At 25.4% G+C, this 57,671-nt stretch carries 48 protein-coding genes, 1 tRNA gene and 2 pseudogenes (1 of these 51 running past the window's edge); 31 read left to right on the top strand and 20 right to left on the bottom strand.

Annotation, left to right across the window (positions count from 1 at the left end; all coding sequences use genetic code 11):
* The 4 genes from KQY27_RS02185 to KQY27_RS02170 form a co-directional block, all read left to right on the top strand.
* Positions 1–755, top strand: the 3' portion of a protein-coding gene (locus KQY27_RS02185) for an ATP synthase subunit B (protein ID WP_224424934.1). 634 nt of this gene lie to the left of the window's left edge; 755 of the gene's 1,389 nt are visible here — the last part of the coding sequence; its start codon lies beyond the left edge, outside the window; its stop codon occupies positions 753–755.
* A 73-nt stretch (positions 756–828) separates the two neighbouring features.
* Complete coding sequence (locus KQY27_RS02180) at positions 829–1,473, top strand: V-type ATP synthase subunit D (protein ID WP_224424933.1); 645 nt, start codon at positions 829–831, stop codon at positions 1,471–1,473.
* A gap of 14 nt (positions 1,474–1,487) precedes the next feature.
* Entirely contained in the window at positions 1,488–1,880 is a 393-nt protein-coding gene (locus KQY27_RS02175) for a DUF22 domain-containing protein (protein ID WP_224424932.1), read from the top strand.
* Between the two features lie 279 nt (positions 1,881–2,159).
* Positions 2,160–2,309, top strand: coding sequence for a hypothetical protein (locus tag KQY27_RS02170; RefSeq protein ID WP_224424931.1), 150 nt, complete (start codon positions 2,160–2,162; stop codon positions 2,307–2,309).
* Positions 2,310–2,326: 17 nt separating this feature from the next.
* On the opposite strand, the gene KQY27_RS02165 is transcribed toward KQY27_RS02170, so the two are convergent.
* From KQY27_RS02165 to KQY27_RS02140, 6 genes are all read right to left on the bottom strand, one after another.
* Positions 2,327–3,559 (bottom strand): ATP-grasp domain-containing protein, encoded by a 1,233-nt coding sequence (locus tag KQY27_RS02165; protein ID WP_224424930.1) that lies wholly within the window; start codon positions 3,557–3,559, stop codon positions 2,327–2,329.
* 422 nt (positions 3,560–3,981) lie between these two features.
* Positions 3,982–4,053: transfer RNA gene (locus KQY27_RS02160), tRNA-Gln, on the bottom strand.
* Positions 4,054–4,259: 206 nt separating this feature from the next.
* Positions 4,260–4,826 carry a DUF1284 domain-containing protein gene (locus tag KQY27_RS02155; RefSeq protein ID WP_224424929.1) on the bottom strand — a complete coding sequence of 189 codons (567 nt, stop codon included), beginning with the start codon at positions 4,824–4,826 and terminating at the stop codon, positions 4,260–4,262.
* A 261-nt stretch (positions 4,827–5,087) separates the two neighbouring features.
* Complete coding sequence (locus KQY27_RS02150; protein WP_224424943.1) at positions 5,088–5,690, bottom strand: biotin transporter BioY; 603 nt, start codon at positions 5,688–5,690, stop codon at positions 5,088–5,090.
* Between the two features lie 230 nt (positions 5,691–5,920).
* A complete protein-coding gene (locus KQY27_RS02145) occupies positions 5,921–7,102 on the bottom strand; it encodes a UPF0104 family protein (RefSeq protein ID WP_224424928.1) in 1,182 nt (393 codons plus the stop codon).
* 15 nt (positions 7,103–7,117) lie between these two features.
* Positions 7,118–7,921, bottom strand: a complete 804-nt coding sequence (locus KQY27_RS02140) for an RraA family protein (RefSeq protein ID WP_224424927.1) — start codon at positions 7,919–7,921, stop codon at positions 7,118–7,120.
* A gap of 1,331 nt (positions 7,922–9,252) precedes the next feature.
* Between KQY27_RS02140 and dnaG the strand changes: the two genes are divergently transcribed.
* The 5 genes from dnaG to KQY27_RS02115 all read left to right on the top strand — a co-directional run bounded on the left by dnaG (position 9,253) and on the right by KQY27_RS02115 (position 17,025).
* Positions 9,253–10,401: a DNA primase DnaG gene (gene dnaG / locus KQY27_RS02135; protein WP_224424926.1), complete on the top strand. Its 1,149-nt coding sequence runs from the start codon at positions 9,253–9,255 to the stop codon at positions 10,399–10,401.
* An 892-nt stretch (positions 10,402–11,293) separates the two neighbouring features.
* Positions 11,294–13,849 carry a magnesium-translocating P-type ATPase gene (gene mgtA, locus KQY27_RS02130; protein ID WP_224424925.1) on the top strand — a complete coding sequence of 852 codons (2,556 nt, stop codon included), beginning with the start codon at positions 11,294–11,296 and terminating at the stop codon, positions 13,847–13,849.
* A 337-nt stretch (positions 13,850–14,186) separates the two neighbouring features.
* The gene (gene xerA, locus KQY27_RS02125) at positions 14,187–15,059 is read left to right on the top strand and encodes a site-specific tyrosine recombinase/integron integrase (protein ID WP_224424942.1); all 873 of its coding nucleotides are present in this window, start codon (positions 14,187–14,189) and stop codon (positions 15,057–15,059) included.
* A 401-nt stretch (positions 15,060–15,460) separates the two neighbouring features.
* Positions 15,461–15,763 carry a Gar1/Naf1 family protein gene (locus KQY27_RS02120; RefSeq protein ID WP_224424924.1) on the top strand — a complete coding sequence of 101 codons (303 nt, stop codon included), beginning with the start codon at positions 15,461–15,463 and terminating at the stop codon, positions 15,761–15,763.
* Positions 15,764–16,092: 329 nt separating this feature from the next.
* Positions 16,093–17,025, top strand: a complete 933-nt coding sequence (locus tag KQY27_RS02115) for a transcription initiation factor IIB (protein ID WP_042703385.1) — start codon at positions 16,093–16,095, stop codon at positions 17,023–17,025.
* 196 nt (positions 17,026–17,221) lie between these two features.
* Here KQY27_RS02115 and KQY27_RS02110 read toward each other — a convergent pair whose 3' ends face one another.
* Together KQY27_RS02110 and KQY27_RS02105 are read right to left on the bottom strand one after the other, a co-directional pair.
* Positions 17,222–19,192, bottom strand: a complete 1,971-nt coding sequence (locus KQY27_RS02110; protein ID WP_224424923.1) for an MJ1255/VC2487 family glycosyltransferase — start codon at positions 19,190–19,192, stop codon at positions 17,222–17,224.
* Positions 19,193–19,392: 200 nt separating this feature from the next.
* Positions 19,393–20,631, bottom strand: coding sequence for a hypothetical protein (locus KQY27_RS02105; protein ID WP_224424922.1), 1,239 nt, complete (start codon positions 20,629–20,631; stop codon positions 19,393–19,395).
* 482 nt (positions 20,632–21,113) lie between these two features.
* Here KQY27_RS02105 and KQY27_RS02100 point away from each other — a divergent pair, with 482 nt between their 5' ends.
* On the top strand, positions 21,114–22,004 hold the full coding sequence (locus KQY27_RS02100; protein WP_342765734.1) for a sulfite exporter TauE/SafE family protein: 891 nt from the start codon (positions 21,114–21,116) through the stop codon (positions 22,002–22,004).
* A 96-nt stretch (positions 22,005–22,100) separates the two neighbouring features.
* Here the strand turns inward: KQY27_RS02100 and KQY27_RS02095 are convergent, their stop codons facing one another.
* The 5 genes from KQY27_RS02095 to speB form a co-directional block, all read right to left on the bottom strand.
* Positions 22,101–22,955: a heavy metal-binding domain-containing protein gene (locus tag KQY27_RS02095; protein ID WP_224424921.1), complete on the bottom strand. Its 855-nt coding sequence runs from the start codon at positions 22,953–22,955 to the stop codon at positions 22,101–22,103.
* A 204-nt stretch (positions 22,956–23,159) separates the two neighbouring features.
* Positions 23,160–23,486: a heavy metal-binding domain-containing protein gene (locus tag KQY27_RS02090; protein ID WP_224424920.1), complete on the bottom strand. Its 327-nt coding sequence runs from the start codon at positions 23,484–23,486 to the stop codon at positions 23,160–23,162.
* An 8-nt stretch (positions 23,487–23,494) separates the two neighbouring features.
* Complete coding sequence (locus KQY27_RS02085) at positions 23,495–23,686, bottom strand: DUF2116 family Zn-ribbon domain-containing protein (RefSeq protein ID WP_224424919.1); 192 nt, start codon at positions 23,684–23,686, stop codon at positions 23,495–23,497.
* Positions 23,687–23,872: 186 nt separating this feature from the next.
* Positions 23,873–24,550 carry a UMP kinase gene (gene pyrH, locus KQY27_RS02080; RefSeq protein ID WP_224424918.1) on the bottom strand — a complete coding sequence of 226 codons (678 nt, stop codon included), beginning with the start codon at positions 24,548–24,550 and terminating at the stop codon, positions 23,873–23,875.
* Positions 24,551–24,773: 223 nt separating this feature from the next.
* Complete coding sequence (speB, locus tag KQY27_RS02075) at positions 24,774–25,700, bottom strand: agmatinase (RefSeq protein ID WP_224424940.1); 927 nt, start codon at positions 25,698–25,700, stop codon at positions 24,774–24,776.
* 395 nt (positions 25,701–26,095) lie between these two features.
* Here speB and KQY27_RS02070 point away from each other — a divergent pair, with 395 nt between their 5' ends.
* From KQY27_RS02070 to KQY27_RS02055, 4 genes are all read left to right on the top strand, one after another.
* A complete protein-coding gene (locus KQY27_RS02070) occupies positions 26,096–26,950 on the top strand; it encodes an AAA family ATPase (protein ID WP_224424917.1) in 855 nt (284 codons plus the stop codon).
* Between the two features lie 575 nt (positions 26,951–27,525).
* Positions 27,526–28,353 (top strand): hypothetical protein, encoded by an 828-nt coding sequence (locus tag KQY27_RS02065; protein WP_224424916.1) that lies wholly within the window; start codon positions 27,526–27,528, stop codon positions 28,351–28,353.
* A gap of 280 nt (positions 28,354–28,633) precedes the next feature.
* Entirely contained in the window at positions 28,634–28,981 is a 348-nt protein-coding gene (locus KQY27_RS02060; RefSeq protein WP_224424915.1) for a hypothetical protein, read from the top strand.
* On the top strand, positions 28,959–29,402 hold the full coding sequence (locus KQY27_RS02055) for a hypothetical protein (RefSeq protein ID WP_224424914.1): 444 nt from the start codon (positions 28,959–28,961) through the stop codon (positions 29,400–29,402). Before KQY27_RS02060 ends, KQY27_RS02055 begins: the two co-directional genes overlap by 23 nt.
* A 228-nt stretch (positions 29,403–29,630) precedes the next feature.
* On the opposite strand, the gene KQY27_RS02050 is transcribed toward KQY27_RS02055, so the two are convergent.
* A complete protein-coding gene (locus tag KQY27_RS02050; protein ID WP_224424913.1) occupies positions 29,631–30,020 on the bottom strand; it encodes a translation initiation factor IF-5A in 390 nt (129 codons plus the stop codon).
* A gap of 715 nt (positions 30,021–30,735) precedes the next feature.
* Here KQY27_RS02050 and KQY27_RS02045 point away from each other — a divergent pair.
* The 13 genes from KQY27_RS02045 to pyrI all read left to right on the top strand — a co-directional run bounded on the left by KQY27_RS02045 (position 30,736) and on the right by pyrI (position 47,130).
* A complete protein-coding gene (locus KQY27_RS02045; protein ID WP_224424912.1) occupies positions 30,736–32,112 on the top strand; it encodes an Ig-like domain-containing protein in 1,377 nt (458 codons plus the stop codon).
* 448 nt (positions 32,113–32,560) lie between these two features.
* Entirely contained in the window at positions 32,561–33,019 is a 459-nt protein-coding gene (locus KQY27_RS02040; protein ID WP_224424911.1) for an arginine decarboxylase, pyruvoyl-dependent, read from the top strand.
* Between the two features lie 76 nt (positions 33,020–33,095).
* Positions 33,096–35,174 carry an inositol monophosphatase family protein gene (locus KQY27_RS02035; protein WP_224424910.1) on the top strand — a complete coding sequence of 693 codons (2,079 nt, stop codon included), beginning with the start codon at positions 33,096–33,098 and terminating at the stop codon, positions 35,172–35,174.
* 12 nt (positions 35,175–35,186) lie between these two features.
* Positions 35,187–36,827, top strand: a complete 1,641-nt coding sequence (gene cfbE / locus KQY27_RS02030) for a coenzyme F430 synthase (RefSeq protein WP_224424909.1) — start codon at positions 35,187–35,189, stop codon at positions 36,825–36,827.
* Positions 36,828–37,051: 224 nt separating this feature from the next.
* A complete protein-coding gene (hemC, locus tag KQY27_RS02025; RefSeq protein ID WP_224424908.1) occupies positions 37,052–37,921 on the top strand; it encodes a hydroxymethylbilane synthase in 870 nt (289 codons plus the stop codon).
* Between the two features lie 417 nt (positions 37,922–38,338).
* Positions 38,339–39,295: a Gfo/Idh/MocA family oxidoreductase gene (locus tag KQY27_RS02020; protein ID WP_224424907.1), complete on the top strand. Its 957-nt coding sequence runs from the start codon at positions 38,339–38,341 to the stop codon at positions 39,293–39,295.
* A gap of 155 nt (positions 39,296–39,450) precedes the next feature.
* On the top strand, positions 39,451–40,068 hold the full coding sequence (locus KQY27_RS02015; protein ID WP_224424906.1) for an orotate phosphoribosyltransferase-like protein: 618 nt from the start codon (positions 39,451–39,453) through the stop codon (positions 40,066–40,068).
* A gap of 407 nt (positions 40,069–40,475) precedes the next feature.
* Positions 40,476–41,705: a peptide chain release factor aRF-1 gene (prf1, locus tag KQY27_RS02010; protein WP_224424905.1), complete on the top strand. Its 1,230-nt coding sequence runs from the start codon at positions 40,476–40,478 to the stop codon at positions 41,703–41,705.
* 155 nt (positions 41,706–41,860) lie between these two features.
* Positions 41,861–43,084, top strand: a complete 1,224-nt coding sequence (locus KQY27_RS02005) for a TIGR00300 family protein (RefSeq protein ID WP_224424904.1) — start codon at positions 41,861–41,863, stop codon at positions 43,082–43,084.
* Between the two features lie 248 nt (positions 43,085–43,332).
* Positions 43,333–43,716 (top strand): tautomerase family protein, encoded by a 384-nt coding sequence (locus tag KQY27_RS02000; RefSeq protein ID WP_224424903.1) that lies wholly within the window; start codon positions 43,333–43,335, stop codon positions 43,714–43,716.
* A 328-nt stretch (positions 43,717–44,044) separates the two neighbouring features.
* On the top strand, positions 44,045–45,793 hold the full coding sequence (gene ade / locus KQY27_RS01995; RefSeq protein WP_224424902.1) for an adenine deaminase: 1,749 nt from the start codon (positions 44,045–44,047) through the stop codon (positions 45,791–45,793).
* 6 nt (positions 45,794–45,799) lie between these two features.
* Positions 45,800–46,468 (top strand): nitroreductase family protein, encoded by a 669-nt coding sequence (locus tag KQY27_RS01990; protein WP_224424901.1) that lies wholly within the window; start codon positions 45,800–45,802, stop codon positions 46,466–46,468.
* Between the two features lie 200 nt (positions 46,469–46,668).
* The gene (gene pyrI, locus KQY27_RS01985) at positions 46,669–47,130 is read left to right on the top strand and encodes an aspartate carbamoyltransferase regulatory subunit (protein WP_224424900.1); all 462 of its coding nucleotides are present in this window, start codon (positions 46,669–46,671) and stop codon (positions 47,128–47,130) included.
* Between the two features lie 123 nt (positions 47,131–47,253).
* Here pyrI and KQY27_RS01980 read toward each other — a convergent pair whose 3' ends face one another.
* From KQY27_RS01980 to KQY27_RS01970, 3 genes are all read right to left on the bottom strand, one after another.
* Positions 47,254–47,871: a succinylglutamate desuccinylase/aspartoacylase family protein gene (locus KQY27_RS01980; RefSeq protein WP_224424939.1), complete on the bottom strand. Its 618-nt coding sequence runs from the start codon at positions 47,869–47,871 to the stop codon at positions 47,254–47,256.
* A 416-nt stretch (positions 47,872–48,287) separates the two neighbouring features.
* The gene (locus KQY27_RS01975; RefSeq protein WP_224424899.1) at positions 48,288–49,499 is read right to left on the bottom strand and encodes a GMC family oxidoreductase N-terminal domain-containing protein; all 1,212 of its coding nucleotides are present in this window, start codon (positions 49,497–49,499) and stop codon (positions 48,288–48,290) included.
* Between the two features lie 144 nt (positions 49,500–49,643).
* Positions 49,644–50,348 carry a hypothetical protein gene (locus KQY27_RS01970; RefSeq protein ID WP_224424898.1) on the bottom strand — a complete coding sequence of 235 codons (705 nt, stop codon included), beginning with the start codon at positions 50,346–50,348 and terminating at the stop codon, positions 49,644–49,646.
* 837 nt (positions 50,349–51,185) lie between these two features.
* Here KQY27_RS01970 and KQY27_RS01965 point away from each other — a divergent pair.
* Together KQY27_RS01965 and KQY27_RS01960 are read left to right on the top strand one after the other, a co-directional pair.
* Positions 51,186–52,555: pseudogene (locus tag KQY27_RS01965) on the top strand (TldD/PmbA family protein).
* A 215-nt stretch (positions 52,556–52,770) separates the two neighbouring features.
* Positions 52,771–53,331: a TIGR00296 family protein gene (locus KQY27_RS01960; protein WP_224424897.1), complete on the top strand. Its 561-nt coding sequence runs from the start codon at positions 52,771–52,773 to the stop codon at positions 53,329–53,331.
* Between the two features lie 100 nt (positions 53,332–53,431).
* Here KQY27_RS01960 and KQY27_RS01955 read toward each other — a convergent pair whose 3' ends face one another.
* Both KQY27_RS01955 and KQY27_RS01950 read right to left on the bottom strand, forming a co-directional pair.
* A complete protein-coding gene (locus tag KQY27_RS01955; protein ID WP_224424896.1) occupies positions 53,432–53,986 on the bottom strand; it encodes a chorismate lyase in 555 nt (184 codons plus the stop codon).
* A gap of 149 nt (positions 53,987–54,135) precedes the next feature.
* Positions 54,136–55,122, bottom strand: a complete 987-nt coding sequence (locus KQY27_RS01950) for a beta-ribofuranosylaminobenzene 5'-phosphate synthase (protein ID WP_224424895.1) — start codon at positions 55,120–55,122, stop codon at positions 54,136–54,138.
* A 444-nt stretch (positions 55,123–55,566) separates the two neighbouring features.
* Here KQY27_RS01950 and KQY27_RS01945 point away from each other — a divergent pair, with 444 nt between their 5' ends.
* Positions 55,567–56,610: an NOG1 family protein gene (locus tag KQY27_RS01945; protein WP_224424894.1), complete on the top strand. Its 1,044-nt coding sequence runs from the start codon at positions 55,567–55,569 to the stop codon at positions 56,608–56,610.
* A gap of 334 nt (positions 56,611–56,944) precedes the next feature.
* A complete protein-coding gene (locus KQY27_RS01940; RefSeq protein WP_224424893.1) occupies positions 56,945–57,466 on the top strand; it encodes an Hsp20/alpha crystallin family protein in 522 nt (173 codons plus the stop codon).
* A gap of 84 nt (positions 57,467–57,550) precedes the next feature.
* On the opposite strand, the pseudogene KQY27_RS01935 reads toward KQY27_RS01940, so the two are convergent.
* Positions 57,551–57,671: pseudogene (locus tag KQY27_RS01935) on the bottom strand (SIS domain-containing protein); the annotation flags it as partial.

The raw sequence follows: 57,671 nt of genomic DNA, 5'->3' as shown, positions 1-57,671 counted from the left end.
TTACAGTATTCATGAACTTAGCAGACGACCCTGCTATTGAGAGAATTCTTACTCCTAAGATGGCTCTTACTACTGCAGAATATTTAGCATTTGAGCATAATATGCATGTATTAGTTATTTTAACTGATTTAACTAACTATTGTGAAGCTTTAAGAGAAATTTCTGCTGCTCGTGATGAAGTACCTGGAAGAAGAGGTTATCCTGGTTACATGTATACTGATTTAGCTGGTTTATACGAACGTGCAGGTCGTATTGCCGGTAAAGAAGGTTCTATTACTCAGATGCCTATTTTAGTCATGCCTCAAGATGATATTACTCACCCAATTCCAGATTTAACTGGGTATATTACTGAAGGGCAAATTGTACTTAGTCGTGAACTTCATAGGAAAGGTATTTATCCTCCAGTAGATGTACTTCCATCATTATCTCGTTTAATGAGTGGGGGTATTGGAGAAGAAAGGACTCGTGAAGATCATAGTGGAGTTTCTGATCAACTTTACTCTGCATATGCAGAGGGTCGTGATTTAAGAGATTTAGTAGCTGTTGTTGGTGAAGAAGCTCTTACAGAAAGAGATCAAAAGTTCTTACAGTTTGCTGATGCATTTGAAGAAGAATTTATCACTCAAGCTAAAGATGAAGACAGGACTATTAAAGAAACTCTCGATCTTGGTTGGAAATTATTAAGTTTATTACCTAAATCTGAGCTTAAAAGGGTTAAGGAAGAGCACATTCCTATATATCTTCCAGAAAACTAATATTGAACTTATCTGTTCAATATTATCATAATCCTTATTAATCTTATTTATAATCCTGGGTTAGGAGGATAAAATGGCACAAGAAACAATGGAAGGGATTAACCCTACTCGAATGGAGTTATTAAAACTCAAAGATAGAGAAAAACTTGCTGTTAAAGGTCATAGTTTACTTAAAGAAAAACGTGATGCTTTAATTAAAGAGTTTTTTGATATTTTAGATAGGGTTAAAGGATCTCGTGGAAAAGTTGAAGAAACTCTTAAAAGTGCTTTTGAGGATTTAACTGCTGCTCAAGTTGTTATGGGTGATTCAGCAGTTCAAAAATCTGCTTTATCTGTTAAAGAATCTATTGATGTTGATATTGAGTCAAGGAGTATTATGGGTGTTGTTGTACCTGTAATGGATTCTAAAATGGAAAAAAGAACTTTGGTTGATAGAGGTTACAGTTTTGCAGACACTTCTGTAAGATTAGATGAAGCAGCTAAAAAATTTGAAGAATCTCTTGCTTTAATAATTGAGCTTGGAGAAATTGAAAAGACTATCTATCTTTTAGCAGCTGAAATTGAATCTACAAAACGCCGTGTTAATGCTTTAGAGCATATTATGATTCCAAAATTGCAAAATACTGTTAAATCTATTGAAATGAGACTTCAAGAAATGGAAAGAGAAAATTTTGTTCGATTGAAGATGATTAAATCTACAATTGAAGCAGAAGAATAGAGTTGGGGATTAAAATGGTTAGAATCTTAAATCCCATAGGGGAGTTTAAAAGAGAAACCGAACACTCTGATGCTGGAAAGATGGATTTAAAATTAGGAAATATTCCTGTTTTATCAAAAACTATCATAGCTGATGAAGATGTAGATCTTAAGGAAGGAAAATCAATTTCAATCAAAATTAAGGAAATTGAGATTCCTGCTAATCACATTGGGTCTATTGGTGCGTATGCATCAAATAGATATGGTCATGCAATAGCTGTTGGTTCAGAAACACATATTCCATTAACTATGGAAAAAACTGTTAATAGAGCAGCTTTTGTTGTTATAGCTGATGGTAAAATTGAAAAAGGAGATCTTTTAGGATTTTTATCTTTACTTCCAGTTGAAGTAGTTAATAAATTAGTGTGATAAGCTAATTTATTTTTATTTATTATCCTCTATTTTTTTTTATTTTAATGAATATATTTTTGTAAATTATTTTTAGTTTATTTTTATAACATTTTCAAATCATTTTTATATTATGATAATTTTTTAGTAGATTTATAGATTTATAGATTTAACAGATTTTAATAGATATATAGATATAATATATAATAGAATTTAAATAGGATTACAAATAATATTATCTATACTAATTATTTTTATAATATTATTCTTGTTATTATTAAAAGTTAATAAAGTGTAAATATGAGAAGAGACCCTTTTGAACAATATTTTAAAGATCCTGATAAAAGAGCTAAACTATATTTGATTTCAGTTGCATCTATGGTTATCACTACATTTTTATTGACTATTGGAACTATTATTTTTATTTTATTATTGCTTGGTATAATTTAATTTTTTTCATTGACATATCAATGGTATGAATAAATATTTTTATTTACATCAAAGATAGCTTTTTTCAATTTGTTTTTGGTATTTTTGATATTCTTATCATAGCTAATAATGGTGGATAATGGTTGGTCTTTTTCAATAATCACTCCATTATAAGGAATATCATAAACATTATCAATAAATAAATCTCCTACTTTTATTCTTTCTTTAGTATAAATAATTTTTTTCATTGAATAACCGTTTGTATTCGGGATATTGATTAATTCTCCATCATATGCTTTGATATGAGCATCTAATAAGTTGATTCCTAATACTTTTTCTACACATTCATATGTTCCTTGAAATCTGGGATTTGCTTCAATGATATAAATTTCTTCATTTTTGTTTTTGTCATTTTTTATTATCATATCTACTCCATTTGAGCCAACTAAGCTGAATTTAGATATTATTTTTTCTGAAATGTCCTTAATTTCTTTATCATTAATTTCATTTGCACTATTTGTGTTAGATTTGAGAATATTAGTATATGGAACGATGTTTCCAGAATATTTAAAATTATTTTCCCCAAAATTTGATTCAGTCAACATTTTGCTGTTTATTATATTTTGAGCTTGTTTTTTTGTAGATAATACCGAAGAACTAATATTATCTCCCTCAATAAATTCTTGAAATAAAAATGTTTCCCCTTCATATTCAGAAAAGTAATTTTCAAAATAGCTATCATTAAAATAATGCTTTTTAGTATAATCTAGATACTTGACACCATAACCTCCAGATCCTTGAAGAGGTTTTGTAATAAATGAAGTATCACTATGTTGATTTAATATATCAACTATCTCATCTATATGATCATAGTCTATTTTATATGTTTTAGGTACTAAAAAATCATTTCTTATTTTTTTGTAAAATTTATACTTGTTCTCTACGGTATCTACATCGTGATTTCCAATAATCTTTTTTCTGAATTTTTTATAATTTCCTTTGAATATATTAGGGGATATGCCTGATAATATGATTTTGTCTACTTCTTCCATAAATTCTAATGATAATTCTAATAATTTTTCTGGATTATAATCTTCTTCAAAAATTCCACAAGATTTTCCAGGTATTTGCTTTAGAACATGTTTTTCTTTATAAATTCTTTTAGAATCAGCAGTAAAAAAGTAACTTGTAGAATATGTACAAAAATTCAGTTTAGAAGCAGAATTCAAGAGTGATCGAGTGTTTATTCCAATTATAAGTAATTTTTCCATGATATACACTCAAATTAAGTTTATTATTCATATAAAAAATATATTTAAATCAGCTGTATAGTAATATAATATATTATATAATCATATTTCATGATTAATTAAAGATATGATTATTAATAATATATAATCTGATTATATAATTAACTACTTATTATTATAATAAGTGAATAATATATAGTTAATTCTTTACTAATAATACTATAATACTTATAATACTAATAATAATTAACTTAAAAATTATACTATATTTTTATATCAATTATAATTACTTATTAAAATCATGCTATATTTGTTATATATCAAATATTATAATTAATTATTATATTTTATATATTATATTTATTATTTAATAAAATACCATTTATTATTAAAAATATTGTAGATATTCTTTAATAATTTTTTTAAAAGAAAAATAAGATTAATAGTCCCGAGCGGAGTCGAACCGCCGTCTCCGGGTCCAAAGCCTAGAAGGATTACCACTACCCTACGGGACTATATATTTAAACTGCAACTTATTAAAATTACAGCATTTTTAATTTACTTTAAAGTTATATATAAATGTATTGATTTGAAAATGAAATATTCATATTTTTATTAGATTTTTATTAGATTTTTATTAATTTTTTATCAGTTTTTATCAGTCTGTATTAGTCTGTATTAGTCTGTATTAGCTGTTATTAATCTAAAACAATGCCATTTTTTATAATTCTCTTGATTGGAACCATAAACATTTATTTTCCCATCTACAATCTTTACACACTATTTTAACTTTTTTTAAACTAGAAAATGCTTTATTAACAGCTAAAATACATTCTTCAATAGTATACTCGGTATTTTTTTTTAGTTTAGTTTCATTTAAAACTTTTTGATCCATTTTAACAATTTTTTCATTATTAGTTTTTATCTTTTCAATGTTTTCTTTAGTTTGTTTTAGATTCTCTAATTCTCCTGAACATTGATTATTTTTCAATTTTGGACAACAAACACATAAATCATCTGGATAATCAGTTAATATAATCACATTATTGTAATTATTTATATTAGTATTATTGTTGTCTATATTATCCTTATTATCCTTATCCCTATTATTTGCATTATATATATTATCAATATTTAATTGATGAAAAATATTATCCATATTTTTTTTGAATTTTTCATCATAACCATATCCTTGATATCCTTGTAAGCAAAGAAGATGATGTCCTCTTAGATATATTAGGTTATTTTTTGGAGATTTCTTCATGATAATTCCTTCAAATTCGTTCATATCTATGAATATTTTATTAAATATAATATAAGATATTAATTTATAATAAGATAATAAATATAATGTTTTATAATAGTTTAATAAGATTATAATTTTATAATAAACTGTTAAATTGTATTAATAAATTTAACAATAACTTATTAATATATTTATTATTATCTAATATAATAAATAATAGTTAAAAATAGTTTATATAATAAATGATTTTGGATAAAATAAATAAAAATAATAAAAACATTTAAAAAATAAAAAGAGAAAAGTTTATTTTGGTAGTGCAGCTTTTGAAATTGCTGCTGCTCCTGCGATTTTAACTAAATCTCCGAATATAAATGGAATAAGTCCCATCATAAGTAATGTTATAATATCTGGAAATGCACCAGTAGCAAAATAAGTCCAAATTGCTAATCCAATTAATCCTGGAATGTATATGCCTCCAAAATTAGCTATTAACATTATACTAGCCATTTTTCTGAATTTTCTACTTTTAGAGTATTTTTCTGAAAAGTGTCCAATAATTGCAGCTGCAAATATAAATCCTATAAAATATCCACAAGTTGAACCTAAGAAGATTCCTAGCCCGCTTGTCATTTCACCATACCAAGCTATTCCTAAAATTCCTCCAACGATGTAAATCACTTGACTTAAAACTCCAAACCGTTTTCCAAGGAACAATCCAGAAAGTAAAACTCCCATGGTTTGTCCTGTTATTGGAACTGGTGTCCAAGGTAATGGTAAAACAATTTGAGCTAATAAACCTGTAAAACAAGCCATTAAAAAGGCCATTGCCACTTTTTCAATATTACTAGCATTTTGAATCTTATCAAATATATTTTCCCTCATATAATAGTAATGATCAATATTAATGTTCATAGTTATCCTCCATTAATTTTACTTAATTTTACAGCATATCTTAATTGATTAAAATATTATAAATATCTTTCGGTATTTTTGATATGAGATAATTGTATATTACTATATTACTCATTGTAGTGTTTAATTATAATATTTATTTCATTAATTATTATGAAAAATTTATATTTGTATTTATATTTGTTAATTAATAAGATTATAATATTATAAAATTAGTTAACTTATTATTCTTTCTCTGAATCAGAATTGGAATGATTCTTAGCGATTTTTTTACCATAATAAATAGCTGTTATCAATCCAATAATACTTGGTAAAATATAAGAGCTTAATCTTTCTATTGCACTTGCAGCTAACACATAGTCTGCTGTTATTCCAACAGGGACGAATAAAGCTATCATGATAATTTCTGTAATTCCAAGAGATCCTGGTAGTAATGGTAAAAATGAAAGTAAAATAGCTATTGTGAAAATAGTAATAAATGGTGCAATTGGAGGAGTAACTCCAATAGCTATAAATGAGAGATAAGAATTAAATAAATCTAAGCCCCATGTAATCAATGCAAGGAAAGCTCCTACAAAAAACAATTTGTTTTCTACAATCATCTTAAAACTTGAATTAAAATTATCAATGTAGTAAGTAGCTTTTTCTTTTATATCACCTAAATCATATATTTTTTTAGTGATTCTCTCTACAAGTGGTAAAACCCAATCTAATACCTTAAAAACTATTTTTTCAGATACATTTTTGTTTATACCTGCATATATTACAAGAGAAAACACAAATATTGTGATTAATATTAGTAGTATTAATATAGTCTTTGGTATGATATTTAAATGCCAAGATATTAGTGCTACTACAGCTACAAGGGACATCAATAAAAATGGAAGTAGTTCAAACACTCTATCTGCCATAGTTGAAGCAAATCCAATTTCAAATGGAGTATCATTATATTCTTGTAGAACATAAGCTCTTAATGGTTCTCCTCCTATTGATCCAGGACTTATATTATTTCCAAATATACTTGTCATAAGAATTCCTAGAACATTTAAAAAACGAGGAGACTGATCCATTTTATCAAGTATAATTTTCCATCTAAGTGCCCAAAATAAATAAACAAATGTTTGTATAATAAAAGTTAATCCAAGTATCCAAAGATTTGTTCTTTTTAATGCATTTATAACATCATTAATCCCTGCTAATATTAATATTGTAAAAACTATTCCAAAAACAATTATAAAAGAAATAATTATGGTTTTTTTATTCTCTTTTATCATTGAATAAATATCTTGACCGTCTTCGTTATCTTTATTATTTTTATTATCCTTATTATTCTCAATATCTTTATCCTTATCATCTTCATTAGTAATATAGGTATTAAAATTTTTTTTTTCTTTTTCAGAGCTCATTGAAATCCTCGTTTATTATTTTAACCCTACAATTTCAGATAAAGATTTACCTTTCTCAATTTCAGAAAGAATATTTGTTTCATTAATTTTTATTTCTAAAGTTTTTATCATTACTTCACAAAATAGCTCTTGTGGAATATGTACAACTCCGCTTTTATCTGCAAAAATAAAATCTCCTGGTTTAATTATCAAATCCTCATCTTTTCCAATTTTAAGAGGGATATTGACACTACCTAAACCAGCTGCAGTTCCTGCATTTGGGGTTGTTTTACTTGCAAATACTGGATATTCAAATTCACTAACAAAATCAATATCTCTGGTAGCTCCTATAATAACAGTCCCAGCTAATTCTTTTTCTTGAGAACAACTTGAAGTTAACTCCCCCCAAATCGCAGAAATTGGTCCAATAGTTTTTATTACTAATATATTTCCTTTTTTAGCTTCATCAATTCCAAGTAATGAGGTTCCCCAGTCATCAGAGGATGTTTTAACAGTTACTACTCTCCCGTAAGCAGTTTTTTTATTTATAGATTTCACACCTTCAATAACTCCACTTCTTTTAGCTATTTTAGATAAAGCATCAGAAATTTGGCATGAAGAAGTATTATCTAAAAGATTTTTAAGATTTTTATAAGCTATTTCTTTATCAATAGTAAATTTAGAATCTGTTGGTGAATTTATTAAATTTAAATTTTCAATTTCAAAATCTGCTTTACAAACACTTAATTCTCCAATTTTAGACATTTTTTTATTTTTTAAATGTTTTTTATAAGAAATTTCTTTCAATAAAGATTTTGCAGATAATTTTGATTTTTCCATTTTTAACACCAACTAAATTTTTTTATGTAAGTCTAATTATAAGTGAGTTCTTTTTGTTTTGTAAAAATCTATTGATTTATTGATTTTATTATTTAATTTTGATTTTATTATTTATTGGTTATTTTATTATTTAATTTTGATTTTATTATTTATTTTCATTTATTTCAATGATTTGTACTTTTTATATTAAATTTTATATATTTTTATTATAATTTTAGTTTTAATAATTAATATAATTTGTTTCAATATTCTTTATAATTTTAAAATATTTTTCAATGATTTTTATAACACATTTATCTATAAAAGACATGAAAAATATTAACAATTTATATATAATAAGCAACTTATTTTCTGACTTAAAGTTTTTAATATAAACTTTCTTATAATTTTTCACAATCTATTTTTCGCGAGATTTAAATATACAATTTTATATACTAGAAAATACAAAATAAGATTACGATACTTTCATAATCATTACATGCTCAAATGAGCTTTATATTTATTAATTAATTATCAACATATAATCCATTCAGTAATAAGAATGATAACTTAATAATGGTTAAAATAAAGTTATGTTATAAAAAAGATGAGTAAAAACCATATTTCACGTATATAAGATTAAATAACTTGTGGTACATTTATTAATAATTAATCAAGTATTTAATTTAAAATTGTATAGATGATAATCTTATTATTGAAAATAAACATAAAATAAAGGTAATAAATTTAAATAAAATAGGAACTTAAATAGGAGTCAACTATTATTATATATTTGTAAAATAATTTGTAAATTTATATTGTTATTGAAATATATTAGAAAAATGTATTATTATAATCATTATATAATCTAACTATATTTTTTATAAAAGTTGTAATTTAATATAATTGATAAATAATAATTTGATAAATAATGATACAATAATACTCTAAAAAATAATAATCTATAAATTTTCATAACTACATATTTCATTGATAATATTATATCAAAAAATTTTAATAAAAATGTATAACAATAGCAATAACCTAGGATTGTTCATTTTAAAGCTCTTTTTTTGCATCATGATTGTAATTACATAGTGTATCTATAAATTAGATTTATGAATTAGTTTTATAAATTAATTTTATAAATTAATTTTATGAATTTGGTTAGATACATTGGTGATTTTATCAAATTTACAAGTATAATTTATGCAATATTATTGCTATCTGTGGATAGTATGTAAGTAGTATATTTATTTGTAGATATACAGCTTATATTCACATTTCATTATTCATAGATAATTAAATTATCCCTGCAAGTACATTAAGTATCTATTTAATGGAGGCTTAACATGGGAAAAGGAATTGAAGAATTAACTACAACAAAATATCTTATTCACGCACAGATTAATGCAAATGGAATCGTTGAAAAGCCCGATGTTGTTGGAGCTGTTTTTGGTCAAACCGAAGGCCTTTTAAGTAATGATTTGGATTTAAGAGAACTCCAAAAAACTGGAAGAATTGGAAGAATCAAGGTAATAATTCACTCTAATGGAGGAAGAGCTAAAGGAGAAATCGTAATTCCTTCAAGTTTAGATAGGATTGAGACTGCCATTCTCGCAGCATCTCTTGAAACAATTAATAGGGTTGGACCTTGTGAAGCTCATATTAAAACCATTAAGGTTGAAGACGTTCGAGCTGTTAAACGAGAACAAGTTGTTAACCGTGCAAAAGAAATTTATAAAGGCATGATGGAGAAAGTAACTCCTGAAAGCATGAAAATGATTGAAGAAGTTAAGGAAGCCATGAGAATTCATGAAATATCTGAATATGGAGATGAAAAACTTCCTGCAGGACCTAGTATTCACACTTCTGATGCTATTATAGTAGTAGAAGGAAGGTCTGATGTTCTTAATCTATTGAAATATGGTATTAAAAATACTGTAGCTGTTGAAGGAGTAAATGTTCCTCACACTGTTGCTGATCTTACAAAAAATAAAACTGTTACAGCTTTTTTTGATGGGGATCGTGGTGGAGAACTAATATTGAAAGAACTTATGCAAGTTGGAGATGTAGATTATATAACAAGGGCTCCAAAAGGTAAAGAAGTTGAAGAACTTGAAAAAGACGAAGTCATGATAGCACTTCGTGATAAAGTTCCTATAGAACAATATTTTGCAAATTCAAAACCTAAAGTTCAACCACCAAAAGTTGAGGATAAAGTAACTTTAATGAGAAATGTACTCAAAGATTTAGAAGGTTCTGGAAGTGCTGAGATTTTAGATGATGCATTAAATACTTTAAATGAAGTTAAAGTTGAAAATCTATATGATGAACTTAAAAATGCAAATAAAGATGCATATGCTGTCATTTTTGATGGTGTAGTAAGTCAAAGATTGGTAGATGTTTCTGCTTCTAAAGGAATCAAAAATTTAGTGGCTTTCAAAGCAAGTGAAATTGTTAAAAGGCCTGAAAAACTTAGAATTATAACTATTAGTTAATATCTATTAGCTAATATTCTAATTTTATTATTTTTTTATTTTATTTATTTTTTGAGCTTTACTCATAATTTTTTTTATATTGTATTTTTTGTTTTTGTGTTTTTTATATAATTGTGTTGGTTTTTTATTACATTTTTATATTTTTAATTGGAAAATATTTGTTACAAAATCGTAATATTTATATATTAGTTTGTTAATACAATTTATTAGTAAAAAAAACATTACTAAATTGTTATTATGTTAAATATTGGATTTCAGCTATTGATTATTGTTTTCATTATTTAATATGATTTAATTATGTGTTTTTCTTACTTCGTTTAATTTAAGTTAAACGAAGTAAATTTAAGAAAAAATATCATGATTTAGAAAAATAGGGGAGTATTTTCTTTATAAAAAAATAAATTATATGAAAAATATTAAATATTTAATAAATTTTATAGCTATTAGAATATTTTGTTATGAACTGTAAACTGATATTATATTAATTTTATTAGAAAAATAATGATTTACTTCGTTTAACTTAAATATAACGAAGTAAATTTTTGATTAGGTAGTTATTATACAATTTTAGGGAGATTTTTCAAAAACGATATTGTTTTAATAGATATATGTTTCAGATTTTTTAGTAATTATAACATTATTTATTTCATTTACTATTAATTTACTATTTATGTTTCTATGTCTTTTTTCTGGGATATGACTTTCTAATTATTTATAATTCTAAAATTAATAATCTTTGAAGTTACTCAGAGGATTAATATACTATGAATACCAAATATTAAAATGAAAATTATTTTTAATAATTTAGTAATTACTTAATAATTAATTAATAATTACTAGTAAATAAGTAAATTTTTAGCTTATTATGGATATATAGTTCAAGGGATTCAAAATGTCTGATTCTAAAATAACTTATCCTTTTTGGTCATTGGAAGTTAATACTGCTTTAGATGAAGTTAATTCTTCACTTTCAGGGTTAAGTTCAGAGGAAGCATTGAATAGAATTGATGAATTTGGTCTCAATACTCTTGAAACTGGTAAAAAAACACAATCTAAGGTTATATTATTTTTAACACAATTTAAAAATCCAATCACACTAATTTTATTGTTTGCAGCTATACTTTCATTTTTTTTACAAGATTCAACAAACGCTATTATTATTCTTATTATAATTTTATTTTCCACAATTTTAGGTTTTTGGCAAGAAAAAACAGCAGGCGATGCAGTAAATGAGCTATTGAATTTAATACAAGTTAAATCTACTGTACTTAGGGATGGAAAAGAAGAAACAGTCTTTGTTGAAAATATAGTTCCTGGAGATGTTGTTTTTCTAAGTGCTGGAGATATTATTCCTGCGGATAGTTTAATTATTGAAGAAGACGAGCTATTTGTTGATGAAGCTGCTTTTACTGGGGAAACATTCCCTGTTGAGAAAAAAACTTGTGTTTTAAACAAAGATACTTCTATTAATAAAAGAAAAAACTCTGTTTTTATGGGGTCTCATGTTATTAGTGGAACAGCTAAAATTTTAATCATGCTAACTGGAGAAAATACGGAATTTGGTCATATTAGTAAAAATTTAAAATCTAAAGTACCATTAACTGATTTTGAGATTGGTGTTAAAAAATTCGGTAATCTACTTATGGAAGTTACTGTGGTTATGGTAATATTCCTCTTTGGTGTTAATGCTATTTTGGGTAAACCTCTTTTCGATTCTTTACTTTTCACACTTGCTATAGCTGTTGGCTTAACTCCACAATTACTTCCAGCTATCATCAGTGTCAATCTTTCTAAAGGTGCAAAAAACATGGCTAGTAAAGATGTAATTGTGAAGCGCCTTAATTCTATTGAGAATTTTGGAAATATGACTGTCATGTGTTCTGATAAAACTGGAACCTTAACTGAAGGAAAGGTAAAAGTAAATAATACAATAGATTATTTAGGTAATGAAAGTAAAAAAGTAATGGAGTTAGCTAAAATTAATTCAACATTACAACAAGGTTTTATAAATCCAATTGATCAAGCAATTAGCTCTATAGAACTTGAAGGATTTAAAGAATATGATCGTGTTGATGAGATTCCTTACGATTTTATTAGAAAACGACTTAGTCTTTTAGTAAAGCCTAAAGATAGTAATAAAAATGACAAAAACACTCGTTTGGTTACAAAAGGAGCGGTTTTGGAAATATTAAAAATTTGTAGTGATGTTATTGATAATGAGGGAAATATTTTTCCCATATCTACAAAAATTGATAAAATAAAAAAAATTTATGAAGATTTAAGTTCCCAAGGATATAGAACATTGGCTGTTTCTTATAAAGATTTTGAGAATGTTTCTGTTGTTACTAGGGATGATGAGTCAGGAATGATATTTGCAGGTTTTATTTCTCTTTTTGATCCTCCGAAAGAAGGCATAATTGAAACAATACGGGATATTGAAGATCTTAAAATAGATCTTAAAGTTATTACTGGAGATAATGCTTTGATAGCTAAAAATATGGCTAAACAAGTTGGTATGGGAGATGCAGAAGTTCTTACTGGGGATCAGATCCATAAGATGGGTGATGTTGCTTTTGCTCATAATGTATCTAAAATTGATGTTTTCGCTGAAATAGAACCTAATCAAAAAGAAAGAATAATACTAGCTTTAAAAAAGTCTGGGAAGGTTGTTGGTTATATGGGTGATGGTATTAATGATATATCAGCTATTCATGCAGCGGATGTTGGTTTGTCAGTTAATACTGCAGTAGATGTAGCTAAAGAATCGGCAGATATTGTTTTATTGAATAAAAATTTAGAAGTTCTTATTGAAGGTGTAAAAGAAGGAAGGAGAACCTTTGCTAATACTCAGAAATATATATTTATGGCTACTAGTGCTAATTTTGGAAATATGTTTAGTATGGCTGGAGCGTCTATGTTTTTACCATTTCTTCCATTATTACCAAAACAAGTATTACTTACAAACTTAATGACTGATATGCCTTCTATGACGATTCCTTCGGATAATGTTGATGAAGAATGGATAAATAGTCCTCATGGTTGGAATTTAAGTTTTATAAAAAGATTCATGATAACTTTTGGAGTTCTAAGTTCGATTTTTGATTATGTTACTTTTGCTATACTTTTGTTACTTTTCAAGGCATCTGAAGTTGAATTTCAGACAGGTTGGTTTATGGAATCTGTAGTATCAGCTACGTTGATTGTATTGGTAATACGTACTCAAAGGTCATTTTTAAAAAGTAAACCTAGTAAATATTTAGCTATTGCTTCTATTGCTGTAGCTTTATTTATAATGATATTGCCTTTTCTTCCTTTTGCATCAGTATTAGGATTTAGGCCATTACCATTAATATTTTACCCAGTTTTATTAAGTATTGTTGTCTTATATATATTGTTTGCGGAATTAACTAAAAAATGGTTTTATAAGCATTTGGGACAATTTAAGTAAATTATATAAAATATAAAAACTTTTATTTTTCGGAATTAGGTATTTAAATAAAATATATTAACTAGTTAAAACAAATATAATAAAAGTAATTGTTTTTCATTGTTTTTCTAATATATATAATAATTTCGAATTAATGGGCATTTTGGTTATATTTTAATTTTTAATCAAAGATGTTTTTCTATAAATATTTAAATAAGTGAATAAAATGACAGAATATTCTGAAATTAATCAGATTAAGATATCTAAAAAGTGGTTTGATCCTCCAAATAATGGTTTGCCTGCTTATGATGAAAATGGGGATATAAAAACTATTTTAGAAGTTTTTGATTTTGAAGAAATGATGGAAGAATATTTAATCGAACTAGAAATTAGAAATTATTCTAGAAATACTATAAAAACATATAAATCTGTAATCAAAAATTTATATGAATATTTAGATTCTGTTAATGATTTATATGACGAAAAAAAATTTTTAAGAAGTTTTAAAATATATATTCAACATTTAAAGAGGGACAAATTAGCTTCTCAAAATTATATATATCTTGTTACAGTTGCTTCAAAAAAATTCTTAGAATTCCATAATCTATATTTTTTAGATGAAATTCATACTCCTAAACGGACAAAATCTCTTCCAAAGTCTTTAAATGAATTAGAAGTAGAAAAATTAATCAATGCTTTTGATTATGATTTAAAGGAATCACTTGAATATAATAATATATATAAAATAAAAACAAGACTTAGAAATAAGCTTATTTTAACATTATTATACTCTTCTGGAATTCGAGTTTCGGAACTTGTTTCTTTAGTTATCAAAGATATTGATCTTAAGGAACGTACTATTCGAATAAGGGGTAAAGGAGATAAGGATAGAATAGTTCTTTTTGATAATCATACAAAAGAACTGATTGAGGAATATATAAGTTTAATAGATTCTAATGATGATTATTTATTTACAAATCGGAGAAATAATCCTTTAACTACGCGTTATATTCAGATAATGATAAAAGATCACGCAAAAGAAGCTGGAATCAAAAAACGGGTTACTCCTCATATTTTAAGACATTCTTTTGCTACACATTTACTTAAAAATGGAGTTGACATTAGGGTTATCCAACAGTTATTGGGACATTCTAACCTTTCAACTACTCAGATTTATACTAATGTTGATATGGAAACTTTAAAAAATGTTTATGATAAAGCTAGAATGTAATTAATTTATTAATTTTATGATATTTTATTTTTTATAATATTTTAATATTTTATAATATTATATAATTATATAATATTATACAATTTTTATTTAAAAATAATATTTTATAAATTTTATTAATATTTTTATTAAATTTAATAGAGGATATAATATTTTATAATTTTATTTATAAGACTAAATATAATATTTATTAGATTATTTATAATATTCTTTTTAGATTCTTTATAATTTTCTTTATTAGATTGTTTGTAGGTTTCTAAAGTTTTGATTTAAATTAAATAGCAATTTATTTAAATAAGTATTACTAATTATATATAATACTATCGTAAAGTTTATATAATAGAATAGAGATATTATATGTATTGTTGAATAATAAGTTTTAATTTTTAAAATTTGATTTTATGAAGTTTTTAGGAAATATTTCACATTTATCTCATTCTGGAAGACTAATAGCTAGATCTTCTCAATCTCCTCCTTCGGGTGCTTTTGTTTTTAATAAGGATAAAAAGAAAATAGGTAAAGTTGTGGATGTTTTTGGTCCTACTAAAGAACCATATATTTCAATAGGAATTTTTAAGTCTATAGGGGCTGAAAATTTTGAAAAAAAGTCTGGTGAAGATTTGTATGTTTCAAACAATCCTAAAAATAAGAAAAAAGGTAAATTTAAAAGAAATAACAAAAATAGAAAGAATAATAGGTCTTAAATTGATTATTTTTATTAATTAAAATAGTTATAAATTGTTAATATTATAAATTGTTATAATTTAATTTAATTAAAGGCAGTTGTTCTTAGAGGATTAATATAAGCAATTAATTGTTTTTGATTTGTTTATTTATTATTTATTAATCGATTAAATTAATAAAAAATTAATAAAAAATTAATAAAAAATTAATTTTCCAAATTTTTAAGACTAATGATTCAATAAAATTTTTTAATAACCAATTACATGGGGAGATTAACACGAAAGAAGAAATGAAAACTAAGTTTTCTGAAAAAGGAAAACCGATTGAAAATATTTCTGCAAAGAAAAGAATGCAAAATGATGTTTCAGATACAGAAAAACAGAATAAATGTCCAGAATGTGGATCAGAAAATTTAATTGGAGACTATGAACGAGCAGAAGTTGTTTGTGCTAGCTGTGGTCTAGTTATTGATGAAAATCTTGTGGATATGGGTCCTGAATGGAGAGCATTTGATCACGAACAAAGAGATAAGCGTACTAGGGTAGGTGCTCCAATTACTTATACTATACATGATAAAGGTTTAAGTACAATGATTGATTGGAGAAATAAAGATATCTATGGTAGAGATATTCCTGCAAGAAATCGTGCTCAGTGGTATAGGTTAAGGAAATGGCAAAGAAAAATTAGAATTTCTGGTGCTACAGAACGTAATCTTGCATTTGCTTTAAGTGAACTTGACAGAGATTCTTCAAGACTTGGCCTTCCAAGAAGTGTTAGAGAAGCTGCTTCTGTTGTATACAGAAGTGCTGTTGAAAATAAACTTATTAGGGGCCGTAGTATTGAAGGTGTCGTAGCTGCTTCACTTTATGCTGCATGTAGAAGATGTAATGTTCCTCGTACTTTAGATGAGATAGCTGAAGTTTCAAGAGTAAGTAAAAAGGAAGTTGGAAGAACTTACAGATTTTTAACTCGAGAACTTAATATTAAATTGCCTCCTACATCACCTGTTGATTATGTTCCAAGATTTGCAAGTGAACTTGGGCTTTCAGGAGAAGTTCAATCAAGAGCTATTGAAATTATTGAAAAAGCTATGGAAAAAGGACTCACATCTGGTAGAGGTCCAACTGGAGTAGCTGCAGCTGCATTATATATTGCATCTGTTCTTCTCGGTGAGAGAAAAACCCAAAGAGATGTTGCAGATATTGCAGGTGTTACTGAAGTTACTATAAGAAATAGATACAAAGAGCTTACAGAACAGCTTGAAATGGGTGTAACTCTTTAATTTTTAATTTTTATTATTTCAATTAATTTTAGTTAATTTTTAATTAATACTACTTTAGTAATATTTTATTAAATATTAATATATTATAACTATTGTTTATTTTTATTTTTATTTTATTTTCATTCCTTTTATTATTTTATTCTATTCTATTTTATTTTCATTAATATTAGTTAATTTATAAAAATAGTATATAATATTAATATTCTTTAGAATAAATTTCTATTGATTTTTCTAATTCTTGAATAATTTTTTTATTATCATTATTTTTAACATTCTTTAAGTTATCTTGATACTTAGAAAGTTTATCTAAGAATAACTTAAGGGTTGTAATATTAATTTTTTCATGCATCTCACCATAACCTAACTTATCTATATAAAAACCATTTAACAATTGTTCAAAGTTTCCTTTTGCAGGAATTGTATAAATAGGTTTTTTTAGATATATAGCTTCTGTAATTAAGGTAAATCCTCCGTTTGTTATAACAGCTTTTGCATTACTCATATCATTATATATTTTGTCTTCATTGAATTTTCTAAAGGTTAAATTTCCGTCTTTTCCTTCTTTATTGAATCCATAAATGATGAATTTTTCATCAGACTTTTTCAATGTTTTTATTAGTTGAGTGTTTGATGAACTTGTTTGATAGACTAAAATATAGTCCTGATAACTAGTTTTAAGATTTCTTATTTTATCTCTTATAACTGGAGGATAAATTATTGCTTTTTCCTGATTTTTTATCTCTGGGAAAAAGAAACTAGTAAGGATATATCTTTTTGGCCTTAGAATATATGATCTTATAACGCCTTTTGCAGCTAACATATCTTGTCTATGTTTAGGAGGATAATCAATCATTGTTTGAGTTATCATATGAATATTATCGAGACTTATAAGTGGAACATTAATAATTTTACTTAGAACATTTGAATAATTCTCAAAATCAGATATTATTATATTTGGCTTATGTTCTCTTGCTTTTTTATATAAGATTCCATAATTCTCTTTTAAATTATTAGGTGTTGCTTTAATAGCATTTAAAAGTGTCCTTTTATTTTTAACAGCATTATTTTCATAGACAGTATTAAATCCACCAATCTCAAATACATTATCAAATTTATCTTTCAAATATTCATAAGCTCTGTCGCTTGAAAATATGTATATCTCATACTTATCTTTATTTTTTTCTTTTGTTAATTCTTCTAAAATAACAGCACTTCTAACAGCATGACCCATACCTTCTCCACAAATTGAATAGAATATTGTTTTTTTATCATTTTTCACTATTGTTGGTAGATTTTTTGATTTTTCAAGAGAATTTTCTAACTTAAGAGTTTCCCATTCAGATGTATTGGTTTGATTTTTTTCATTATTCTCATTATTAACATTAATACTCTCATTAACTATGGAATGGTTTTCTGATATTTTTTTTATTTTTGCAAGTAAATCTTCTTTTTCTAATGAATCTTTAGCACCATGTTCAAAACCATATTCTAATTCATCTGCATTGGTTCTAATTCCCCTAAAATCATTGAGAGTACTTTTCCCATATTGTCTTAAAAGTTTACCTAATCCTTCTTCTTCCAATCTTCTAGTAGAAACATTTATAATGGGATTTCTAAGAACTTTAAATTTGTTATTTTTAGCTAATCTTTCAATATAATCAGTATCTTCTCCAAAAGTAAGTCTTTCATCAAATCCATGATATTTTTCATGAAGCTCTTTTCTAGCAATTATTCCATAACAACCTGCTCCATGGGGTTTAATTTTTTCAAAAGCTATCATAAACCAATTTGCCAAGTCATGGAGAATTTTATCTCGTGTTTTTTCAGATAAGGGATTTATTTGGGTGATTCCAATGTCTAAATTATCTCTATCAAATTCATCTATTGTATTTTCAAGATAATCTTCAGTAAGTTCCAAATCTGAATCTAAAAATAACAATATTTCTCCTTTAGCTACCTTCGCCCCATTGTTTCTCCCAATGCCGGGCAGGCCTCCTTCTACTATATTACAACCATAACTTTCAGCTATTTTCAAAGTATTATCACAAGAGTTAGCATCAGCTACTATTATCTCATAGTCCTTAAATTTTTGAGATTTAATACTTTTGAGTAGAATGGGTAAATATTCTTCTTCATTATATGTTGGAATAATAATACTGAGCTTCATTTAATCATCAAATTTATTTAGTAATCTTCACAATTTTCTTAAATTATAATAATTATAAAATTATATAATATTCATATATTATATTAAATAATATTTAAATAATATATTGGGTAATAATTATGTAATATATTAAGTAATATTTTATTTAAATTTAATATTCATACTAATCATTAATTATTTTTATTTTTCGTTTTGGTCTTTTAATTATTTGCTAAATTTATCGTATTTGTTGAATTTGTTAAATTTGTTGTATTCGAGTTAAAATAGCTATATGCATTCCAAGTCATCGAATATCCACTACATTTATTCTTAAGTGATTTAATTAGGCTATTCAATAGTTCATCTTCATTATATTCTGGAGAAATATGAATTATAATATTATTTATATTATTTCCATTATTCTCCTTATTTTCTTGTATAGACAATATAGAATAGCTATTTAAACTATTTTTTATATCTTCTAATGTAGCTGTTGGATTCATTATTTCTACTTCATAATATTCTGTATTTGTTCCTAATAATGAAACGGATAATCTAAGTATTATTAATAATATAACAAATAAATGAGGAATAAATCTTTTGAATGTTTTATATGAGAGTATTTTGTATTTTTTAATAATATCCATTTTTCCTTTAGTTTTATTTAAAATACTTTTGTTTCTAAATAATTTAGCAAAATAATAATCAAAACCAGTTTCATCAAAATAAACTAATAACATTCCATATATTCCAGCAGCACAAGGAACACCAAATAAACCACCATCAAATATTCCAATTAGTCCACAAGTAGATGTAAATATTAAAAAGATTCTACTAGGTCCAAAACGATTTTTCATAGAACCTAGTTGTGTTAAAAATAATATAGGCAAAATAACTATAATTATATTGGCTATATTTGGAACATATTTTAACAAAGCATCTCCAGTATTGACTCCTGCAGGAATTCCAATTGTTATAATTGAAAAAATAGAATCTATTATGCCTCCAATAACTGATTTATATATATGGGAATGTATTATACTTGTACTGGCTATACTGCCATTGTTCATAGCAATAAATGTTGTTAATGGTGAAATTCCCATTTGATATCTCATTATTATTTCTAAAATTAGTCCAAAAATAGCTGTAGCTAAAAATATAGTTAATGAAATTTTGATATATGTATTATTCTTTAACTTAAATATGGATGAGAATTTATGAGACATTAATTTTTTAACAAATCTATTATTTTTAAAATCTGTATTATATTCAAATAATTGACTTAAGATTAAAAAAATCCCAAATATAGTGAAAAATAGAATATCTTTTCCTTTTGAAGATCCCATTAAAAATAAGTATGTAAATGGTCTTATAAATGGATTCAATACATCAGTAAAAAATATTACTATTGCTAAAAGTATGAATAATATTCCTACTCCTGTATATCTATCTATTTTCATGTTGATCTTGATTTTTTGAATGTAATTTATTTATTTTATCATATAATATCATATAACTTTTTATACTAATTTAATGTATGTAATTTAAAAGTTATATATATTTTGTTGTCATTCAATAAAGATTTATTATAGCTTATTATTGATTTAGATGTTTTTATTATAGATCTTTTTATATTATTATTTAATTTCATTAATTATTTAACTATTTATTTAACTATTTATCTAATTATCAATCTATTTATCAATCTATTTATTTCATTTGATTATTAATTAATTATTAATTTAATTATTTTATTTTACTACTGAATAATCAATAAATTAATGATTTAATTAATATATTTTAAAGATATAATAATTATTATTAATCTAAAATATTTCTAAATAAATATATAAATTAAGAAATATTGAATTATATATAGAATTAGATATAAAATGAAAAATTATGAAATAATATATTATGAAATAATGATTTATCATTCAAAATTCTAAAATTACTTTACTTTTCATTAATTGATATAGTTTCAGGTGTTTTTATCTTTTCAATAGAATATATTATCTTTTTAATATTTATAGGAGTATTTGCAGGGATTTCATCAGGATTATTGGGATTAGGTGGAGGATTTTTAATGGTTCCTCTACAATATTTTCTTTTAACTTCAATTGGTGTTGATTCTGATTTAGCATTGAGAATATCTCTTGGAACAAGTTTAGCTATTATTATACCTACGTCATTATCAGGAGCTTATACTCATCAACATAGATTAGAGAATATATTAAAACCAGGAGTTACTCTGGGTATTTTTGGAATAATTGGTGGGATATTAGGGGGAATTACTTCTTCATATCTTCCTTATAATATATTAAGTAACATATTAGGGATATTTTTAATTTTAATAGCTATAACTATGTTATTTGAGAGGAATAATAAGAATGGGTTCTTTGGATTTAAAAAAATAAAATTATCTCTTTATATTGGGGCTTTTTTTGGTATTTTAGTGGGATTTTCATCAGGGCTTCTTGGAATTGGTGGAGGAATCTTTTTGATTCCAATTTTAGTATTTTTATTAGGTTTTTCAATGAAGGAAGCTATTGGAATTTCTTCGATTTTCATTTCTTTAACTGCAATTGGTGGGGCTGCTTCTTATATTTTAACTGGATGGGGAATAAATTCATTTCCATTTTCTTTAGGTTATATTAGTTTAGTTAATCTAGGAATTATAGCTATTTTTTCAATTCCTGCAGCATATATAGGAGCAAAATTAGTATATAAAATCCCAGAAAAAAGACTAAAACAAATTTTTGGCATTATTATGATATATATGGGAATTAAAATGTTAGGATTAGACCCAATATCTTATTTATTAGGAATTTAAATGCAAAATAGGATTAATTTTAGTTAATTTTAGTTAATTTTATTTAATTTTAGAAAATTTTAATAGGATATAGGTTTTAAAACTAATTTTAATTAGTTAGATTAATTTAACACCAGTGCCACGAACAACAATATGGATATTATCTTCTTTAAGACCACCTAATGTATCAAATTCAATGGTTAAATCAAGAATTGCATCACAACCTTTGCTTTTACCTTGATTTGCTAGATTTATAAGTGCTTGTTGTCTTGCTTTTCTGAGATTTTTTATTAGAATCTCTTCTTCATTTGATTTATCTTTACTTAGCAATGATTTTTGGTTTTTTATAAGGATTTTACCTTCAAAAATCCCTTTAAATTCTTTTATATTATGATCTGGTGTAGAAGTTGTACTTAAAAATAGTATTCCTAAATCGTTTATATTAACTTTATCCATATCTTTATCATAATCCATTTTTCCAGTTTCTTCTATATATTCTTTATTGAGAATTTTAAACCACATTTTTCTTAAAAAAAATCGTATATGGTCTGCAATGGATTTAAAAATACCAAATATATGGGCCAAAACACCAAGAATCACAACTACTAAGAAATAATTAACAAGTATTGGAAAAGCTGCCTGTAATATAATTGCTGCACTTCCAATAGTAATAAGATTTAACCCTAAACCAGTGTTAATATATATAAATCCATAAAGAACAGTTAAAATGAATAGTAAGAATGCACTAATTGCTCCAGTTGTTTTTCCATATAGTTTATCTGCAAGATATGTTTCAACATAACCTGCAATTAATGGAGAAAGAATTAATCCAATATTAAATCCAAAGATAGCTATGTTAAAATAATAAAATAAAACTAGTGAAAACACTCCAACTAAGGTTCCTATAGCTATACAAAGTGTAGTTTCCCCTATTTCTTTAAGTTTTTGTCTTGTAGGTCTTTGTATATTCATGTTTTCACTTTAATGATATTCTTAAACATTAAAAACTAAAAAATATTATAATTTAATATTAAGAGACTATAATTAAATAATAAAAATAAAATTATTAATAACTAATAGATATGCAATATCTAATAGAATTTAATGGATATATAATAAATAGATATATAATATCTAATTTAGTAATATGATTAAATAATATATTCAATAACATATTCAGTCTTCATAAGAAATAGCTGTTCCATAGGCAGTTACAAGGATAGTATTTCCCATGGTTCCACCAAGGTTATTATAAGACATTTTCAAACCAATAATAGCATTTGATTTGAGGTCATTAGCTTTTTCTTCCATAATATTTAATGCTATTTCTCTTGCTTTATCTAATTCTTTTTCATAAGCAGAAGTTCTTCCACCTACAACATCTCGAACTCCTGAAAATAAATCTTTATATACATTAGAACCTATTAAAGATTCTCCTGTAACTAATCCATGGTATTTTGTTATTTTTTTATTTTCAAGAGTATTTGTTGAAGATAATAACATTCTAAAACCTAATTTCTGAAAAACATCATATACATGAAGATGATTATAAAAACAATCATTAATACGAATAAAATCATCCTATTTTTTCTCATACTCGCTTGTCTCTTTGTTAAAACTCCTTGACATTTTTCAGAGCAAGTAGTTTCGTTTAATGGGATGGGAGTGTTACATACGGGGCAATGTTTGTGCATATCAGTCATAATTTCACCTTTATTATTTTTTATTAAATTATAATTAAATTAATTAATAATTTTAACTCTTTATTGTTTATATGATTAAATTATTTATATTAAAATTGAATTATAATTAAATTAGTTAAGTCTTATTAAAATGATTCAATTTTTCATATTTAAATCTCAATTATATATTTATAAAAGTTAAGTTTTTTATTCAGAAATAATTCTAGTTCCTATTTTTTCTTTTTTAATAGCTTTAACTAAATTTTGGGGATCTTCTCCATTAGCTATTATGGTTTCAAGGGAAGAACGTTTAATCATTTGGATAGCTGTCATATCAAAGAATTCATATGTTCCAGCTTTAACATCATTTCCATTAATGAATTTTAACATTTCAGTAGCTGTAATTTCTTCAATTAGTTCTGCATCAGAGTATTTATTAGGATCTTTTGTATACATCCCATCAACAGAAGTAAGGTTAATTAACATATCAGCTTGGACATATTCGGCTAAAATAGCACTTACAGCATCAGTACTGTGGGCAGGTTCAGTTCCACCCATAACAATAATTTTTCCACTAGCTGAATATTCAAGAGCTTCTTGGAAATTATGTGGAACTTTTTGGTAAGATGAATTACCAAGAGCTAAAAGTAATAATTTAGCATTTATTCTAGTAACTTCAATACCAATGTCATCACATTTAGCTTCACCACAATCAAGATCTCGAACTACTTGGATATATTCTCTTGCAGGCTTTCCACCACCAACAACTACAAATATTTCGTGTTCTTCAGCTAATTTTTTTAAAACTTCAGCATATTCCTGAAATTTCTTATAATCATAATCTTTTATTATAATTGATCCACCAATAGCAGCTACTATTCGCATAAGTTCACCTAATTTTATAAAATGCATAACTAATGTAGTATTAATAATATAAATTTTAATATATTCTATCCTTATTATTTATTTTTAATATAATATTTAAATTTATATTTAAATTCACATTTTATTTTCAAATTTATATTTTATTTTTAAATTTATATTTTATTTTCAAATTTTGGTTTATTTTTATTTCAATTTTAGTTTTTGATTTATTTTTTAAATTAAATTAATCAACTAAAGATAAAAAGTCATAGATTATTTTAGATGCTGTTACTGCAGTAGGATCTCCAAGTCTATTGGTAGCTACTTCTACTAAATCAAAACCAATTATATTTTTTTTAGCTAAAATTTCTAAAAATAATTCAATATCTCCTGGTGAAAGTCCATTTGGAATGGGGTTTCCCACTTCTGGAACATAAAGAGGATCCAAAACATCTATATCAATGCTAATATAAACTGGATCATCATTATTTATAGAATTTAATTTTTCTTTTATATTTTGAAGTTTTTTATCTTGGAATTCTTCATCTGTTCCAATCATGTTTTTTGAAGTAAAAATAGAAATGTTATTTTGAGAATCAACAAATTCTTTTTCTTCTTTACTAGCTGAGCGAATTCCAATTTCAATTATTTCTTTTGGATTTAAATCATGGATTCTTTTCATTACAGTAGCATGAGAACATTTTTCACCTTGATACTCATTTATAATGTCCATATGTGCATCAAAATGGATTATAGTTATATCTTCAATATTATATTTGCCAATATTCTTGTTAGTTAATGCTTTAATCGGAGCTAAACTTATACTATGTTCCCCTCCAATAACTATTGGTTTGATGTTTTTAGCTACTAACTCTAATATTGTTTCTTCAAGAATAGATAAGGTTTCTTTGCAATTTCCATATATAACATTTGTATTTCCAAAATCATAAAAATTAGTATCAATATCTCTGTTAAAGGTTATATTATATTTTTCAAAACTATAGGACGCTTCTCTTACCGTCGTTGGTCCAAATCTAGAACCTGGTCCATAAGAACTTGTACTATCAAATGGTACTCCAATTATTCCCCAACTATTTTCTTTTGCTTCTTCTAAATCATCTGTTTCTTGTGAAAAAGCAAATTTCCAAGGTTTATATGTATTAAATATCACAGTTTCACGCACTTTTTTCATATGAATTATATAATTTTAATATATAATTTTAATCATAATAATATCAATAACCCAAATTTAAAAAAGATTTTTAGATATTAAGAAAAAAACATATCTAAAAGTAGGAAATAGATATATAATATTGTGTTAGAAGACATATATAAAATAATTGGATTCACTTAAACACATAATAGAAAAATTAAAAGAATGGGATTAAAATTTTTCATTTTTTTCACTATTTTATCTTTTTTACTTTTTATATTTTTCATTATTTTATATTTTTCAATATTTTTATATTAATTATTACTTTTCTATTGCTCTTGGAAATTTTATTAATATATATTTTTATATAAATTTTTATCACCTACTCAATATTTTTTAGGGGTGATACTTTTATGCTTTCAGATGATAAGATTAGTCAAATTTTTAACAAAGAAACACATATTTTTAAAGATCAGGATGTTTTTGATATTCATGTTCATCCTAAAAACTTTCTATATAGAGAAAATCAACTATATGTAATAGCTAATAATATAAGACCTGCTTTAAAAGGTTATAGTCCTATTCACACGGTACTTTTAGGTGACTTCGCAACAGGTAAAACAACAGCTATTAAACGAGTTTTTGAAATAGCTAAAATGGAAAATACTAATGTTATTCCAGTTTATATTAATTGTAAAGTTTATAGCAATAGATTCAAAATTTATTCTATGATTCATGAAGCTATTTTTAACAAAAAAGCTCCATCACGAGGTAGTAGTTCCCTTATATTATTTGATAAGATTATGAAAGAATTGAAAAATAAAGGTAAGATATTATTGATAGCTTTTGATGATGTCAATTATCTTTTAAAAGATGCAAAATGTCAACAAATGTTTTATGAACTTGTAAGGGCTTATGAAGTACATGAGGTTAGAATTGGTGTATTTCCTATTTTAACTAGCCTAGAATTTAGATATAAGTTTGATGCAGATGTTAAAACGACTTTCATTCCTGAAGAAATAATCTTTCCTCCTTACAATTCTACTGAAACATATGGTATATTAAAAGATAGGTGCTGTGAAGGTTTTGCTGATGGTGTTATAAATCATGAGATTATTGAAAGAGTTTGTGATATTGTGACTCAAACAAATAATCTTAGATTAGGCTTGACTATTTTAAGAACTTTAGGCAATAAAGCAGAAATAGAAGGCACTGATAAAATTACTAATAAACAGTTTAGTAATGTTATTAAAACATTGAATAAGTGAGAAAATTATTAAAAAAACATTTGGACTTTTAATATTCTCTCCTTCTTCAATTCTTTTTCCTTTAATTATTTTATCAAAATCAGATTCAAATTCTTTATCTTTATTTTGTATGAAATTATAATATTTTTTTAGCTATTTTTGGCTGTTTAGAACTTATTTTTCCTTTATTTTCAATTTTTTGTTATTTATTTTTCTATTAATTTTAGAATCATGGATTCTTATTTCATATTTTTTTTTACATATGAAATTAGATATTACTTAAATATTACTTCTCATTTTTAATAGCTAATTATTTATAAATTTACTTTCTAAAAATCATTTCTATTTTATATTTCTAAATTAAATATTCATATTTCATTCTTAAAAATCATTTTAATTTTTTATTTCCATTTTTAATTTCTAAAATTCATTTATAGCTAAAAATAAGCTCATATAACCGTTATATTTATATAGTATTTTAATCAATATTGTAAATAGGTTAGGTTGAAAAGTATGATATTGAAATTTATAATTTTTCAAATTTCATATTTTTCAGTAGGTAGTATGAAACATAAAAATAAATGGAGTTGAAATAAATGAAAAAAATAGATAAAATTAAAAAAGCAAGATTAGTACTAAGGGTACTATTGATGTTTTGTTGGCATGTGGGAAAATCTGGAATACCTTCTACTATGGATGATCCTGATGGTTCAGGCCATCAGTTATTGAATAAATCATTATATAATATGTTAGGAGCTAATGCAAAGACTAAATTAGCACCTTATAAAGAAATAATTTTTGATAGTGCAGATATTGATTTATCTCGTAAAAATCCTGATGAAGTTGATGGACCACTAATAGAAGCTGGTGAGCCACGTAAACATACTGATATAAACTATTGTGAAACTAAAGCCGATCTTCACACTAATCGTGCTGCTGAACTTCTTAATACAGATCCTAGGAGAGCTGCCTATGATTTAGCTTATGGTTTCCATTATGTACAAGATATGGCTTGTCCTGTACATATGGCAAGTTTAGGAGGAGATAATCGAAATAAGTATTGTAATAAGTACACTAGTGGAGAACTTCATGGTGCTTATGAGAGGCCTTTAACTAGTGGTGTTTTTTGTAATACCTATGCTGGTTGTGAAGATTATCAAGCAGTTATTGATGCTTATAATGAACCTGAAACTGGCATGTCGGCAAAATTAACTGAACTTGTAGGATCAATGAAAGGTTTTAATGTTTTAAAAAATGAGGATGTTAAAAACTATCTTATAAATCGTGCAAAAGTATGGATTGGATATTATTGTGAAGAAGATCATATTAAAGCTAAAAAAAGGTTGATTTATGATTATGCTATGGCTGTTGGAATACAGAAAAGATATTTATTAAGGCCTGGTCTTGAAGTATTCAGACAATAAAAATGTTTTTTTATAGAGTGTTAATATTTTTAATACTCTACATTTTTTTATTTTAATATATAAGAAACTTTAAAGGAACTATTCATTTAAGAAAGTATTTTTCATAATCTTAAACCATTAAATTATTTTGTTATTTTTTATTTAGATATATGAAAAATAATATTGTTTAAAATGTTCTTTTATAAATGAAAAGAAAATGTTTTGTATTTACTAATACTTTTTCTTATTAATACTTTTTATTATTTTTATAAATTATTTATTATATTACGAGGCAGTTTAAATGCAAATTAAAAGTTTTAAAAACAAGCAAAGAGTAGGCCTATTTCTATCAATATTAGCTATGATATTAACACCTTATTTGGATAGGATTGTAGATTTTATACCTGCTGAATGGTATATTCAGTTAGCTATTATGATAGGTTTAATAATTATTATATTTGTTTTAATTGAATTTAGAGTTTTAAATTCTGAATTATTAGGTAAGAATATTATGAGCATGGATAAAAAAGAAGTTATTAAAAATTTATTAAAACTTATTTTTAGCATCAGTCCAACATATCTTGGCAGTAATCAGAATTATAAATCTTCAGAAGCTGAAAGTGGTGATGATAAGGATGAAATACAATGAATGCCTGAAAAATCAACAAAAAATCCCTTCAACAATTTTACAAGCTCAGATTAACGAAATAAAAGAGAAAGTTAATGAAATTGATGATTATTGTAAAAATAAAGAATATTATAATGGTATTAGACAAGCTAAGATTGATCAAGTTATTGAAGAGATAGATGATATTGAAAAGGATCAAAAAAGAGCTTTGAAAATATTATTATCTGATTCTGAAGGTAGAAATAATAATATTGAAAAAAGAGTAGCAGATACTGAAAAAGATATTAGTGATTTAAAAATAGCTATTTTTGATATTCCAAATAATATTATTAATAAAATAGCTAAGTTATTAGCTATATTTGGAACTGGAATAACTTTTATAGTTAGTGTGATTATGTATTTTAATGATATTATTATATTTTTAATGAATATTTCTAAATAAAAAATCCAATATGAAAATATAATTTTTAATTTAAAAGCCTAATTTAAAAAACAATTTGAAAAACAATTTGAAAAACTAATTTGAAAAACTAATTTGAAAAACTAATTTAAAATTAATGTAAAAATTTTAATGTAAAAATTTTAAAATATGATAAATTTGATGTTATAGAAATAATAGAAAATAAATATATAAATAATAAGGAATTAAAGATAAATAAATCTTATTTATCTATTTAACTCTCATAATTTTCATATTTCCAAGAGCAGTAATGTAATCTACTTCTGCACCTTCAACAATTTGATCTTTAAGTTCATCAGGCATAGGAAGTTCGAGAGTTTCGTAATTTTCCATATCCATCAATTGAACATTAGTTCCCATTATAGATAATACTTGTCCAACTCTTTTATCAATAATTGGAATATCAATTTTAGTATCTACAGGTTTAACAATACTTCTTTTTTGATTATCGAATATACCTACAGCTTCAAGTCTTGCTTTAGCTGCTCCATGTTTTCCAGGAGATGATGTTGATAAACTGGTTATTTTAGAAGCTTCTCCATCTAATACTACATATTTTCCTATTTTTAAAGTTTTAACTTCAACAACTTTCTTTGACATTTCTTTTCCTCCACATTATAATAATCTAGATTAAAATTATTGTAAGCATTACTATTATTTAATTCTTAATGCATTGATATTTATTTAATTTTATTTAATTTTATATAATTTTATTATTTTTTATTTAAATTTAATAGTATATATAAATATAGTGATATGTTAATGTTTTTAAATTATTAAATTTTTAAATCATTAGATTATTAAACTTATTAAAATTATTAAATTTATTAATTTAAAATTTTATTGAAATTATTCTTAAATTATATATAAAAAAATTATAACTATATTGTTTTATTTTAATTAATTTTTATTTGCATTATTATTTCTATAAATAATCAGTATTTTAATATTATCATAATCTGTTTAGTATAAAATCAATTAGATTAATATTATTTATCAATTTTTATATAATTTATCCTATATTTATAAAGTACTATAATATTTGTTATTGTTTTATTATATTAATTTAATCCATTTATTTATTATTATATTCTAATAAATCTATTAATTGTACTTTTTCATTTTTTGTAAGTTATAGTAGTATTAATAAGTTATTATTTATTATTCTTTTTGTTCTAGAACATTCATATTGGATAGTTTTATACATGTTGGAATATATATTATTATTCATCATAAATTTGAGTTCTAAATGAGTTACTCAAAAATAATTTTATGGAACTAATTTGGATTTTATACTAATTTATGGTGATTTTTAATGAAAAAAATATTAGTATTACTCATATTTTTATTTATCTTTTTTGGTAGTATAGGCTTTGTTTGTTCTGCAGATAATGGGTCTTCACTTCCTAATAGTAATAATTTCACTGTTACGGTTGAACATAATCCGCCTGTACATGGAAAACAAATTAACTTTACAGTTACTGTAAAAGATTCTAATAATAATCCTGTTGCCAATAGATTATTTGCTTTTGCTTTACGTGCAAGAAGTGATACATCTAGTAACCCTGAGGGTCGTATTGATTATAGTCAATCAACTACAACTGATTCTAATGGTGTTTTTAAAGTAAGTTGGCCAGGTAATGCTGGTTGGTATGATTATTATGATCTCACAATTAGTGATGGTCTTAATGGAAATAAGTATCCTACAGGGAATACATACTATAAAAAAACTTTTGATTTTGCTATAAAAACTACTTTAAGCTTTAGCAAGTCTCAATCTTCTGTTTATGAAGGAGAGTTTATAGTAGTTAGAGCTTATGTCATATCTCTTGGTAAACCACTCAATGGAGGCAATCTAGTATGGCATTATGCTAATGGCAAAAGTGTTCCAACTGCTGTAGTAAATGGTGTTTCTATTTTTAGGTATAGTAGCTATAAATTAGGAAATAATATTATTTACGTTAACTATATTGGTTTTGGTCCAAATGTTCAAGTTCCAGGATGGATTGTTTCAAATACATCTATTAGTAAGTCATTTAGTATCAATGTTAAAGGCGCCTCTGATCTTTTAATAGCTAAGATTGTACGTTCAGGCAATAAATATAAAGTTATTATCAAGAATATCGGTAATGGTGCATCTAGTGCTACAAAGCTTAAACTTTGGTACTCTAATAAGAAGTATAAAATTATCAGTGTTTCTCCTTTAGGTGTTGGCAAATCAAAAACATATGTTGTTAATTTCTTTAAATACAGTACTCATAAGAAATATAATAAATATGCTCAGATTAATTACAATAAAGCTACTTATGAAAAAAATTATGCTAATAATAAGCTAATTTTTAAATCAGATGTGGCTTATGGTTTAGCTGCAGATCTTAAGATCACTAAAGTTACTCGATCGGGTAATAATTATATTGTCACAATTAAGAATAATGGTAATTTGGCTGCATCTGCATTTAAACTTAAATTTTGGTATGGGTCTAAAACTAGGGCTAAAGGCCTTGTAAGTTATACTATTAAGAAATTTGGACAATATGGTAAAAAATTACCTTCAGGTGTTTCAATAGCTTTGACCATCCCATATTATCCATATAAGACACACTCAAAGTATTATAAATTTGTTAGTGTAAATTCTGATAAAAAGATTCCAGAGTCTAATTATGCTAATAACCTTAAAAAATTCAAAGTTTAATTATTCAAAGTTTAATTAATTATTTTTACTCTTTAATTTTTTAATTTATTTTCTTTATTTTTTTATTTTCTCAGATATTATCCTATGTATGTCTTTTCATATTTTTCTTTATTTTTTCCTATTTTTCAATCTATTTATGATTAAATTTCTAATTAAATTAGTATTTAATCATTATTTTTTAAATAACAAGTTGAAAATTTAATAAAAAATAATCATAAAATATTTAATATTTATTTTTTAAATAATATAGTATAATAGTATCAAATAATATAATATTATTAATATAATGGATATTTATTCATTAACATTATAAGAACTGTAATATAATTTAAAATTCTAATTATTTATAATATATATAATATTTTATAATGTCTTATATTTTCATGATATTTATAAAATAAAGCATTGTTTACTAATAATATTTAATTTAAATTCTATATGTGATAAAATGAAGGTAGCTATTGTATCAGGAAAGGCAGAAGGACCAACTAAACTCAATTCATTTGATAATGCATTACTTGAAGCAGGAATAGGGGATGTTAATTTAATAAAAGTTTCTAGTATGTTAGAAAAAGGAACTGAGGTGGAATTACTTCCAAAATTAAGACCTGGAGCAATGGTTAATTGTGTTTTATCTACTATTACTTCAGAAAACAAAGGAGATTTAATTTCTTCTGCTATTGCAATTGCTATTGGCACTAATATGGGATGTGTTGTTGAAAGCTCTGATATAAATAAATCTCCAGAAGAAGTGAAAAAAAATGCAGAAGAAATGGTTAAATATATGATGGAAAAAAGAAATGAGGATATTAATGAACTTATCATTGAAGAAGTTAATCACACAGTTGAGGATATAGGTACTGTAGTAGCATCTTTAGTGTATTTAAATGATAAAATAATAGAATAATGATTAATAGAATAATAATTGAATAAAATTCATTTATATTCATTTATAATATCATATAATCTGATAGGGGTTAAAAATGAAACCAGAAGATATTGAACTATGTAAGGATATTTCCAGAAAAATTATTGAGAATGTTGAATTGAAAATTAGAGGGCATGTTGGAAATCCTGAATCTGGGGAATTGGTTAAACTTGGTGCTGATGGAACTCCTACTGCATATATAGATTTAATAGCTGAAAATGAGGTTATTGATATATTGGTTGATACAGATTTCGTTTCTCTTTTGATTAGTGAAGAAATTGGGGAATTAAAAATAGGGAAAGGATCTGTAGAATATGTTAATATTTCTGATGAATTAAAAAAGATTTATAAAAAAAGAAAAATCTCTTCAGAAGTATCAGATATAGATGATCTAAAGTTTATATTCCTAGTTGATCCTCTTGATGGAACCAGTAATGCTATTAAAAATATTGGGGCTTATGGTATATCTATAGCTATTTGTGAAATTAATAATGGTATTGTTACTCTTGATGATATTGAATTAGCTTTTGTTAAAAATTTTGCTAATGGAAATTATTATGAAGCTGTTAAAGGAAAAGGGGCTTGGCTTAATGGAAAAACAATGATTCCAAGTAAGGAAACTAATTTAAGTAATTTGTCTATTGGAGGATTTATAAGAAATAATAGTTATGATGTTTATGATCTTATTAAAAAAGTTCGAAGAATGCGAATATTGGGTTCTGTTGTTCTAGAATTAGCTTATGTAGCTAATGCTAAATATGATGCATTTGTTGATATGAGAGGAAGTAGGATAATTGATATAGCTGCTTCAAAGTTAATAGCTGAAGAATCTGGAGCTTTTGTTAGTGATGAAAATGGGAATAAATTAAAAAATAATCTTGGAATTCATGAAAAAACTATTGTAGTTGGAGCAGGTAATGAAGAACTTCATAAAAAGATTATTAATACAATTAACAAGAATAAATCCAATAACATTGAGAAAGTGGGAATTGTTAGTAGATTAGATAAAGATGAAGCCATTTTATTCGGAGCTAAATTAATTCAAATATTAGAAAAAGAAAAAATTGAGATTTCTATTGAATATTCTTTAGCTACTAAACTCAATGAGATGAAAGATATTGTAAGTAGAAAAAACACTGCAATTACAAAAAGTACTGGAAGTACTGGAAGTGGTGCGAGTACTGGAAATAGTGTAAATACTAGAATTAGTGGAATTAGTGGAAGTAATGCAGATGCTGAGGCTGATGAAATTGGCGAAAGTATTGGAAATATTAAAAACATTGAGGATATTATTGATGATATTTTAAAAAGAGATAAACATCTTGCTAATGAATTAAAAGAATTTATTGAGTCAAAAGATTTTAGTTTTGTAGAGGATTATAACAAATATGCAAAGAACCTTTCTGAATTCAGCACTGATGTTTTAATCACACTTGGGGGAGATGGAACTCTTCTTAGAGGACAAGCTAATTTAAGTAATAATGAAATTCCTCTTTTAGGAATTAATTTAGGAACTGTTGGATTTTTAACTGAGTTGGATGTCAAACAAGCTTTTAAAAATATTGATTCTATTTTAAAAGGAGAATATTATAAAGAAAAAAGGACTCAACTTAAAGTAACTCATGGTAAAGAACTTTTTACAGCTTTAAATGAAGTGGTTATCATGACTGAAAAGCCTGCCAAAATGTTAAATTTTGAAGTTAGTGTAGATGGAGAAGTTGTAGAAGAATTTCGAGCTGATGGATTGATTCTTTCTACTCCTAGTGGTTCTACAGCTTATGCTATGTCAGCTGGAGGGCCTATTGTGGATCCAAAAGTTGGAGCTTTTATTATTATTCCAATTTGCCCATATAAATTAGGTCTTAGGCCTTTTGTGGTTTCAGATAGGAGTGAAATTAAAGTTAAACTACTTAAAAAAGGTAAAAAAGCTGTATTAGTTATGGATGGTCAGGTAAGTGAAGAAATTGATGATTCTGAGGAGATTAATTTTGTAAAATCTGAAAATGATGTCTATTTCGTTAGAACAACTGATAGATATTTTTATCAGAGGATTAAAGAAAAATTAACTGAAAGTGGGTCTAAATCTCAGCATGATTCTAGCTATAATTCTAATTATAATTCTAATTTTTCATAAGATAGGTGTATTATGGACGTTTTAGTTGTTGATTTAACTCATGGTGGAGTTAAAATAGCTGTTGAACTTGAAAAGTTAGGTCAATTTGAAAATATCTATGCTTATGATATATATAATACTTTAAATGAAAATGAAAGGAATAAATTAGATTCTTATAATATAATTATTTGGAATAATGAGAAAAATGTATTAAATTATTTGGATCTAAAAGATAAAGATGTTGAACTCTTAGTTATAAATCCTATACACTCTTATTTTAATATTTTTGATTTAGATAATAATATTAATAAAAATTATAATAATACTAACAAGGGGGATAATATAGATAATAAAGATAATATTATTATAGGAGAGCTTACTCATCATCAAGGTGTTAATTTAATCTTAGATAAGTGGAAAAATACATTAAATCAAAAAATTCCAATTATTGAAGTTACTGGTGTAAAAGGTAAAACTAGTGTCGTATCTATGCTTAAAGAGATATTAATTCATAAAAATCCTCTCGTTTTAAGTAGCCTTGGTGCTAATTTATATAAAAATGGTAAAAAAATTATATTAAAAAAGAATATTAGTATAACTCCAGCTAGTATATTAGAAACTGTTAAATTAGCCAAAAAAATAGCTGATCCTGATTGTATAAAAATTGATGAATTTGGTAAATTAGATAAACCACATTATTCAATTGAATCAAAGGGAGTTAATGATTTAAATTCTGATTTATGTTATGGTGCTTGCATATTTGAGAGTTCTCTAGGGGTTACTGGTCTAGGTGATGTTGGTGTTTTGACCAATGTTGTAGAAAATTATTCTATTGCTAAAAATAGTTCTAATGCAAAAAATGCTAAAGAACAAGTCTTTAATTGTGATATAGTAATTATTGAAAAAGAAACTTTAGAACGGTATTATTCTGAAAAAATCAATACTGATTATAATCATAATAATTATAAGATAAATACATTTAGTTTTAATGATAAAAATGCTAATTTATTTGCTGAAAAAGTTGAATTTGATTTAAAGAGTACTAATATTAAAATAATCTACAATAATATCAAAACAAACTCTGGAGAGATAATTGGTGGAGATTTGATAGTTGACACATTTGCTCCTGGAGAACATCATGTTTTAAATGTTCTAGCTACTGTATCTACTGCATTATCTTGTAATATTGATAAAAATATTATTATCAATGGTTTAGCTAATTTTAATGGAATAAAAGGAAGAACCTCTCTTAAAACCAAAGAAAAACAAATTATTATTGAAGAAATTAATCCTGGAATTAATACAAAAGCTATTGAGAAATCTATTAGTATGATAAATAATATAAACGATTATGTTGTCATTTTTGGAGGAAAATATGGGGTTACTTGTGAAGAAATTAATGAAAATAAAGTAGCTAATCTTTTTGATGATATTTTATATAATCTTTCTGATATTTCAGATGATGAATTAAACAAAAATGAAAAAGATATCCAGTTAAATAATAAGTTTAATTTAATCTTAACTGATGATTTAGGTAAAGAAATTGGAAAAAAAATGAAATATACAGTTAAATTTATTGAAGATCCTATAGAAGCTCAAAATTTAGCTATTTCAAATAAAAAGAATGTTTTATTTATTTATCGATCTAATTATTCTCAAATTGATAAAAGATAGTTTTAATTTTTGTTTAATTTTTATTTAGATTTAATTAAACTTTTTATTTTCTATTATTTAGTATTTATTTAACTTTATTTTTTATTTATTATTTTTATTTTATTTTTTAAATAAAAAAGTTTATAAATTAAAGAAACATACTTATAATGAATAAATTTTTAGTGTTTATTTTTATAATAATTTTTATTTTTAAAACAATTCTTATAAGAATTGGAGATGATTTATTGATTGTTGGAACTAGAGGAAGTGAACTAGCATTAACTCAAACTAATTACATTCGAAAATGTATATTTGATTTAACAAATGAAGAAGTTGAAACTGAAATTATTAAAACAACTGGAGATAAAATAACCACTTCCCAACTATATAATATGGATTCTAAAGGACTTTTCACTAAGGAACTTGATAGGGCAGTTCTTGAAGAAGAAGTTGATTTTGCAGTACATAGTTTAAAGGATGTTCCAACTGAACTAGACAGCAACCTTGAAATAGTAGCAGTTCCTATTAGAGAATCTCCCAATGAAGTTTTAGTTTCTAATTATTCCTGGGAAGAATTACCTAAAGGTGCTAGTTTAGGAACTAGTAGCTTAAGGAGAGAAGCTTTTTGTAACATGTATGAAAAAAATTTAGTGTTAAAACCAATTAGAGGAAATATCGGAACTCGTGTTGAAAAAGTCCTAAATGGTGAAGTTGACGGAACAATTATGGCTGAAGCAGGGCTAAATAGATTGGGTCTAAAAGATTGTATTAAAACTAGATTTTCTCTGGAATATTTCACACCTCCCGCTGGTCAAGGAGCTTTAGCTATTATATCTAGAAAAGATTCGGATGTTAAAGAAACTCTTAGAAAACTCAATCATTTTGAATCAGAAAGTGAGGTTTTAGCAGAAAAAACAGTTCTTGAAGAGTTAGGGATTGGGTGTCAATGGCCATTGGGTTCAATAGCTAGAGTAAAAAATGATGAATTAGAACTTTATTCTATTCTGTTGACTCAAACTGGAGATATTCTCTATAAAAATAGAATAAAAGGTTCTGTATCTGAAGCTGAAAATTTAGGTAAAGAACTTGCAAAAGAAATGAAGGAATATATCTAGCTTTAGTTGGTTGGGATTATATTCATTTAAAAAATTCTTATTTTAATTAAATTTAATTAAAGTTGGTTTAATCTAATTAATTCTAATTAATTCTATTAATTAATTGGATTAATTAATCTAAATTAATTTAAAAGATAAAATAAATATTATAAATTAATATTAAATAAATTAAATAAATTTTATTAATAATATAATTATATAATTAATAAATATTAATAAATTTATTATAAATCAATGCAATTCAAGATTAAATTTAAATATGTCTTTAGTTATAAGTTATATTAATATAAATTGTATCATTATATGAATTAAATATAGTTGATTTTATAAAAATAATAAATTTAATAAAAATAATCTTAAATAAAAATAATTATTAGAGAGTATTGAATTGAGTATTTACAATATGGAGGATTATTTGTGAAAACAGTCAATGTAGGAGTTATTGGTGTTGGGGCTATGGGATATAACCATGCTCGTGTATATTATAGATTAGATAATGCAAATTTAGTTGGAGTTTCAGATGTAAGTGAGAGAACACTGGCTAAAGTATGTAAAAAGTATGATACTAAAGGATATACTGATTATAGGGAATTATTAAATAATCCTGAAATTGAGGCTGTGAGTGTTTGTGTTCCAACTACTCATCACTACAATGTAGTAATGGAAGCAATAGAAAAAGGAAAAGATGTTTTAGTAGAAAAACCAATAGCATTTACATTAGAAGAAGCTGAAGGAATGATTCAAGCTGCTAAAGAAAAAGGAGTTAAATTAAGTACTGGGCATGTTGAAAGATTTAACCCTGCAGTTCAAAAGGCAAAAGAACTTATTGAGATGGATGTTATTGGGGATGTTGTTTCTGCTTCTGCAAAAAGAGTTGGTCCGTTTCCTCCAAGGATCAAAGATGTTGGGGTAGCTATCGATTTAGCTATACATGATCTTGATGTAATGTATTATTTGTTTGATGATGATGTAACTCAAGTATATGCAACTATGGGAAGTATTCTTGAGAAATGTGAATATGAAGATCATGCAGAGATCATGACTAAGTTTGAAAATGGAATTACAGGTATTTTAGAAGTTAACTGGCTAACTCCTTATAAGAGACGTGCATTAGAAATTACTGGAACTGATGGGATAATATCTATTGATTATATCGATCAAAGTATTGATGTAGCTGGAAAATTTGCACAAAAAGTGGATATTCAACATGAAGAACCTTTAAAATATGAAATAGCTTCTTTTTTAAATTCTATTATCAATGATGAAGAAATGGAAATTACTGGTGAAGATGGCCTTAATGCTCTTAAAATGGTTTTAGCAGCTAATAAATCTTCAAAAGAACGTATTCCCATTAAATTAAATGAAATAAAATAATAAAATAAAATAATTATAAATTTATTTGAGATAATTATCTAGTTATATATTATATAAGTATTATTTAAATATTGTTTAGATATTATTTTGTTATAAATATGATAAATACGAATTCAATAAAATATAAGATAAAATATATCATTTAAGGTGTAAAAATGAAACAAGATCTCATAAAAAAAGCACATGAACTTAGAAGTCGTGGTTTTACTATTGGTGAAATAGCTGATGAACTTAACGTTTCAATGGATACTGCTAGATGGTTAAATATGCAAAAACTGGATGAGAAACAAAAAACTGCTGATGCTCCTGTAGATTTTGCTATTAATTGGAATAGTTTAGGTGGAAGTTCTTCAAGACTTAGATATGTTTCTGCTGCATTAAGTGATATGACTTTAGCTCATGGTGAAGCTGATGTTATAGTGGGTATAGCTGTTAGTGGAATACCTTTTGCAACAATGATGGCAGACTTTTTAGAAGTGGAAGAAGGCTTTGAAACAGCTTTGTCAGTTTTCCATCCTGTTAAACATATGAAAGAGGATGATAAAGATCAAAAAGGAGCTATAAGTCAGAATTTCGCTCAAGTTAAAGATAAAAAAGTTGTAATCGTCGATGATGTAATAACTAGTGGAAATACTGTAAAAGAAGTAGTTAATGCTCTTAAAGATCAAGGAGCAGAACCTATAGCTGTAGTTGTTTTAATTGATAAAGTTGGAATATCTGAAATAGATGGTGTTCCTGTAGAATCTTTAATAAAAGTTAATAGATTAGGTTAATTCTTTATTAAAATTAGTCAACTCTATTTTTACTTTATTTTTACTTTATTTATCACTTTATTTATTAATATTAAAAGCCGTTTATTGATATACTCTTTTTAAGTTTTATTCTGTATTATTTTTGAGTTTAAGTGCTTAAATTATTTTTATTATTATTTTTATTAGATTTAATATCTATATTTTTATTATTATTCAATCTTAATACTTTCATTATATTTATTATATTAATTAAATATAAAATTATACTAATAATATATATTCATAATATATCTATAATTATATATTGTAGTTTTTACAAATCTATAAATGTATAAATTCATCATATATTTAATAATATTTATTATAATATAATTTTATTATAATCTTATCAATTTTTATCATATTTTTGTTATTATGGAGTGAATATATTGTCAGAAGTATCTTCAAAAGAATTATATGAGTTTAAAAGGACTCTTAAAGAATTATCAGAAAAGAAAGGAAGAGGAACTGAGTTAGTATCAGTGTATGTACCACCTGATCGACAAATAAGTGATGTTACCAAGCACATGCGTGAAGAATTAAGTCAAAGTGCTAACATTAAAAGTAAACAAACAAAGAAAAATGTCCAATCTGCTATTGAAGTTATTGTTCAAAGACTTAGGCTGTTTCCAAAACCTCCTGAAAAAGGACTTGTTCTCTTTGTAGGGATGATTCCAAAAGGTGGACCTGGAACAGAAAAAATGGAAACTTTTGTTTTTGAGCCACCTGAGCCGATTCAAACTTATACATATCATTGTAATTCAGAGTTCTTTTTGGAACCATTACAACATATGATGGATGTTAAAGAAGTTTATGGGCTAGCTGTAATTGATAGAAAAGAAGCTACCATAGCTACTCTTAAAGGAAAAAGAGTTGATATATTAAAACATTTAACTAGTGGTGTTCCAGGAAAACACAAAGCAGGTGGGCAATCACAGAGAAGATTTGATAGATTAATTGATTTAGCTGCTCACGAGTTTAAAAAACGTATTGGGGAACATATGAACGATGCATTTTTACCTATTGAAGACCTTAAAGGAATAATCTTAGGAGGACCGGGTCATACTAAAGAAGAATTCCTTAAAGGAGATTATCTCCAATATGAACTTAAAAATAAGGTAATAACTACTGTTGATACTTCTTATACTGGCGAATTTGGAATAAGGGAAGTTATTGATAAATCTATGGACATCTTAGAGGAAATAGATGTAATGCAAGAGAAACAACTTGTTCAGAAATTTCTTAAAGAGTTAATTGATGAACGGGGATTAGCTGCTTATGGTGAAGAAGAAGTTAGGCGTGATCTCCAAATGGGTGCAGTAGACACTCTTCTTATTTCAGAGGATCTCACTCAAACAAGAAAGACTATGAGATGTTTGAATTGCTCACATCAAGTTCAGGTTACTTATAAAGATCCGCATGATAATGATGAAATTATATGTGATAAATGTGGAGATAAGATGAAAGTTTCTGATGCAAAAGATCTTGTGGATGATTTTGTTAAAATGGCTGAAGAAGTTGATTCTGATATTGAGATTATTTCTACTGAGACTGAAGAAGGAATGCAATTATTAAAAGCATTTGGTGGAATTGCAGCTATTTTGAGATATAGAATTTAAATATATTATAAAGTATAACGACTTAATATAGTAATATAATATTAAGTAATATTAAGTAATACTATAAATATTAAAACAACATCCAATAACTGGGTAATAATGAACTAATATGAATTTAATGAAATTAATGGATAACTAATACATGGGGATTAACTATGAATCAAAGAGAAATAGAACTGTTTGGACATATTATCGATTCTTTAATTCTTCCTAAAACCCTTGACATAATTATGGATAAAGGAGGAGACTTTAAGATAATTGATTTAAATGTTGGAAAAAGAAAATCTGATGTAAGTAGGGCAAAAATTATTGTTTCAGCAGATTCTCCATCTCTTTTAAATCAAATTTTAGATGAATTAAGTGAGATTGGTGCAACAATATCTGCAGTAGAAGAAGTTGAGTTAGTAGCTTCTCCAAAAGATAAAGTTGTTCCAGAAAACTTTTACTCAACTACCAACCATATTACACACGTTCTTTACAAGGGGAATTGGTTACTTGTTGAAAACATTGAAATGGACTGTATGATTGTTATTGATGATGGAAGTAATAATACTCGGGCTCATTGTAAACCTATTGGGCAGATAAAAAAGGGAGAGTTGATTGTTGTTGGCCGTGAAGGAATACGTGTCACTCCTCCAGAACGTCCGAGAGGTAAACAAGGTGTTTTTGAATTTATGAATAGTGAAGTTTCTTCAGAAAAACCATTAATGAGTATTATTGAAAATATTGCCTCTGAAATTAAGGAAATCAAATCTAGAGGTGGAAAAATAGCTATTGTAGGAGGCCCTGCTATTGTTCATACTGGATCAGCTGATTTAATGGCTCAAATGATTAAAGAGGGATATATCGATGTGATTTTTGCAGGTAATGCTTTAGCTACTCATGATATTGAAAATGCTCTATATGGAACTTCTCTTGGGGTTTGCGTAAAAACTGGTGAAGTTGTAAGCAGGGGACATACTCATCATATGAGGGCTATAAATGAAATTAATGGCTCTGGTTCTATAAAAGATGCTGTTAAAGATGGGACTTTAAAGAAAGGAATAATGTATGAATGTATTAAAAATGATGTTCCATTTGTTTTAGCTGGATCTATTCGTGATGATGGTCCACTTCCTGATGTTATAACTGATGTTATTGAAGCTCAAGAAATAATGAGGGAATATGCAAGGGATGTTGACATGGTTATAATGATAGCTACAATGTTACATTCAATAGCTACTGGAAACATATTGCCATCAAGAGTAAAAAGTATTTGTGTTGATATTAACCCAGCTACAGTTACAAAGTTAGCTGATAGGGGAAGTGCACAAGTTTTAAGTGTAGTAACAGATATAGGTGCCTTTTTACCAACTCTCTATCGTGAACTAGAGAAATGAGATTTATTATTTTATTATCTCTAACGATGTAATTTATATAATTATTTTTATATAATCATATTTTATATTTATTTTAATTTCTTTTATATTTTATATATTTTAATATATTTTATAGCATATTTTAGTGTATTTAGTATATTACATATATTTATATATTTTAATTATATTTTTATAAATTTTTAATATATATTCATCTAATTCTAATTTTATTATAAATGAATATATTTAAACAAATTTCAGGTGATTTAATGCCATTTACCAAAGTTTCTCTAGCCAAAGGAAATGATAAAAATTTTTTAAGGGAATTTAAAGAAGAAATTCTTAATTCTATTTTGGAAGTTTTGGAACTTCCTTCAGATGACAAAAATATTCTTATTATGGAATATGAAAAAGAATTGTTTGAAATGAAGGATCCTTACAAATATTTGATTGAAATAACTATGTTTTCTGGAAGATCTAATAAAACAAAAAAGTTATTGTTTTCTACTATTGTTGAGAGATTAAATAGTAAGTTGAATATAGAAAAAGAATCTATTTTCATTTTGATCAATGAACAATCTCGTGATAATTGGGGAATTCGAGGTGGAAAATCTGCTAAAGACATAGACCTTGAATTTAAAGTAAATATTTAAGTAATTCCTACAATTTTAGGATTATTATAGATATTTATTCTGTTCTTTTTTATTAGTTATTTCTTATTTTTATTTTATTTTATTTTAATATCTATTTTGATTATTCATTAATTATTTTTATTTTTAAAAAATTAGGAAAAATAATACTTGAAAATTTTGATAACCTAAAATGGATTATATAATCTAAATTAGATTAATTAAGTAAATAATTTAAAAAAGATTATGTAATTTGAATTGGATTACTTTATACTTTCATAATCTATAAAATTTATATAATCTAAATTAGAATATATAAAATATTATATAATAAGATATATTTGAAGATATTATGAATTATACTAAAATAAAAAAAATCAAAACTAATATATTAGATATTGCAGGTAATGAAATTTATCCTGCTGAAGTTTCTATTAAAGATGGATACTTTAAAAAGATAATGCCTCTTGAAAATGATTCTAATTTAGATTTTGATGGAATTATGGTTCCTGGATTTATTGATGCTCATATTCATATTGAAAGCTCTCTTTTAACACCATCTAATTTTGCAAAAGCTGTTGTTCCATATGGAACTACTTCAGTAATAGCTGATCCTCATGAGATAGCTAATGTCTGTGGGATTAAAGGAATCGATTTCATGATTGAAGATGCTTCTCTGATTCCTTTTGATTTTTATTTTTCAGCTCCTTCTTGTGTTCCCGCTACTAATTTTGAAACTAATGGAGCTTGTCTTGATTGTGAAGCTATTAAAGAACTTATGGAAAAAGATGAGGTTGTAGCTTTAGGAGAAGTTATGAACTTTGTTGGAGTTATTAATCGTGATAATGAGGTTATTTGCAAATTAAATGTTGCTGAAAAGTATAAAAAACCTATTGATGGTCACGCACCTATGTTAAGTGGTAAAGATTTGGAAGAATATGTTAATGTAGGGAATATATCTATTTCTACTGATCATGAATCTGTAAGTTTTGATGAAGCTATTGAAAAAAAGAAATTAGGTATGAAAATAATGGTAAGGGAAGGGTCATCTGCTAAAAATATGGAAGCTCTTTTTAATATAAAAGATAGAATTGGGCTTTGTTCAAACCAAGATTTCTTTGGTTCAGTTTCAGTAGCTGATTTCCAATCAGTTCTTAAATATCCGATTTTTGATTTTTTAGTTAGTGATGATAAACATCCTAATGATTTAAAAGAGGGGCATTTGAATGTTCTCATTAAAAAAACTATTGATTTTGGAATTGATCCAATTGAAACTATTAAAATGGTTACAATAAATCCTGCTGAACATTATAATCTTAATTCTGGATCAATTGAAGAGGATAAAAAAGCTAATTTTGTTTTAATTGATAATTTAAATGATTTTAATATTAAAAAGACATATATTGGGGGTTATTTAGTAGCTGAAGATGGTAAGTCATATATTGATTCTAAAAAATCTGATATGGGAAATACTTTTAGATTAAATAAAAAGAATCCTGATGATTTTGAGGTTATTGCTGGTGATAATTTTTCTGCTTCTTCTGTTAATGTTAGGGTTATTGAACTTGTAAAAGATGAAATTATAACCAATGAAATTGATGTAGATCTTTTTGTTGAGAATGATCTTATTCAAGAAGATATTGACGATGATATACTGAAATTAGCCGTAGTTGAACGATATGGGGATAATAATATATCTAATGCTTTTATTAAAGGTTTTGGTCTAAAAAAAGGAGCTATTGCTTCTAGTGTAGCTCATGATTCTCATAATATCATTGTTGTTGGAACTAATTCTAATGATATGGCAAGAGCAGTTAACCTTATTAGTGAAAATAAAGGAGGATTAGCTGTTGTTATTGGGGATGATGAGAAAATATTAAAACTCCCAATAGCAGGCCTTATGAGTGATGAAAATGTTTTCACAGTTTCAGATCAGCTTGAAAATATTAATAATAAGGTAGCTACTTTAGGATCTAGTTTGGAAGCTCCGTTCATGACTCTATCATTTATGGCACTTCTTGTTATTCCAAATTTGAGGTTAAGTGATAAAGGATTGTTTGATGTTAATAAATTTTGTTTTGTTAATTTGGTTAAGGGGTGATTTTTCATGGATTTAAAAGAAGCAATTAAAAATCGACATTCTGTAAGGCAATATAGCGATAAGAAAATTGAAGGTGAAATAGAAAAAGATCTTCATGCAGAAATTGAGAACTGTAGTGAAGAGAGTGGATTAAATATTCAACTATGTTTAAATGAAGAAAAAGCTTTCAGTAATGGCATATTTGCTAAAATAAGTTTATTTAAAAATGTTAAAAATTATATAGTTATTAGTGGTAAAAAATCAGATGATTTAGATGAAAAAATAGGCTATTATGGGGAGAGAATTGTTTTAAAGGCAACTCAATTAGGTTTAAATACATGTTGGACGGCTTCAGGATATAAAAAAAGTAAACTTGGTGTTGAAATAGGGGATAAAGAGAAAATATTCCTTATAATTATTGGGTATGGGATAAATAATGGAAATTCTAGAAAAACAAAAGCTATTGATAAATTAGGAAATGTTAATAATGACTCTCCTCATTGGTTTATCAATGGTTTAAAAGCTGTTCAGTTTGCCCCTACAGCTAGAAATCAACAAAGATTTAAATTTATTTTAGATGGAAATAGTGTTGAAGCTAAAGCTTTATTTGGATTTCACACTGAAATTGATCTTGGAATAGCTAAGTATCATTTTGAAATTGGTGCTGATTCTAAAGAATGGGTTTGGAAAACATAAATGTATATAAAATAAACAAAAATAAACAAAAATAAACAAAAATACTAAAAAAAATACTAGGAAAATACTAGAAAAATATTAAAATAAGATATAAATAAAGATATAAATAAAATTCATAATTAAAATTTATACTTAAAATTCATAAATAAAAAGTTTGTAAATAAAAAATTTTAAATAAAAATTAATATATATATTATCTTATGAAAAAACCTGAGATGAAAGTAGAGGCTATTAAAAATGGTACAGTTATTGACCATATCACTGCTAATAAATCTCTTCATGTTTTAAAGATTTTAGGGCTTCCTCATGAAGATATAAATGTTACAGTCGCAATTAATGTTTCTTCACAAGATGTAGGTAAAAAAGACATAGTCAAAATTGAAAATAGGGAGTTAGATTCCAGTGAATTGGACCAAATTGCTTTAGTTGCTCCTGAAGCTACAATTAATATAATAAGGGATTATAATGTAGTTGCTAAAGATAAAGTTCGCTTTATGAAGGAATTGAAGTCAATAATTAGATGTACTAATCCTAATTGTATTACAAATACTAATGAACCTATTGAATCTAGATTTCATTTGATAAAAACATCTCCAGTATTATTGAGATGTCATTATTGTGAAAGATTAATTGATGCTGAAGAAATAGATAAACAATTTTAGTTCTTATTTTAGTTTTTATTTTTGTATTCTTTTTGGAATAGGTTTTTATTTGATCAAAAAATTAAACTATGTTTTAAATCAAATAAAAAAAGTAATATAAATAAGATTATTGGATTAATCTTATTAAACTAATTTATTGTATTTTAAAAAAGCAACCATCTGTTTATAGGACGCTGCAATACTTCCTGAAGCTACTTTTCCATGTGGGGTTTTTACTTCACAAGTAACTGCAGCAATTTTGTTTAAGTTTAAAACGTCTTCAAGAGCACCAGGATATTCTGCTCCAGCTAAGTAATAATTTCTATATGCATGTCCAGTTAACTTTGAAATACCAATTGCCATTTTTGCACTTTTTGATGTAGGAACTTTTGTACCCATTATTATATTCTTACCAGGATTTCCTCCAGGCATTGTACAATGGAAATCTCCTACTATTTTAATATTATTTGCTTTAGCAGCTAGGACAATTTTATTTGTTATACTTCCTTTTTTATTAGCTATCGAATTAAGGTTTTTACCATTATAAAATCTCACATTTAATGATGTTGATTTTGGAGCAACAAAAGGGATTATATAAATTGTACCTTTAATATTCTTTTTTTTATTAAGTTTATTTATAAGTTTCATCGCTGCTATCTGTGATGAAAGTTCACTTCCATGAACTCCAGCAACGAGAAGTGTTTTTGGACCTTTACCATTTCCAAATTTTACAACAGGAGTTCCTTTTTTTGCAGCCTTTATGACTTTAACTGTAAGGCTAGTTTTTGGCAGATTTTTCTTAATTAAGCTATTTTTTGTAACATCTCCACCGGTTCCCCATTTTTTGGTTGTAACAGTAGTTGCAGATGATGCTTGAACAGCTACTAAAAAAATTGTTATTAAAAATGTTATTATAATGATTTTTTTTATTGTTTCTTTCTTATTAGAAATTTTGATATTTTTTCCTCCAACATAATATAATAAAATACTATTATCAAAATTTTATTATATTTATATCTATTAAATTAAGCTAAATTAATTTAATTTAAACATTAATAAACTTCAATTAAATATAGTTAATTATTTGTATATTTATATTTATTATTTTCATAATATATATTTAATGATGAAATAGTATTATTTAGATAATTTATTTATATTAAATGTTTTGATTGGCTTTAAAATAGTTTATCTATTAAATATTTAGAAAGTCTCTTAGATAATGCTAAAATTGTTAAAATAGGTGGTGCTCCTGGCGATTTTGGTAGTACACTAGCATCACTAACATATAGTCCATTAATTTCAGTTTGGAGATTTGTATCAACAACCTCTCCAATAGCTGCAGTTCCTCCGGGGTGAGCTCCTCTCAAGTTTGTTGACACTATTGAATTGGGATCAACACCACTTTTTACAAGTATGGATCCTGCAACAGCTGAACCTTCAGTAATAAACCTAATATCTTTTATACTATTTTCTTTTATAACTTTTCCATCTTTGATTTGTCCATAGCTGTCATCAGGTATTTTCACCATTATGCTGAATATGTCTGAATCTTTAGCACCTTGTTTTTTAAGCTCATTAGCTACAAATTGTGAGTAATGTGGAGCTAAAATATAGTTTTCTCCAATAACCACACCATTCATCTGAACTTCTTTGTTAAATCCAATATTTCTCAGTATTCCTCCAATAGTTACAAAAGGATCTATGAATAATTTTTTTCCAGCATTTAAACCAATTTTTTGAAGTAAAATTCCTGAATTTATAGCTCCAGCAGAGAGTATAACTGTATCTGATGGAATAAACTCTTCTTTATTATTAGATTTTTTAATAGTGACTCCTTTAACTTTTTCATTTTTAATAGGTATATCAATTACTTCTGTATTATCTAAGAATTTCGCTCCATTTTCAATAGCTATTTTAACGAAATCAACAGATGTCCATTTAGCATCTCTTGGACAACCAAATGCACAATTCCCACATGGTATACAATCATTATCTCTAATGAATTTTGGCATTTTTATAGGATTAAGATTAAGTTCATCAGCTATTTCCATAAATTTTTGACTTCCTTTACCAAAATGTTCATTATCCATTTCATGTATTGAAAGTAATTTTTCCACTTCATCTAATTCTTTAGAAATTGAGACACCAAGCTCTTTCAATTCTTCTTCAAGAACTCTTACACCATTCCCAGCAGCTACAGTAGTTGAACCTCCAGTACAGCTAGTTTTTAACAAATCGATTCCTTTATCAGATTCATCATAACATTTAAAAGCATTTTTCATATCAATTGAAGGACCTTTTTCAATCAATGTCACAGGAATATTACTTAAAGCTAATTCCATAGCTATAATTGATCCTCCAGCTCCAGATCCAATAATAATAATCATATAATCCTCTCTTTTTATTTATTTACTAAAATTATCTAATTTATTATTAATTTTTTCATGATATTAAAAATTAAATTCACTTTTTCATTGATTTGAATTTTAATTGGTCTAATTTTTTAATATTTTTAGCTTATTTTTATCTTATTAAAATTTTAATTGGTCTAAACTAAATATAAAATTTTCCATGAAGAAATTAGTTGTGTTTTCTGACTCATTTAGATATGTTTCATATATAATAGTTGAAGTTCCGTTTTTCAATATAGGGATTGAAACATAGTCTGGGCTTGTAGGATGTCCATCTATAGCAGGAATATATCTAAGGATCTTCATACCTGTGATATTTTTTATAATTTTTAAACCTATTTTTTCAGATTTTGGATTGTTTAATGGGGATATTATAAAGTTTTTTTCTTTATATACATTTCGATGTGCATGAATATCCATTACAAATGTATAGTTTTTATTTTTTATATCTGGAACAACATAATCTTTAGCTAATAGCTGTCCATTCATACGTCCTTTATCAAAATCATCCCTATCTTTAGTAACATTTATTACATAAATATAATAAGATTTATTAAGTTTTTTATTATCTTTTTGAATGTTTTTTATAAGTGATAAATGAGCATTGGATTCAAGAGGATGAACACCAATAATAAATCCTATTTTATCAGAAGAATTTGGATTTCCATAAGGTCCTTCTATAGATACAGTTCCAAGATTATTATGTCCTATAATTTTTTTATCATTTGCGTTAATAGCTAGAGTAATAGTGATTAGTATTCCTAAAATTATTAGTACTATAATTAGAATGCTTATTAGCTTAATATTTTTGTTTTCTATTTTCATTCTAAAACCTAGCTTGATTATTCTAAACTAATTCTAAACTTAATATATTATATATTCAAATATCTTATTAATATTTTATATTTAATTTATTATAATAAATTTATTTTTATTTTCAATAAAGTAAAGAATATAAGTATATAATATTATGATTTTGAAGAAAATTATAAGATTATAAGATTATAAGATTGTAAGATTGTAAGATTGTAAAAAACTATAAAAAACATTTAAAAAAATAATATAAAAAATATATAAAAAATAAGATATAAAAAATAAGAAGTAGTTAAAAAACAATAAAAATTAGTAGAATTTAATCTACTATAAAATATAATATAATAATGTATAATGAATAAATTAATAAATTAATTTATTTATTCTGCATCCATCATTTCACCATAGGTGATTTCGATTTCGCAGCCTTTAGGACCGCAACAAAAATGTTGTAAATCGAGTTGAATCTGCATATTTTTCACCTCTTGTGTCACTTTTTTAATTGTGCTAATTTTGCATATTATTTTTATATTTTATAATTTTTTTTAAAGAATTTTTACATTTATTAAAACTAACACTATTATTACAACTTTTTATTAGTATTTATTGATATAAATATTTTTGCATTTTGATATTTTTTGTATAATACTTTAATCAATAAAAACATTTTTATATATTAAATACATTTTTAATTAATATTTTTCAATAAAGCACAAATAAAACAAACTTTCAGAATAATTTTAGATATAAATTAAATTATAATTTAAGTCATTATAGAAAATTTGATATGTTTAAAAATAGATATAATAGATATATAAGACTAAAAAATTATAAAACAGGTAGGAAAATATGGAAGAAAACTTAGATCTTTTCAAAAAAACAATTAACAAAATTGCACCGAAAGTGGATTATGTGGATATTAGGGCAGGTAGAGGAAATAGTACTAATATTCTCATGAAAGATAATAAAATTCAAGAAATTAACACAGGAATTGATATTGGTGTTAGAATTAGGGTTTTAAATAATGGTGCATGGGGATTTGCATTTACTAGTGACTTAAATAAAATCGATGAAATCACAAAAACTGCAATAAAGCTATCTAATGTATTAAAAGGTGATGTAGAATTAGCTGATACAGAAGTTGTGGAAGATAAAGTAAAAACACCTAGAGAAATATCTCTTAGTAATGTTGATATCGATGAAAAGAAGGAATTAGTAACTGATGCAAGTAAATCTGCTACTATTGATAATGTTGTAAGTACTACTGTTAACTATTCTGATAATGAATCTCAATCAGTCTTTATAAATAGTGAGGGAAGTTCTGTTATTCTGGATGAAACTCGTGTCGGCTTATTTTTAAATTCAGCTGCTTCTTCTGGAGAGGTTATTCAATTTGCTCATGGAAGTATTGGTGGAGCAAAAGGATTTGAAGCTTTAAGTGATCATGATATTGAAAAATTTGGGAGAAATATTGGTGAAAAAGCTAATAGATTACTTGAAGCTAGTACTCCTCCGTCAGGTAAATTCTCAATAATAACTGATAATGAGCTCACTGGAGTATTTGTTCATGAAGCTTTGGGACATGCTGTTGAAGCTGATTTAATTCTTCAAAATGATTCTATATTAAAAGACAAGATGAATCACCAAATTGGTTCTAATATTGTGAATATTGTCGATGATGCAAGTAATATAGATGGTTTTGGTTATTATGCTTATGATAGTGAAGGTATAAAAACTAAAAAAATCAACTAGTAAAGAATGGGGAACTTGTTTCTTTACTTAGTTCAAGGGAATCTGCATCAAAGTTAGATATGTTATCTTCTGGTAATGCTAGATCAATAATAAGTGAACAACCTATTGTAAGAATGAGTAATACTTATTTAGAACCTGGTGATATGAGTTTTGATGAATTAATTGAAGATATATCTGAAGGAATTTATCTTAAAGGTTCAAGAGGAGGTCAAGTTGATACTGGAAAAGGAATATTCCAATTTAATGCAGCAGAATCATTTAAAATAGAAAATGGTGAAGTAACTGATCCTCTTAGGGATGTTTCTCTTTCTGGAAATGTTTTAGAAACTTTAAAAAATGTTGATGGAATTGGAAATGATTTTAAATTAGGAATAGGATTCTGTGGAAAGTCTGGTCAAACAGCTCCAGTTGGAGATGGTGGTCCTCATACACGAATATTAAATGCTACAGTTGGAGGAAGTAGCTAATTATTGACTTTTCAATTAGTTTATTTTATTTTTTATTATTATTTGAAATTTCATTTGAATTTTTATTTTCATTTTTATTTTAAATTCACTTTAAATTGTTTTAATTTCTAATTTCAATTTCAATTTTATTTCAATTTTAATTTTTAATTTTTTAAATTATAATAATTATAATAAATTATATTTAAATAAAATATTATAAATATGGTGTGGATAATATGTTAAGTAAAAAAGATGGGGATTATTTAATTAAAATAGCTAAATTAGCTGTTGAAACATATTTAAAAAAAGGTGAAAAAATAAATGTTCCTAAAGATTGTCCAGAACATTTAAAAGAAGATTTGGGAGTTTTTGTAACTTTAAATAAAAATAACGAGCTTAGAGGTTGTATTGGATACCCTGAACCAATTGCACCTTTAATCAACGCAACAATAGATGTAGCTATTTCGGCAGCTGTAAATGATCCAAGATTTCCAAGCTTAACTGAAGAGGAATTAAAATATGTTGATTTTGAGGTTACAGTTTTAACAAAACCAGAACTTCTTCAAGTGGATAATCCTTCAGATTACTTAAAGGAAATAACTATTGGAAAAGATGGTTTAATAGTTGAAAATGGTTTTAGTAAAGGTTTACTCCTTCCACAAGTAGCTACTGAATATAATATGGATGTTGAAACTTTTTTAGCTAATACTTGTATGAAAGCAGGTTTAAGTACAGAATGTTGGCTTAAAAATGAAACTAAGATATATACTTTTCAAGGACAAATATTTAAAGAATAAATTTTATTAAAATTTTATTAAATAAAATTATAATATTATATTATAATATTATAGTATGTTACAATATTATATGTTAGAAGAATATTATGTTATGTTAGATTTATTCATAGTTATGTATAAACGAATCTAAAGGAAAAGTTTCTTCGATTGAAATTAATATTTCATCTTTATGTATGATATTATAGCTTCTACTTAAAAAGTCTGCTTCAGTTTTAAAAATATCTTTTAATTCTTTATTAGATTTTTTTATTTTAACAGATTGAACTTCTCTTCTTGATTCAATATTATATTTCTTTAAAATTCTACCAATAGGGATATCGGCACTAATTAAGTCTTTTTCAAATTCTGAAGTTAATCGTTTTAATGGGATGTATGAAGTTGCATAAATTAATGGTACTTTATTTTTTCCCATAATAACAACTCGATAATTAATTTGTTCTCCTTCATTAATATTAAGAATTTCAGCAATTTCTTTGTTTGATTCTTGATATTCTTGTTTGAGAGTTTTAATACTAATTTTTCCATTCAAAACATCAAGTATGGTAGTTACAGACCCATCTGTAGCTAATAATATTTTTTGTGTATTTGATAACTTGATATCATCTTTTTCAAGGTTTTTTATCTCATTTATAATCTCAAAATTCTTTTGACTCATTTTAATCCCTTTAATTCTATAAATTATTTATAATTTTATATATTATTACATTTATTAATTAAGAATGATTTATTTTTTAATGATTTATTAATATTGGTTTATTTTTTTATTTTTAATAATCTGGAGGGTTTATTTTTTAATTAAATTATTTATTTTTTAAGTTCAAAGCCATGATTTTGAGCTTTTGCTTTAAAAACAATTCCATCTTCTCCAAGAAATTCTTTTGTTGCTTTTAAAACATCAGAACTATCTTTATCTATTAATCCATAGATTGATGGTCCGAATGAACTCATTCCTACTCCATATGCTCCGAATTCCCTCATTTTTTCCATTAATCTTTTGATTTTCTCTTGTTGCAGACTTATTTCAACTTTTTTGAATCCTAAGTTTTGGATATTATTGATTGCATTTCCAACTTCTTGAATGTTCTTTTCTAGGAGAAATGGAATTAAATTCATAAAAATTAAGTGGGATAGCTTTTCAACATCTCTTTTGGGGACTGGACAGTATTCTTTGAAAATATTTACTTCTTTATTACCCATTATATTGTGAGATTTAGGTATTGCGATTAAAATATCCCATTCTTTAGGAAATTCATATCTTCCTATTAAAATTGGAGGAGTTGCTTTTGAAACTGAAGATGGTAAAAATTCCTTCTTTTCATTTTTACTATGGCCTCCATCTATAATGAGGCCTCCTCTTTCAAATGAGTATATTCCTATACCTGATGTTCCTCCTCTATTGAGAATTTTCCCTAATTCTAATCCAGTAATTGAAATATCATTATATTCACATATTATTTTAGCTGTAGCTAATGAAACTTGAGTTCCAGAACCTAATCCTGCATGTGGATAAAATGCTTCTTTAACATTAAAATGAAATCCTGTATCTAACTGAAAATGTGAAATGATTTTTTCAGCAGAATTTTTTATTTTAGATATACATTGATCTTTTACATCATTATTTTTTATATTTTCACTAAAATCAATGGTTACCTCTTTTTTTTCTGCAGTATCACATTTTAGAATAAAGTTTGGTTTATTTATGGTTAGTCCTATACCTCCATCGTATCGGCTGTAAGATCCATTTAAATCTATTAAAGTCATGTGTATCCTTGAAGGAGTTTTTATAATCATAAAAATCAAAACTGTTTTTGTATTAGTAATTAAATTTCATGTATCCTATTATTTTTTATTAATAGTTTTTATTACAATTTATGGAATTGTTTTTATAATATTTTTTAGTTATATTTATTAATTTTTTATTTTTATTAATATTTTCGATAGTAATATAGTACAAATTTATTTATTTTATATGCTATAAAATATTACTATAAATTATATTTTATTTATGTAGATTTTAATATATAAGAAAGCAATGTTTATAAGGTAGTATAATGAAAGATTATAAAGAATAGTAATATTATATATTAATAGTGATTTATAATAATAGTATTTTATGTAATATTAATAGTATTTTATGTAATTAATTTTTAATTATACAATTTTTAATATTGATATATTGAAATCATAAAGTTATGAACTTTTTAAACTACAATTTATTTTATTTAGGTTAATATAATGATGATACCAACTATTCCTACTCCTGATGAACTTTTAGATAAAGGCTTTAGGAGAGGAAAAAAAGCAGCGGATTTAGCTAGAACTTCAAAGATTCCAAAAAGGCTAAAAGGAAAGCGAATTGAAGAAACTCGTGTTATAACTGCCTGTCAAGTTATTAAAGATAGGCTTAAGATGATTATAGATAGAGTACCTGATATTGAAACACTTCCAGAATTCTATCAAGATTATATAGATATAACTGTTGGTGTCGATGATATGAAAAAGGCTCTTGGTGCGCTGAATTGGGCTTATGGGATACTTACTCAACTTGAAAAAGATTATGCTGGAAGAATTAGAAGAGCACCTTCAGAAAAAGCAAGTTCCCTTCAAAAACAAGCTTATGGAAGGATAGCTTCGGTTGTAAATAAAATTAAGAAAGACCTTGATTTTTTAGATTTTGCAAAAGCTAACCTTAGAAACATGCCAACTATCGATTTTGAAGCTACTACAATAGTAATAGCTGGATTTCCGAATGTGGGTAAATCTACACTTCTTCGTCAAATAACTGATGCAACTCCAGAAGTAGCTAATTATCCTTTCACAACTAAAGGAATTCAAATTGGACATCTTGAGAGAAATTGGAAGAAAATACAGATTATTGACACTCCGGGACTTCTTGATAGACCAATTTTAGACATGAATGAAATTGAATTAAATGCTATGGTAGCTCTTGAACACTTAGCTGATGCAATATTTTTCATAATTGATGTATCTGAAACATGTGGTTTTACTATAGATGCTCAATATAATCTTTCTGAAGAAATCAATAGAATATTTGATGTTCCGATGGTTTATCTTTTCAATAAAATAGATATATCTAATATGAATAGAGACAATTCTGATGATAATCTCAATTATTTAGATAGCTATTTAGATAATATTGATGATTATTTACTTATTTCAGCTTATGAAGGTGAAGGTATTGATGAAATAATATCTAAACTAGAAAGAGTTAAAAAAATAGAAAGAAAAGATAAATATAATGATGATGATTATTTATAGGTAATAGTTTTTATTTTATTTTATTTTATTTTTTATTTATTTATTTTTTATTTTATTTCATTTTTATTTCATTTTTATTTTTATATTTCAAATTTTAATTAATCATATTATAATTAAATTTTATTTTTATTTTCATGTTTTTTGTAGCTATTAACTACTTTATAATATACTATAAAATTTTAATTACCAAAAGTTATAATAATAAGTTAGACACATATTATATTGATAAACATATTTGATATTTTGTAAAAAATATATAATCATATTATAGTTTTAAAAAATTTTATAAAATATCTTGGAATTTTTAAAATTAAAATTTATAAGGAGACAAAATATGAGTGAAAAACCTAAACTTGATAAAGATAAGTATGATGAGTTCTCAGATAAAGTAGATAAAAGCGTTGAAAAAGGAAGAAATGTTGCTGGTAGAGTAGCTAATGATTTTGGAAAAACTATGGATGATATTCTCGTAAATCTAAAATCTTTCCAAAAAGATGTTGATACCAAAATAAGTGAATATAAAGAAACAGCTCCTGGTAAAATAACTCTTGACCTTATAGATGCTGGGGATGTTTACTATGTAAAAGTTGACCTTCCTGGTGTAAACAAAGATGAAATTGATATTGAAATCGCTGATAGGGAATTGACAATTGCCACTTTCTTTGGTGAAGAATGTAATGAAGAAAATAACTGTGAATTCTTAATAAGAGGAAGAACATATGGTCCAGCTAGAAGAACTATCCGTTTACCTACCAAAGTTAAAATGAATGATTCAAAAGCAGAGTTTAGTAATGGTGTTCTTTTTTTAGAACTTCCTAAAGTTGAAGTCAAAAAATTAAAAGTAGATATTAAATAATCAAGATAACTTTACTAACTTATTTAATATTTTTATTAAATAGGCTATAGAAGCCTATTTACTATTTTTTTATTATATAAACATTTATTCATATCTTACTTTGCCAATATGTCTTGTGCTTCCTGGATCTTCGCCATTGTAATGAGCTAAGTAGAAAACAAACCATTCTAAAGGAATTACAAGTATAAATGGTGACAAAAGATTG

This window comes from Methanobrevibacter sp. TMH8, assembly GCF_020148105.1.
GTDB lineage: Archaea > Methanobacteriota > Methanobacteria > Methanobacteriales > Methanobacteriaceae > Methanobinarius.
The sequence above is the reverse complement of the archived record's forward strand: the minus strand, read 5'-3'. Positions and strand labels throughout refer to the sequence as shown.

What these genes read in the sequence shown, in the direction of transcription:
- KQY27_RS02115 (WP_042703385.1), top strand. Translation starts at nt 16,093, where the DNA reads ATGCAAAATGATGTTTCAGATACAGAAAAACAGAATAAATGTCCAGAA.
- KQY27_RS02045 (WP_224424912.1), top strand. Translation starts at nt 30,736, where the DNA reads ATGAAAAAAATATTAGTATTACTCATATTTTTATTTATCTTTTTTGGT.
- KQY27_RS02120 (WP_224424924.1), top strand. Translation starts at nt 15,461, where the DNA reads ATGAAGTTTTTAGGAAATATTTCACATTTATCTCATTCTGGAAGACTA.
- KQY27_RS02060 (WP_224424915.1), top strand. Translation starts at nt 28,634, where the DNA reads ATGCAAATTAAAAGTTTTAAAAACAAGCAAAGAGTAGGCCTATTTCTA.
- KQY27_RS01940 (WP_224424893.1), top strand. Translation starts at nt 56,945, where the DNA reads ATGAGTGAAAAACCTAAACTTGATAAAGATAAGTATGATGAGTTCTCA.
- KQY27_RS02050 (WP_224424913.1), bottom strand. Translation starts at nt 30,020, where the DNA reads ATGTCAAAGAAAGTTGTTGAAGTTAAAACTTTAAAAATAGGAAAATAT.
- KQY27_RS01990 (WP_224424901.1), top strand. Translation starts at nt 45,800, where the DNA reads ATGGATTTAAAAGAAGCAATTAAAAATCGACATTCTGTAAGGCAATAT.
- KQY27_RS02000 (WP_224424903.1), top strand. Translation starts at nt 43,333, where the DNA reads ATGCCATTTACCAAAGTTTCTCTAGCCAAAGGAAATGATAAAAATTTT.
- KQY27_RS02175 (WP_224424932.1), top strand. Translation starts at nt 1,488, where the DNA reads ATGGTTAGAATCTTAAATCCCATAGGGGAGTTTAAAAGAGAAACCGAA.
- KQY27_RS01975 (WP_224424899.1), bottom strand. Translation starts at nt 49,499, where the DNA reads ATGATTATTATTATTGGATCTGGAGCTGGAGGATCAATTATAGCTATG.
- KQY27_RS02040 (WP_224424911.1), top strand. Translation starts at nt 32,561, where the DNA reads ATGAAGGTAGCTATTGTATCAGGAAAGGCAGAAGGACCAACTAAACTC.
- KQY27_RS02140 (WP_224424927.1), bottom strand. Translation starts at nt 7,921, where the DNA reads ATGGAAAAATCAAAATTATCTGCAAAATCTTTATTGAAAGAAATTTCT.
- KQY27_RS01960 (WP_224424897.1), top strand. Translation starts at nt 52,771, where the DNA reads ATGTTAAGTAAAAAAGATGGGGATTATTTAATTAAAATAGCTAAATTA.
- KQY27_RS02165 (WP_224424930.1), bottom strand. Translation starts at nt 3,559, where the DNA reads ATGGAAAAATTACTTATAATTGGAATAAACACTCGATCACTCTTGAAT.
- pyrI (WP_224424900.1), top strand. Translation starts at nt 46,669, where the DNA reads ATGAAAAAACCTGAGATGAAAGTAGAGGCTATTAAAAATGGTACAGTT.
- KQY27_RS02155 (WP_224424929.1), bottom strand. Translation starts at nt 4,826, where the DNA reads ATGAACGAATTTGAAGGAATTATCATGAAGAAATCTCCAAAAAATAAC.
- KQY27_RS02055 (WP_224424914.1), top strand. Translation starts at nt 28,959, where the DNA reads ATGATAAGGATGAAATACAATGAATGCCTGAAAAATCAACAAAAAATC.
- KQY27_RS01955 (WP_224424896.1), bottom strand. Translation starts at nt 53,986, where the DNA reads ATGAGTCAAAAGAATTTTGAGATTATAAATGAGATAAAAAACCTTGAA.
- KQY27_RS02015 (WP_224424906.1), top strand. Translation starts at nt 39,451, where the DNA reads ATGAAACAAGATCTCATAAAAAAAGCACATGAACTTAGAAGTCGTGGT.
- KQY27_RS02110 (WP_224424923.1), bottom strand. Translation starts at nt 19,192, where the DNA reads ATGAAGCTCAGTATTATTATTCCAACATATAATGAAGAAGAATATTTA.
- ade (WP_224424902.1), top strand. Translation starts at nt 44,045, where the DNA reads ATGAATTATACTAAAATAAAAAAAATCAAAACTAATATATTAGATATT.
- KQY27_RS02065 (WP_224424916.1), top strand. Translation starts at nt 27,526, where the DNA reads ATGAAAAAAATAGATAAAATTAAAAAAGCAAGATTAGTACTAAGGGTA.
- pyrH (WP_224424918.1), bottom strand. Translation starts at nt 24,550, where the DNA reads ATGCGAATAGTAGCTGCTATTGGTGGATCAATTATAATAAAAGATTAT.
- KQY27_RS01970 (WP_224424898.1), bottom strand. Translation starts at nt 50,348, where the DNA reads ATGAAAATAGAAAACAAAAATATTAAGCTAATAAGCATTCTAATTATA.
- KQY27_RS02145 (WP_224424928.1), bottom strand. Translation starts at nt 7,102, where the DNA reads ATGAGCTCTGAAAAAGAAAAAAAAAATTTTAATACCTATATTACTAAT.
- KQY27_RS02170 (WP_224424931.1), top strand. Translation starts at nt 2,160, where the DNA reads ATGAGAAGAGACCCTTTTGAACAATATTTTAAAGATCCTGATAAAAGA.
- KQY27_RS02090 (WP_224424920.1), bottom strand. Translation starts at nt 23,486, where the DNA reads ATGTTATTATCTTCAACAAATACTCTTGAAAATAAAAAAATAACAAAA.
- KQY27_RS02095 (WP_224424921.1), bottom strand. Translation starts at nt 22,955, where the DNA reads ATGAATATACAAAGACCTACAAGACAAAAACTTAAAGAAATAGGGGAA.
- KQY27_RS02070 (WP_224424917.1), top strand. Translation starts at nt 26,096, where the DNA reads ATGCTTTCAGATGATAAGATTAGTCAAATTTTTAACAAAGAAACACAT.
- mgtA (WP_224424925.1), top strand. Translation starts at nt 11,294, where the DNA reads ATGTCTGATTCTAAAATAACTTATCCTTTTTGGTCATTGGAAGTTAAT.
- KQY27_RS02085 (WP_224424919.1), bottom strand. Translation starts at nt 23,686, where the DNA reads ATGACTGATATGCACAAACATTGCCCCGTATGTAACACTCCCATCCCA.
- cfbE (WP_224424909.1), top strand. Translation starts at nt 35,187, where the DNA reads ATGGACGTTTTAGTTGTTGATTTAACTCATGGTGGAGTTAAAATAGCT.
- xerA (WP_224424942.1), top strand. Translation starts at nt 14,187, where the DNA reads ATGATGGAAGAATATTTAATCGAACTAGAAATTAGAAATTATTCTAGA.
- dnaG (WP_224424926.1), top strand. Translation starts at nt 9,253, where the DNA reads ATGGGAAAAGGAATTGAAGAATTAACTACAACAAAATATCTTATTCAC.
- KQY27_RS01945 (WP_224424894.1), top strand. Translation starts at nt 55,567, where the DNA reads ATGATGATACCAACTATTCCTACTCCTGATGAACTTTTAGATAAAGGC.
- KQY27_RS01950 (WP_224424895.1), bottom strand. Translation starts at nt 55,122, where the DNA reads ATGATTATAAAAACTCCTTCAAGGATACACATGACTTTAATAGATTTA.
- KQY27_RS02005 (WP_224424904.1), top strand. Translation starts at nt 41,861, where the DNA reads ATGAATCAAAGAGAAATAGAACTGTTTGGACATATTATCGATTCTTTA.
- KQY27_RS02035 (WP_224424910.1), top strand. Translation starts at nt 33,096, where the DNA reads ATGAAACCAGAAGATATTGAACTATGTAAGGATATTTCCAGAAAAATT.
- KQY27_RS02105 (WP_224424922.1), bottom strand. Translation starts at nt 20,631, where the DNA reads ATGAAAATAGATAGATATACAGGAGTAGGAATATTATTCATACTTTTA.
- KQY27_RS02180 (WP_224424933.1), top strand. Translation starts at nt 829, where the DNA reads ATGGCACAAGAAACAATGGAAGGGATTAACCCTACTCGAATGGAGTTA.